The following is a 46,894-nucleotide window of genomic DNA, read 5'->3' as shown; positions in this document are numbered from 1 at the left end:
CACCACTAAATAAACTTATAGAATATGTGCAGAACCAAGAGAATCCAGAATAAATCGTTGCTACGCATTTTTATGTTGGTTTCGCTAACCCTACCTAAACTTCGTTATAGGTAGGGACTGCGCTCAACATTTTTGTTCAATTCTCCCTACCTCCGCACTCCCGAACCCACTTCTTCCCTGTTGCCTTCTGTGAGCAAAAAATCCCGTTTTAGACCGATCGCCGCCATAGCTATGGCTGTTGGATGAAAGAATCATTTTCACCAACTGTGGATGATTTTGGTTCGGCTTTTTTTGCCGCATTGGTTTGGTCGTTATTCGTTTGGTCGTTTGAACCATTGATAGTTGTTAATAAAGCGGCTTTGGTGCTGCTGTCTACAATTCCGTTAGGTGTGAGTTTGGCTTGTTTTTGGAATTTAATTACAGCTTCTTTAGTTAAGGGGCCAAAGTTGCCTGTGTTATTGCCTGTGTAATAGCCTAAAGCTTGGAGACGTTGTTGTAGGGCTTTGACTTCCTGACCGCGATCGCCTATTTTTAGACTAGCTTGAATTAAAGTTCTGTTATTACTTGCAGGTTTGTCCGAATTATTAGTTAGGGAGCCATTAGTAAAAGGCGAATTATTAAAGGTGGGATCTAGTGCTTGAGTAGTACCGCCTCCTTTAGTCAAAGCTGACCAAGTATTACGTCCGACAACACCATCAACCATTAAGCGACTGGTGCGTTGAAATTGCCTAACTGCTACAGCAGTTTCTAGATCGAACTTCCCATTAATCGCACCCCTGTAAGCACCTGCATCAGTTAAAAGTTGTTGTAAGCTTTTGACATCTGAGCCTTTAGCACCCCGGCGTAAATTTGGTTGTTTGCTAGGGTCGATCGCTGTTTGGGCGGTTTTTTCTGTTTGCGGTTCGGGAGTGGTTGGCGCTACTTCCGCAGTGGTTGACGCTGCGGTTGTATTTTCCTGAAGTTTCTGTTCTAAGGCAGTGAGAGTTGTGGTTTCGACGATCCCATCTGCCGTTATGCCTTCATCTTGCTGGAAGCGAATCACAGCCTTTTTGGTCAATGGGCCAAAGTGTCCGGTGGGACTGCCATTGAAGTAACCTAATTTTTGTAATTTTGTCTGAAGTTCTGCTACTTCTGTGCCTCTGCTACCTTGGGTCATTTGAGCCATTGCCTTGGTAGCAATTCCGACAGTGCTAATTGTAAGTACCAAGCTAAGTAAATGAATCCAGGCTCTTTTGCCGAAATTTCTCCAGTTTACTCTTTGGAAAATTTTGACCTCTTCTAAATTAGCACTAAAGTCTGCATCCTCGTTTTCCTCGTAGGAACTTGCCTGATGTATGTAAATAAGGTTTTCCATAATTTCCCAGTCCAACTTTCGACAACGCTTGCTACTCCCAGAAAGAAGTAGGCTATCAAAATTTTAATTTACAGTTATTTTCTATTCAATAACTCAATCAATAAATAATGTGACATATTAATGTGTCATATCTAACTAAAGGTTCGGAAAATATAGCTAATTTAGTAAGTTTTCCTCAGATGGTTGTTAAATCAGGAAATTTATAGACTTTTCTGGTAAATTCTCCATCAATTTCCTCACTAGGGGGGATGAAGCGGAAAAAGTCAGGAGTCAAGAAGAGTTGAGCTCTTGACTCCTGATGTTCAGAGGTTAGTTAGATGGGGAATTAGGCCGATCGCTTTTCTGAGGCTTGTGAGTAACTTGAGAGTTATCATGAGGCTTAGATCCATTACCATTACCATTGCCGTTACCATTACCATTAGACCCATTATGCCCGTCTAAATTTTCGCCGTGACGGTAATAGACTAAAGTCTGAGCTTTTGGTGTTGGAGTTGGTTTTTTGGCTGGGGTTACAGTTGGTTTGTGAGTGCCTTTACGGAAGAGGTCTTCGATATTTTTCACCACAATAAATAGTACAGGTACGATTAACAAACTCAAAAATGTGGCAATGCACATTCCGCCAATCACAGCCGTACCCAAAGACTGACGTGCGGCTGCACCTGCGCCTGTGGCGATCGCCAAAGGAAAGATCCCGATAATAGTAGAAAAAGCGGTCATTAAAATCGGGCGTAAGCGTTCCTCAGAAGCTTGAATTGCTGCTTTAACAGTTGGCACACCTCTTTCTTTTAATTGGTTGGCAAATTCCACAATTAGAATCGAGTTTTTACTTGCCATCCCAATCAACATTACTAAACCAATTTGAGTGTAAACATCATTGGCAAATCCTCTGAAGTACACTGCTAACAGCGCCCCCAAAATTGCTAAAGGCACACTCAACATAATAATCAATGGATCGACGTAATTTTCGTATTGTGCGGCTAACACTAAAAACACCAAAATAAACGCGAATCCAAAGACAATAATTGATTGTCCTCCCGATTGAATTTCTTCTAAAGTTAACCCAGACCATTCATAGCCAAAACCTCTAGGTAAGACTTGTTTAGCTACGGTTTCCATAGCTTCAATTGCTTGTCCCGAACTGACTCCTGGTGCGCCGGAACCGTTGATTTCAACAGACCTGAATAAGTTGTAATGCGAGATAACTGATGGCGCTGTGGTTTGAGAAACTTTGACTAAGTTACTCAGCGGAACCATTTGGTTTGTTGCCGATCGCACATACAATTTATTGATGTCTTCTGGATTAGAACGGAACTGGGTATCAGCTTGAACATAGACTCGATAACTGCGGTTAAACTGATTGAAATCATTTACATATTGTGAGCCTAAGAAAATCTGTAAAGTACTGAAGATGTCTTCTAAAGAAACTTGGAGAGCGTTGGCTTGGTTGCGATCGACTTCCACTGTTAATTGTGGTGTATTACCATTAAAATTAGGTCGCAAACCGACTAATACTGGCGGTGCTGGGTTATTCGGAGTACCAGGATAAGTGCTAGCTCTACCCATGAATTGACCTAACACTTCTTCCATAACTCTAAAACCAAGATTGTTGCGGTCTTGGAGTTGGAATTCAAAGCCACCAAAGCTACCTAAACCTTGAATTGCAGGTGGGGCAAATGGAATAACTGTTGCTTCTTTAATCGAGAGCAATTGGGGGAAAAGGCTACCAATTATTGCCTTGGAAGATTGGTCAGGTCTTTTTCGTTCGTCCCAAGGTTTTAAAGTAGTAAAAATCAAGCCATTATTGGGAGTTGAACCACTAAAGCTAAAGCCACCAACGGCAAAAATATTTACTACATCAGGCTGGCTTCTTAGAATAGCTTCGGCTTTTTCTAAGACTTTTTCAGTGTAGTTTAAAGAAGCTCCTTCGGGGCCTTGAACAATAGTAATAAATACCCCTTGGTCTTCTTCGGGTAAAAATCCTCCTGGTACTGCTGTAAACAACCAATAAGTTGCAGCTAAAGCGCCAACAAATAGAATCAGGACAAGGTATCTCAGTTTGGTGACAATGCCCAAAATCCAAGCATAGACTTTTCTGGTTTCATCAATAACCCAGTTAATTGGGCGGAAAATCCAGTTATTTTGTGCTGAGGATTTTTTGAGTAACAAAGCTGAGAGAGTTGGCGTAAGTGTAATGGCGTTAAAGGTAGAAATTGTGATGGAAAAAGCAATTGTCAAAGCGAATTGTTTGTATAATTGTCCGGTGGTACCGGGGAAGAATGCGACTGGGACAAATAAGGCGATTAATACTAGAGAAGTGGCGATTACTGCTCCTAGTAAATCGTTCATGGAATCGATCGCAGCTTTGAGTGGATTTTCTCCTTCTTCTTGCACTCTGCGAGTGACATCTTCGACAATAACGATCGCATCATCCACCACTAACCCTGATGCCAAAGTCAAACCAAACAAAGTCAGGGTATTAATGTTAAATCCCAGCAATTTAACAAAGATAAAAGTTCCAATCAAAGCTACAGGAATTGCGATCGTGGGAATTAAAGTCGCTCGCCAATTCTGTAAAAACAGGAAGATAATTAAGATTACCAACCCCACCGCCATGAGTAAGGAAGTTATAACTTCTCTTGCTCCAGCTTCAATAAATAAAGTTGTGTCGTAAGCAACTTGATATTTAATCCCAGGTGGAAAAGATGGCGCTAATTCTGCCATAGTTTGTTTGACAGATTGCGCTACATTTAAAGCATTACTACCTGTTAATTGACTAATTCCTAAACCAATCCCTCTGCGTCCGTCAAATCGTAAAAGGGAACCATAATTTTCAGCACCTAATTCGGCTCTACCAACATCTTTTAATTTAATTAAACTGCCATCTTCACCAGTTCTAATTACCAACTCGGCAAATTCATTAGTATCTTGTAATCTTCCCTTCGCTTCCACCGCAAGTTGATATTGTTGATTTGGTGGTGCAGGTTGTTGTCCAATTTGTCCTGCACCTACTTGCAAATTTTGCCGACGCAGTGCATTTACAACATCTTGTGGTGTGAGATTGCGACTTGCTAAACGATTCGGATCTAACCACAAACGCATTGCATAAGTACGTTCACCAAATATTTGGACATTAGCAACACCTTTGATTCTTTTTAAAGCGTCGGTAATGTAAAGATCGGCATAGTTACTCAGATATAAGTCGTCGTATCGGTTATTTTCGGCATAAATTCCGATCGCTAATAAAAAACCGCTAGATTGTTTATTTACCCTAACTCCTGTTTGTTGTACTGGCCCTGGTAATCTTGATAAAGCAGAAGAAACTCGGTTTTGGACATCTACCGCTGCTAGGTCTTGATCCCGTTCTAGTTCAAAGGTCAAAGAAATACTACTAGTACCATCATTAGCACTAGTAGATTTCATGTATTTTACCCCTTCAATGCCGTTCAATTCTCTTTCTAAAATATTGGTGACAGTAGACTCAACAACTGAGGCATTAGCACCAATATAATTTGATTGAACTGTTACTTGAGGCGGCGCAATCTCTGGATATTGAGCGACAGGTAATAAGAAGATACAAGCTGCTCCAACCATAGTAATAACGATCGAGCAAACTGTGGAAAATACAGGTCGCCTGATGAAAAAGTCAGATATAGAAAAAATCATGCAGTTTAATCAGGGTTTTTGTCATTGGTTATTAGTCATTGGTCATTGGTCATTGGTCATCGATTATGAATTAAACTCACTAATGACTAATAACTAATGACTAATGACTAGTTTGATGGTGGAGTATTACCTTGTCCCCCTGGCGCACCTGCTCCGGGTGCTTGGGATTCAGGCATAATGGGAGCGCCGTCTCGCAGTTGCAAAATTCCGGCGACGACTATTTGTTGTCCTGGTTGCAAGCCTTTGAGGATTTCTTGTTGATTACCTGTAATTTTGCCTAGTTCGACTGGTACTTGACGAGCAATCATACCTGGTTTGTCAGAGTTGGGTGCTGTTTCGACGACAAACACGAAGTTTTTTCCTGCCATCCGGGAAATTGCGGTAACTGGTACAACTACTCCGGGACGAGTTTCCCAGATTATTTTCGCTTGCACAAATTGATCGGTTCGCAGAGTGCCATTGGAGTTGTCGAAGCTGGCTTTAACGAGGACTGATTGGGTTTGGGGGTTAATATTGGGTGCAATGAAGGATATTTGTCCTGTTTGCACGGGTTTGCCTTGATTATCTATCAGTTGTACAGGCATTCCCATTCGCAGTCTGGTGGCTAGTTCTACGGGAACGTTGATTTGGGTTAGTAGGGTGTTGTTGTCTGCGATCGTATAAAGTTCAGTAGAAGAACTGACAAAATCACCAACTTTTACGGGAATATCCCCAATTACACCCGCAAAAGGAGCATTAATACTGTAGTAATTCAGCCTGACTCGTTCTTCAGTCGCTCCGGCTGCTTGTTGTTGAATTATCCTTTCTTGTCTGGTAATGTTGGCTTCGGCTCTAGCAATGGCAGCTTCTTGAGCACGAATTTCCGCTTCCACTTGTGCTAATTGTGCTTGTGCTCTTTGCAACTCCAGTCTTCTTTGATCTAGCGCTTGTCTAGTGACTGCGCCTTGACTTTGCAGTTGGGAAAATCTGCGGAATTCTTCCTGTTGGAATGCCAAATTAGACAAAGAGGATTGTCTTTGTGCTTGTCGAGAAATCAGGTTTTGTTTCGCATTGGCAACATCTGCTTGTGCTAATTTCATCTCAGAGCGTGCTGATTCTACTGCTGCAAGCTGACTTTGCAAAGATGCTCTTTGTTCGGCTGGGTTAATTTGGATGATCGGTGCGCCTGCTCTGACGCGATCGCCAGATCTAACAAATATATTAGTAATTTGACCGGAAACTTGCGGTCTTGGTCTGACAGATTGCCGAGATTCCAATCTCGCCACATATTCCGAACTATCTTCAATCGTTGTCGGTTGCGCTTCTCCCATCCTCACTGGCATTGCCATTGGCCCACCTGGCCCACCTGGCCCACCTGGCCTACCTGGGCCTGCTTGTTGTTGCCCACTTGGTTGGAAAAATCGATTGTATGCGTACCATCCACCACCACCAACTAACAACAGCATGAACAGTATTGCTAAGATCCGCAGAAATTTTTTGCTGGGTTTAGAGGCAGAGGTATCGAGGGTGGAAATATCTTCTTCTTGGTAATTTTCTATGTATGGTTCGCGATCGTCTTTTTTTTCTACTGGCAGCACTTTTATATTTGGCAACTGTTCACTACTGCTGCGTTGTTCGGTATTTTCGGTATTCATCTGCCCCTCTAACTAATTGACTAGATACCGCTAGCAAATTTTAGTAATATTATTAGTTACTTTACCACAGTCAAAAGAGTGATTTTTTGACTTAATGCTCAGAATCCTTGGGAAAATTTAATTTTAACATAGTGGTCAATTGTTACGTTTAAAATCGATCGCTAGCTCGATTAGTAACCATCAATAGTGAGGATCTAGGGATTAACAATATTGTGCCATTTTAGTCTAAAATTTTTCTTTTTAGCTAAAAAAATAAATGATATTTATCTTGATAAGAATTCTATAATTTGGACTTGACAATCTAAAATAAATGAAAATCTGAGAATTTTTAACTTTAAATTAATTGTCTAATTTTTGTTTTAACCTTAAAACTTTTCAATTTCCCCCAAATACAGCCAAGTTATAGTACTTCCAAGGTACAGCTACCCTGTCAAATCCCGAGGTTTTCAGCATTTGCAGCTGTGCTTCCAAAGTTGCCAACCGATCGGGGCTAGAATATCCGTAAGGGACGCTTTTACCAACTTGAGAGCGAATTTCTGTTAAAGTACTTCCTTGTTCGATCGCCCATTCTTCCCTAGCAGTTTGGTAAACTGTTTTCATTAATTCCGATTCTGGTAAAATTGGGTCTGCATTCCAAAAAACGCCCCCCGGATTAAGACTGTGGCGAATTTGTTGAAATAGTTTTAGTTTCATTTCATCGGTAAGATGATGGATTGCTAAAGATGAAACACAGGCATCAAAATTATTACCAATATTAGCAGTTTGGGAGTTATTTGCCCATTCTCCAAAATCTGCTTCTTTAGCAATCCATCTTTGTTGATAACCAGCTACCCGAATTTTTTCTTGTGCATATTGCAGCATTCGTGGTGAGTAATCGACCGCTATAATTTGAACAGTAGGAAAGCGATTAAGTAATTTTAAACTTAATTCGCCTGTCCCACAGCCTAGTTCTAAAATGCGATCGACATTTGCGGGAATACACTTGACTAAAACATCAAGCATTTCGTCATATTTTCGCAGTAGTTGCCGAATTAATTGATCGAAATCAGCCGGATTCGGAAAAACCTCCCCTGGAAAAACTTCGTTATCTCTGGTAAATGCTGAATTTTCACTCATAAGTTTATGCCGATATTTGTTAATTTAGCATAGCATAATTTATTGCTGTACTAAAATTAATGAGTGACCACTTCGCTATTTGGTTGTGAAGAAAAGCATTTAAACAACTTGAAGGGCAACCAATTCAGAAATCGATGAACTTTTATCGGCGGATTTTTTGATTGTTGTTGCTCACAAAATTGTTCGTAATTAGACTGAGATGGCAAAGATTTTTCGTATTCAAAAGCCATGTGGATATAAGCTAAAGATTCCATAATTGAGCATCCTTTATTTTTCAGTATTTGATTTTAGTAAAGCTGGAAATTAACGGGAATTTAATTGTTGAGTAACCAGTAAATTGATTGTCTAGGTAAAGTCTCTGAGAAAAGAACTTTCTGGTAGCTTGACAAAGGCTAGGCAGTAGACGGTTAGAGAACTGGTTAACTTATGGCGATCGGTAAATGCTAGAATTTATAATCCACAATTCGGCAACAGAGAGATCTGATCCGGTTTTTTTGGCAAATTTCTCAGACAGTTGTGGATTTAAGAGGAATTTTTCCCTAAACTTGACCTACAGCCAGAAAAGCTTGATGATATCCTTGCAGATTTTCTGTTGAGACAATAGATGCTAGAAACCCGACGTTTGACTGCTACCTTAGCTGTAACTCTGCTGACTGCGGCGGCTGGATGTTCCTCTAATATTTCTCCTCCAGCTGTATCTAATACTCCTGCACCACAAGTCAACTCATTAAAAGATGCCACAACGGAACCAGCTATTTCAGTTACCAAATTAACTCTAGCTGCTATTAATCCCAATCCCGTAGAACAACTGAAAATAAATCAATATCTCGGTGGTTTGGCAGCTAAAGGTTTTACCAAAAAAACCCAAGGAGTATGGGTACAATCAAGTGATAGTTTGTTAGCAAATCACCAAGGTACAACACCTTTACCCGCTGCTTCAATTACTAAGGTAGCGACAAGTTTGGTAGCGCTTTCTACCTTTAGTCCAAATCATCGATTTCTGACTACAATTAGCACAACTGGCCCGATTAAGAATGGTACCCTAGAGGGTGATTTAGTCATTCAAGGAAACCTTGATCCTTTCTTTGTTTGGGAAGAAGCATTTGCTTTAGGTAATCGTTTAAATGAATTAGGTATCAAGCGAGTTAAGGGAAACTTGCTCATCAATGGCAAGTTTTACATGAATTATGAATATGACCCTTTAAAATCAGGAAATCTGTTAAAAGTAGGGATGAATTCCCGACTTTGGACACCCCAAGCGTTAACCCAGTATCAAACTTTGCCTCCTGGTACTCCTCGACCACAAGTAGTAATTGATGGTGCAGTCAAAGTAGTTCCGGCACTGCCGAGTAATGCTCAACTTTTAGTGCGTCATTATTCTCCGACTCTTGCCGATTTGCTCAAAAAAATGAATCGTTACAGTAATAATAAAATGGCGGAAATGATTGCTGATTCTGTTGGTGGTGCTCAACAAGTGGCGCGAAAAGCTGCTACACTTGCTGGGGTTCCTGAAGCAGAAATTCAATTAGTTAATGGTTCTGGTTTGAGTGAATTAAACAGGATTTCTCCCCGTGCAGCCGTAGCTTTGTTTTTGGCGATCGATCGCTATTTGAAACCATTAAATATGACTATTGGGGATGTGCTTACAGTAGTAGGACAAGATCAAGGGATTTTGGATGAACGCAAAATTCCTCAAATGTCAGTGGTGAAATCAGGTACTTTAAATACTGTTAGTGCTTTGGCGGGTGCTTTACCCACAAAAGATAAGGGAATTGTTTGGTTTGCGATTATGAATGGCGGAAATAATTTAACAGGTTTTCGCACTCAACAAGAGTTACTTTTGAACAATTTAGTTAATCAATGGGGAGTAGTTGATTCTCTACCTTCTGAGTTAACACCAACCCAAAAACCTGAAGATCAAATGTCTCGAAATGAAGTTGTAAAGTAAGGTACGTTGTTGCGCTTCAGCGCTAGCGTTTAGCGCTAAAGCGCAACAACATACCTTCTAAATCATAAATCCCATTTCGTTTAATCCTTGGCGAAGTCTTGCTGCTTCACTGGGATTATTTATTTCGTGAAGTTCGATCGCTCTTTTAAAAGCTACCAAACTCTCGGAAACATTACCCACTTTCAGGAAAACAACTCCTAAATTTTGGTAAGCATCGGCATAATTAGGATTTAGTTTAATTGCTTGTTGGTAAAGTGCGATCGCATCTGCAAATCTCCCCTTATGCTTTAACAACATTCCCAAATTATAATAACCAACGGAAAAGTTTGGGTCAATTATCATTGCTGCTGCGTAAGCTTCCTGCGCTGCTTCTAGTTGATTCCTTGCTTTAAGAACATTCCCTAAATTAATGAAAGCACCTAACTTTAATTGTGGTAAAATATCCAATTGGGTAGCAGTTTGATAATGCGACTCTGCTAAATCCAATTGTTGTAAAGACTCGTAAGCAATACCCAAATGATAGTGTAATTCGTAAAGTACACCTGCATCTATGGAATTAGCACTTAAACCACGTTGTAAAAGTTCTATACCCTTTGCTTTTTCACCGATTTCTAAATATAATGCTCCTAACTTATTGCAAACATAAGGATCATTGGGATGCTGGTTTAAATAACTCTCCATTGTGGTTTTTGCGGTTTGGAATTTGTTGCGGGATGCGATCGCCCCCGGTGCATACCCATAATGTAAAATAGCCACATCTGATAAACTAGCAATTTGCCATTGCGGTTCCTTCTGCAACAGCAAACTTACACTATCATCAATCATCGCATGATAAGGACGGGAAAAATACACCTCTGGATGCTTGCGAAATAACCGAGAAACTAAAGAATAAGGTGTTTGTTTTGCGCCTATTTCTTCTCTTACCAAATTCACAACTAAAAGGTTAGGTTGCTGAATTACTTGTTTTAACGGTGGAATAATTTCTGGTTTTAAAACTTCATCTGCATCCAAAACTAAAACCCAGTCACCTTGCACATATTTTAAAGCTTCATTTCGCGCCGCCGAAAAGTCATTACACCATTGAAAATGATAAACTTTTGCGCCAAATTCTTGAGCGATTTCGGGTGTTTTATCTGTGGAACCTGTATCTAAAACTATGATTTCATCAACTACCGTTTGGACACTTTTAAGACAGTTTGGTAGGGATTGTGATTCATTTTTGGCGATCGTGCAAAGGCTAAGTTTCATATTTCACTGAGAAGTTTTTCATTTGTTAATTTCACTTTCATATTTCGGTATACCATATAAATAATGATCGTGTTCCCTAGCCCAGTCTGATGGTGCTTCAACTGTTCCGGCAAATTTTTCTAGCACATCCCAAGCATCACTTTTTTCGAGAGTAGCAACTTCTGGCTCAATGGTAATAACATAGCGCTTGTTAGGTTCTAAGTTTATTGGTGTATCTGGATGGAGAAGATGACCATCAAATACAACTGTTAATGTTTGGCTCATTGTTAGATTTTGGATAATGAACTGATAAAAATTATTGTAATACTATTAGGTAGCGATCGCACTTCCGAAAAGCGATCGCATACTTCCCCAAAAGAGCGATACGCACTACGCGCACACTTCGTGAACGCCCACCCCAAATCCTCAACAATCAGTGTCTTTCTTTCTGGTTTTTTCGTCAATAATTCGCTTAAATAATTCAAATTGTTCTTGTTCTTCTTCCTTGGTTTTTGGCGGGTGGAATACGATCGTTTCTGAATCTGGTTTACGGCGACTAAACAACACGCGCAAAGCCTCAAGATCGTCATCGCCGCCGCGATGTGCAAGTGCATAAGCTTTCAATTCAGCATTAGTCATTGCTTCAAAGTTCGGTTTCATAGAAAATACCAAAGTCCACTGGGAGGTACAATTATTTGTAATTCGTCGCCTGCCAAAATATAAACATCTCCTGTCTGATAATCGAAACGGAATAGTTCAATATTTCTATAACCGTTAGATAACCACTGACAGACTCGCAGACAGGCTTGAGCTTGTTCATTCGTTGGGTTAATAGTTTTTTCCTCAATTCTGACACAGAGATTAAAATAAGTAGGTGTAAATAAATAAAGTGATAATAGTTATTTAAGAATGGGGCGGGCAGGATGCCCACCCCACAAGAGTTCCAGCTTTCTTGTGGGGTGGGCATCCTGCCCGCCTTTATTTTCACTTTATTTATATCTACCCACTTACTACAAATTAGGAGCGATACGCCTACGGCAGGCTACGCCAACGCATTTCCCCAAAAAATCTCAAATCTAATTACCAGAACTCTGACAAACAGTAAGTTGTTTTCTTGCTTCTTGATGGGTAACTAAATAATCTTTTAACCACACACATCCCCGTTGCAACAATTCATCTAATCCTTCCACGCGCCACCAGCGAATTTTACTAATATCAGATCCAGCAGCAGCCAAACGTTTGCCATCAGAACTAAAACTTACAGCCAAAACTTCGCCCGGATCGTAAACTTTGAAATTAGCTAATAACTGTCTGGGTGGTTTACCTGAAATAAACCATAACTTCACTGTACCATCAGCGCCAGCAGTAGCAAGGCGTTGTCCATCAGGACTAAAACTTAGACTTCTCACCTCACCTTGATGGGAATTAAACTGTTCCAACAGCTTACCGGAACGATTCCAAAGTCGAATTGTCCCATCATCTCCAGCAGTGGCAATTACCTTTCCATCGGGACTAAAACTGACGCTCCAAACTTGATTTTGGTGCGAATTAAATTGAGTTAAAGGCTCACCAAATAGGTTCCAAAAACGCACTGTACCATTATCACCTGCGGTGGCAATCACATCTCCATCCGGGCTAAAACTGACACTCCAAACTCTACCTTGATCGCTTTTAAATTCAGCTAATCGGAAGCCTTGGCGATGCCAAATTTCTACTTTACCATCGGCTCCAGCAGTGACAATTTTTTGTCTATCCGGGCTAAAACTGAGGCTTAAAACCCGACTTTGATTACTTTTGAATTGAGCCAATTGCTTACCAGTCCAATCCCACAATTTCACTTTACCATCAACTCCAGCTGTGGCAATTTGCTTGCCATCATTACTAAAACTAACGCGCCACAGTTCCTCACTTTCATTTTTAGGCATTTGTCCGCCTTGCAACACCGATCGAGATATTCCTCTTTGCCAAAATTGCCAAAGTCTGACTATTCCATCATCTCCACCACTGGCAATTTCTTTGCCATCGGGACTGAAACTTAAACTTAAAATTTGACCCTGATGAGAATAGGATTTAGCTAATTGTTTGCCGGAAAAATCCCAAATTCTCACTGTTCCATCGGCTCCACCTGTGGCTAGTTGTTTTCCATTGGAGCTAAATTTTATGCTCGTTACTTTGCCTTGATAGGAGTTGATTTGCGCTATTTGTTTGCCTTGTTGCTGCCAAAGTCGAATTGTACCGTCTTCTTCTCCAGTGGCGATGTAATCTCCTTTGGGACTAAAACTTAGGTTTCTGATTTTACTGGTGTTAGATGTTAGTTTATGCAGCAGTTTACCTGATTGATTCCAAAGTCTAACAGTGCCATCTTGTCCTACAGTTGCTAATTGCTGATTCGAGTTAAAACGGATGCTCCAAATTTGATTTTGTTCGGAGTTGAATTGATTTATTAGTTTGCCAAAATGATTCCAAATTCTAATGATACCGTCTTCTCCGGCTGAGGCGATCGCTTTTCCATCAGGACTAAAACTCACACTCCAAACTTTCCCGAAATGACTTGGCATCGAAAATAATTGTTTTCCTTGTTTGTTCCAAAGTCTAACTGTACCATCACCACCCGCTGTGGCAATCTGCTTTCCGTCTGGGCTAAAACTAACATCAAATACTTCCCCTCGATGCCCTTTCAGTTTAGCTATATTTAAACCTGTGCGCTGCCAAATTTTCACGATGCCGTCATCGTCGGCGCTGGCAATGTATTTTCCGTCGGGGCTATAACTAACGCGCCAAACTACTCCTTGATGTCCTTTAAATTGATGCCTTTGGTGAATTTTGTCGAGAATTGTTTGTAATGAATAAATCGGACTGATGGCTGGATATTCTTGTAGTAAAGCTTGATTGTTGCTCAGGGATTTTAAATCTTGTCCTGCTTGCATGGCTAACAGTAAAGATTCAATTTCTTTTTCTTCAGATTCGTATTGTCTGAGGGCGCTAATTCCTTCCCATTCTAGTTTGCTGCCTTCTCTTGCTTGTTTAATTGTTGTGCCTGCGTTTAGTACTAATGTGGCGGCAACAGCTGAAATGGCGGCTAATGCGGCTAATCCTCTTTTAATTGTTTGATTGGCTTTTTCTTGGGCTGTGGCTAAAATTTGATTGGCTTCTCTTTCTGCTTCTAGGGCTTTTTGAACTTCTTTTCGCTCTAATTCTTGACTGGCGGTGAGGAATTGATAATCGCGATCGCTCAATTTTTTCCCTGTTCCCCATTCTAAAGCATCTTGTAATGCTCTTCCCCGCAATAATCGCGATTCATCTTCACAGTCGGAAGCTACCCAAGCGTTGAGTGCTTCTGCATAAGGGCGCAAATTTACTAAGGCATTTTCTACCCAATCTTGGTTAAAAATTCTCTCGTAAATCCGATTAGCCATCACTAATTTATTTTGCTCTTTAATGACTAATCCTGTTAGTTGTAATTCCGTTTGTTCTAAACTGTGATCTACGGTAATTTCTCCTTGTTGCAATATTTGTTGATACAATCCAAGCAATCTACTGGTGTTGCGTTCACTTCTAAAAATCCGCTCGATGATTGTTCTCAGATGTTTCGGTTCGTCGTTGCTTTCCCAGTTTTCTATTATATGCGATCGCACTAACTCTTCAATCCCCAATTCTCCATCCCCATTCGCCACTAAATGACACAACTTTTGGGTGAGAAATGGTTGTCCTCCCGTCCAAGATAATATCTCTGGTAACACAGTTTCGGGATGACTAACTTTTGCCGCCAATCCTACCGCTAACGGCTGAATTTCATCTAATTGAAAGCCTCTTAAATGTATCGCTTGCCCAATATTAAACGGAGTGCGACTTTTATCTTTAATTAAATCTGATGGTGTCGCCACTCCCAAAAGGGCAAAAGTCAATCTTTTATATGCTGGTTTATCTGCGCGTTTGTTGAAGCAACTTCTAATAAAAATAAAAAAATCATCAATGGGAAAATTTAAACTTAAAACACTATCGATTTCATCAACAAAGATCACTGTATCTTGAGTTATTTCCACAAGTAACACTCGTTCGATAAACTCGCTAAATCGCTGCAAGGGAGAAAGAAACTCATGTTCGCGCCACCAACTCCGTAAATCGAATTGCTCAAATAAATTGAAACTGTTTACTAAAGAATAAACGATTCCAGCATACCACTGACTTTGATTAACATTCCAATTACCAATTTCGGAAAGATCGATCGCAGCACAAGCGATTCCTTGGGCTTCTAAACGGCGCATTGTTCGCAATTGTAAGCTAGATTTTCCCATCTGTCGGGAACTGAGCACATAACAAAATTTCCCTGATTTCAAAGATTGGTAGAAATCTTCATCTGCTTGACGCTTAACATAAGTTGGTGCATCAGGAGGAAGACTCCCACCTACTTGATATTTGTAGTTATAAGGGCAGGAAAAATCCGGGCTGTTAAAATTGATTCTCATAAAAGCACCCCATAAATATTAGAGTTAAAATTTTTACTCCTGTTTTGTTTAGATGAATTAACCTCTGGTTATCACCTAAAAATTTTCCAGGTGGTATATTATGGTTGTACTCTAACTTTTATGGGTGCGTTAATGCCCTGTGACGAATATAAAATTGTCTTAGATAGTGAGAGATGCAACATTTGAAATCAAGAAACTTCTACGTCTTGGTAAATCTTATCCCTTTGTGCCAAACTTAAAACTGTCAATGATCCTGTAGATAAAAAATCAGATTTTTGAGATATTTTAACCAGGAAAAACCTAATTTCGGCTGAGGCTTAGCTGATATTAAACCATAACTTTGAAAGTGATTAGAGAGAGAGGAACTAAGTTTACTCTAGCTCGAAATCAACATTTTTGATTTCATTCCCACGACATCTAATTAATCTTTGCCGAGGATAGGTTCTCACCGGAAGAAGAGAGCCCGCTTCGTTGCGAAAAACCCGCAACACATAATGACCTGCTGGCAAAGATGACAAATTATAACCAGGTTGATTAGAATTAATCCGAGCCATTTTCGATGAGCGATCGCTATTATTATTTGCCATCACCACAAAATCAGAGCGTTCCCGATCTAAAGCAGAACCAGATAATTTGCCAGAAATCGAGCAAGAACGTCCAGACGCTAGGTTAGATTCATCAGACAACTCATCAGCTTTAACCATATTTGTCGTACAAACAGACAATAAAAATAATGTTTGCAGCATAGCGAGTGCGCCCCAGTGCATTGAGGTCAAATTAAGAGCGGTTTTTAACCTCCGTTTTCTAATCTTTCCCGAAAATAAAGGCGATATAAATTGCAACGCGGTTTCACCTCATTACCTTGCAAATTGACTAATCCCATGCTGTGTAATTTAAAAGCCAAAATTGCTTCTAGTTTCACAGAATGAGAACTACTAACAACTTCCCTCATAGCTGTTGCTAATTCAGGATGCTGTTGTAAATTCCATAAATGACGACGTAAATGATCGGCATAAAGTCCCGATTCGGTGGGTGCCGATCTCAGCAGTTCCGCCAGAGTAGTATCTTTGCGAGCAATATGATACAGCGCAACTCGTACCAAAAAAGGATGTCCTCCCATCATTTCCATCAGTTGTTTAACTGAAGTGATATCCCAATTCAATCCATAGCGCCGCGCTAATTCCTGCACTTGTTCGCTATAAAATTCTGGTAATTCAATTGGTAATCCCACATTAAATGGAGACTGATTAATGTCGAGAGGAATATAAACTTCGGTCGAGTGTACCACTACCAAGCGCAACTTTTTCCAAATATCCCGCTTTTTAGATTCTTCATGCCAAGCCCGCAAAAGTCCAAAAAAGTCATCGGCAATTTCTGGGTGTAAGAAAACGCGATCGACCTCATCCAACCCCAACACCAGCGGTCGATCTAATTCTGGCAACAAATACTTTTCAAAGTAAGCTTTACAGTTAACCTTGCTGCCAAAAATATCATCCCAATAATCATCTAACTTATTAGGTAACTGTAACTCCAAACCCACATAAGCACAGAACCAACGTAAAAACTGTTCCAAATCTTTGAATATTGCCTTTTCTGCGAGATGAAAACTCAAAGTTACGGTTCGACATCCACGATCTCCTGCATACTGAACAATTCGCGCCATTAAAGAAGTTTTGCCCATTTGTCTGGGAGCTTTAACTCGAATCAAAGCTCCTGGTTGTAAAATCATTTCATAACAACGAGATTCGATCGGTGGTCGTTCCACATAAAAGTTAGAAGCCAAATCTACCTGTCCTTCAGGTAATTCTGGACTCGCTACTGGCAGCGGACGACCATCAGAACTTTCCCAAGCAGTTGGTAAACTAGCTTTATCTAAAATTGCAGACGAATCAATTAAGTGTTCAGTTCCAGCCATCAAATTCAGGATTTCTTGCAAAATATTTTGGGTGTCAGCTTCCGAATTCCATTCCCGTTGCGGCACAGTTTGTAAATAGCTGCGTAAGTCATAACTAATTGGGGAATTGAACGGAAAATTTACCCGAATCGCTACAATTTTCGGTTGACCATCAGGACGAGAATCCTGCATTTCTTTAGCTTGTCGTAACTCCTCAATCAACATATCGCTAAAAGCAGATTGAGGACACAATAGTAACAGCAAAAAATCCGATCGTTCTAATAGTGATTGGATGCGTTGCGGCCAATTTTTTCCAACTTTAATGCTTTCTTCCGCTGGGAATACTTCGTAACCAAGATCGGAAAGAGCAGCGGAAAATTGCCGCGCCAGAGTGTTATCTGGTTCTTGGCTACGATAGGTAATTAAGACTTTTCCCGAATGGGTAATAGATTGCGCCTGCGCCACATTCTTACCAGGCTCTACTATTCCCCGGTGTTCCAACTCCTGAATCAGAAAAATTCGCAGCCGATTCTCTTTGCCTCTGTTCAATCCGCTGATGCCAAACTTGTTATAAACTTGGCCCATGCGTTTCAGGCAAGCACCGGGAGAGGTTTGCAGTTGAGTAGCAATTTGTTCGTAGTCCAAATTTTCTGCAAACCGCAGCAAGAATACTTCCTCTTGTTCGGGAGAAAGTTCGCGACTGTGAGCCATCTGAACTAGAAATTGGCGGGAAAACATCAGGAAAGTTTTTAACGACAGGTTCAAAAGGTGGAAAGAGGCAGATTTTGAGTCGGCTAAGTTTTGCCAACTCGTTTGAGAGAAACAGGGTTTTACTTTGTAGAGGCGATCGCAAGCGTGTGCCTCTACTGAGATAAGAACACTCAGCTAGGTAGAACCTCCTGTGTCCTCGTTCCCAGGTTCAACCTGGGAACGAAGAATGGAGGCTCTGCCTCTTGCAAGATCTGAGTCTACCCTTAACCTCACAAACTTGATTCGACAATCCAGATAAATACCTCTGATTCCACCTTAGCTTAATATATCGGCTACCAATCTGAGCCGGAACAAGGTTAGGCGAAATTTACCCAGAAACCCGGTTTTTCCAAAAAACCGGGTTTCTTTCACCTCATGTAACAAATTGTAACAACCTTCTTGACGAGGCTCTTGTCAAAAGCCAGAATGTTTTCAGAGTTTTTCAGAGGATAACAGAAAAGCTCAAGCAAGCAACTCCAATAGATGACAAAGGAAAAAGTAAATGCTGAAGAATTCTTATGTAGTTGGTTTTTTAACTTTTGCCACCTTGTCTTTGTTTCCCCTAACTGCCCAAGCCACTGACCCCTGCTGCAAGGGAGTTAGTACAAGTGGTGGTGATAGTGCAGTGATTCAAACCAGTACACAGCAATCTCATACTTCGGGAAGCCACAACACTACTAACCAAATTTCCAGCCAGACAAGCAACAATGCTACTGGTCGAGTCTCTAAAGGCGATCGAGGTGTTGTCCAAGACGAACGTCAGAATTCTAATAACAGCGGGAGAGGCAACCGAGTCACTCAAGTGAATCGCCAAAACAGCAGCACCCGAAATGCTCCCGTTACTCCGGTTAAAGGACGTAAAGCTCCTTGCCCTCAACGGCGCTAATGTTCCTGACAAATTTTATCTGACGAACTGTAACCACTTTCTTGGCGAGGCGATCGCTTAGAAGACTGAATAGTTTCCCAATGTTCAGAGGATAGCAGAAAAGCTCTCGCCAGTAACTCCAATAGATAACAAAGGAAAAAGTAAAATGCTGAAGAATTCTTATGTAGTTGGTTTTTTAACTGTTGCCACCTTGTCTTTGTTTCCCTTAACTGCCCAAGCGACTGACCCCTGCTGCAAGCGAGTTAGTGCAGGTGGTGATAATGCGGTGATTCAAACCAGTACACAGCAATCTAATGTTTCGGGAAGCCACAACAGCACTAACCAAATTTCCAGCCAGACTAGTAACAATGCCACAGGTCGAGGCACAAGAGGCGATCAAGGTGTGGTTCAAGACCAATTTCAAGATGCTAATAGCAGCGGTATTGGCAACCGAGTCAATCAAGTCAATCGCCAAAACAGTAGCAACCGAAATGCTCCGGTTAGAGGACGTAATGTTTGCCAGACTCGGCGGTGCATCTAATGTTCCCGACAAATTTTATGTCTTGTCAAAAGCCAGAATGTTTTCCGAGCTTTTCAGAGGATGAAAGAAAAGCTCTCGCCAGTAACTCCAATAGATAACAAAGGAAAAAGTACAATGCTGAAGAATTCTTATGTAGTTGGTTTTTTAACTGTTGCCACCTTGTCTTTGTTCCCCTTAACTGCCCAAGCGACTGACCCCTGCTGCAAGCGAGTTAGTGCAGGTGGTGGTGATAATGCGGTGATTCAAACCAGTAGACAGCAATCTCATGTTTCGGGAAGCCACAACAGTGTTCACCAAAGTTCCAGCCAGAATAGTAACAATGCTACTGGTCGAGCCACAAGAGGCGATCAAGGTGTTGTCCAAGACCAACTTCAGGATGCTAATAGCAGCGGTATTGGCAACCGAGTCAATCAAGTCAATCGTCAAAACAGCAGCAACCGAAATGCTCCGGCTCCGGTTAAAGGACGTAGAGTTTCTTGCACTGCGCGGTGCATCTAAGATTAGAGCCTTAGCTTGAATCGGCAGGATTTCATCGGAGGAAAAAGCAAGCGAAAAGCAGGATCGTCTTGGGCTAAGGCTACTTTTTCCTCTTCATTAAATGCAGAATGCAAATTAAAGAGGTTTTTGGATGAAAAGAAGATGGGGAAAAACACTTTTGCGATCGCCTTATTCAGCTTTCTGACTCTGGAAATCTTTCCCACTGCCTCACTTGCCCAAACTGTTAGCTTCTCTAATTCTCAGCGAGCTAGGCAAGATTCTACGGTGATCGGTAACAACAACAATGTGACTCAGAATATCAACATCATCAATAATATTACACAGCCTCGGTCCGATCGCAAGTCAGACAAAAGATTCAATCCGGCGACGACGCGATCGATCCCGACCCCTCCACAGTACCAAGGAAACTCATTACCTCCACAGTACCAAGCAAACCCACAACCAACGCGATCGCTCAAGTCTCTTTAAAGCATAAGTCATTAAATCGGAGATTATTCGGAGATAAACATGAAATTAAGCCCACTTGTTTTCGGTTTCTTATCTGTTTCCAGTATGTTGATTTTTAGCCCTTCGGCTACTAATTCTGCTTCTGGACAGTGCGTACAAGTAGACCAATCTGTACAAGTTTCCATCAGCGGCTCAGGCCCAGCCAAACGCCGCAATAATATAGAATTACGCAGTGAAGGTCCTTGTACTGGAAGTTACGGCGTTACTACAGGAACCCAAGTTCATGTCGGTCCAGGTCAAGCAGTTCAAGAAAGAAATGTCCGCCAGACTCTTCGCGGGGACAGAAAAAATCCAGCTGGCAGTGGTCGAACAATTCAAATTCAAGTAAATCCTCAAATTGATGTCCGCAATCCAGCAGATAAATACAGAAATTTAATCGATCGTTAAGTTGGCGCGACTTGCCGGAAAAATTTGCACCAAGGAGCAAATATGAATTTAATCACTTTGGCTTTGGCTGTAGCTTTTTTATCTTCCCTCACAGGTTATAGCCAACAGTTAATTACTGGAAGTTTGAATGGCTCAAATAGCAGAGACTATAGGCAGGTATTCTGTCAAGAAAGAAGCATGGCTGACCAATCATTTTTAACATTTATGATTTGTAATTTCAGCCGTTCCAGACAAAGCTTTGACTCTGCATCAAGCAGCAGTTCATCTTCCGAAGAACAAACTACTGCGATCGACATCAATTCCGCAAATCTCAAACAATCTCATACTATAGAAATTACCGCTAATTCTAAGGTTGCTATAGTTGGATATATTGCTCTAGATGGGCGGATTTTGAGAACATTTACTGGCAATAAAACTTCCCTAAACATATCGCCCTTTCTCTCCAAAGGTAAACGAACTGTATTCATTGCAGGTAACTACAGTCCAGTAAATTCCTCAGTTGCAGTAGAGTTAAAAGGGCCGGGAACATCGGTAAGTCAATCAACAGGTGGTAGCGGTAAACTCAGACAAACTTTGATTATCAATGTGCATTAAAAGTAGGGGTGAAGCCAATAACTCAAAAGTACGTTGTTGCGCTTCAGCGCTCTTACTATTGAGTAAGAGCGCTGAAGCGCAACAACGTGCTTAATACACTTTATTCAACTCTAAAGTTTCAAATCTGGAGGTAACAAAACTGTATCAATTACATGAATAACTCCATTACTAGCCTTAACATCAGCTTGAGTTACTTGAGCATTATTGATTTTCACTTTACCGTCTTTCACCATCACCATAACTGTACCGCCTTCTACAGTTTTGGCTGTTCCAGGTCTTAATTGAGTAGACATAACTTGACCGGGAACTACATGATAAGTCAAAACTTTTATTAGTTTATCTTTGTTTTCTGGCTTCAACAAAGCTTGTACTTTTTCTTCACCTAATGCTTCAAATGCGGCATTTGTAGGAGCAAAAACTGTGAATGGCCCTTTTCCTGCTAGAGTGTCAGTTAATTCAGCAGCTTCTAGGGCCGCTTTCAAGGTGGAAAAATTATCATTGGCAGAGGCGACAGCTACAATCGTCTGAGTTTGTGCAGTTGTTACCCGGGGCGATGCTGGCGCAACTGCGGGTTGTGAGGTTGTAGGACTGGTACGGTGTTCACCAGGTTGAGCTTGGACTAATACTGGCAGGGAAATCAAGGCGCTAACTCCTGCTACTGCAACAACCCCTTTCAGCTTTTTGATCCAATTCCGGCTGCTTACTGCTTTCATCATGTTGCTCCTGCGTTTTTGTCCCTTTGTAAAGGAATTGTAAAGCTAACTATCAATTTATAACATTTTGTTAAAAAAAGGGAAGATAAATAATATCTAACTTAGGAGATATTTTTATTAGGTTTACTTGTGCTAGCCCTGACAAAATCACTGGTCAAGCATTTGGAAGTAAATAAAGGCGAGCTTTTCTGGAAATTTGTATATTTAGTAACAATAATTCCTTTGTTAAGAATTGGTTACTAACTCAAGTCAGGTGAATCTAGCGGCGCGATCGGATAAACTTTCAGAGTTACAAAAATGCTCAAGGAAAGGCGAAATGCTAGAGCTATACCAATTTGAAATATCGCATTACTGCGAGAAAGTGCGACTAATTCTAGATTACAAGGGGCTAACCTATAAAAAAATCGAGGTTACGCCGGGAATTGGTCAAATAGACCTCTACAGAATGTCTGGTCAGCGAAAAGTACCCGTGCTTAAAGATGGTAGTGAAATCATAGCTGACTCAACTGCGATCGCCAAATACCTAGAGCGCAAGTACCCCGAAAGACCAATTATTCCCACCAACCCCCAACAAAGAGCCCTTTGTTACCTAATAGAAGAGTTAGCTGATGAATCTATTGGGCAGAAAAGTCGGAAGGCATTATTTAGCGGTTTAAGTCAAAGTCAAAACTTCCGCACCTCAATTTTGCCCAGCACAACACCGGACTTTCTCAAACAGTTGGTGGCAGCAGTACCCAGCGACTTGTTAAATGTTTTAGGTTTGGGAGTGGGTATGACTCCAGATGTGGTTCAATCCGCTTTGGACGACCTGAAACAAATCTTAGAATCTTTGTCAATGCTGCTTTTCGATAAACCTTATTTAGTAGCAGATCAACCTACTTTAGCTGACTTTGCCGTAGCAGGTTTAAGTATGTATATCAAATTCCCTGATGGCCCTTATTTAGATATTCCACCCGATCTAAGAGGAAAAGGAGTCCCTGGAATTGCTGATAGCATAACTTTTGACACCTTCTTTAACTGGCGAGATCAACTTTACGCCCAATATCGTAAGCCTTTGACTGCTACTAGTTCTCCCGCTTCTGGCCCCACATCAATTCAAATAGATTAATAAGTACGTTGTTGGGGGGTTTTTAAAAAAAAAAAAAAAAAAAAAACAAAAAAAAAAAAAAATTTTTTTTTTTTTATTTTTTTTTTTTTTTTTTTTTTTTTTAATTATTTTCCTAAACCCCCCAACAACGTACCTATATTTTTTTGAGGATTATTAGTTTTTTCTTTGTATTTGCGAATTAGGACAAAAATTAATTGTCAAATACCATGAAACAAAAGTAAAATTTTGCCAATGACCAATGACAATTGACTAATAATTATTAGCAATGACTTTAGGCAAACCGTTAGGTTCAGTTATTCAAGGTTCTCTGAGTGAAGGTTTAGAAGTACGTCTGCACCCGGATGTTTCAGTAGAGGATATGCGGGTAGGGAAATTTTTGGTGGTGCAGGGTGTACGATCGCGTTTTTTCTGTATGCTAACCGATGTGGCATTAGACACTTCTAGCCCCAGAATTATCGCTAATCCTCCCGATTTTGCCGATGATTTATTAAGGGAAATTCTCGCCGGAAGTAGCACTTATGGCAAGATCGAACTCACTCCTATGTTAATGTTTACCCCGATTCCCGATCCCCCAGCTTTCTTCCCCTTGAATGGTAAATCCCGTAAAGCTTTACCAGAAGCAGTAAAAAATTTAGCTTCATTTCAAGCCAATACTAACAGTGAAGATATAGAATTACGACCAGTCAAAACAATTCCCAGTCACTTCAGCCAAGTTTACGACGCAGAAGAAAGAGATTTTCGCACAGTTTTTGGCTGGGAAGATGATCCGCAAAGGTGTAATTTTGCGATCGGTCAACCCTTAGATATGGATGTACCAGTTTGTCTGGATTTAGAAAGATTTGTCGAACGCAGTAACGGGGTTTTTGGTAAGTCGGGAACAGGTAAATCTTTTTTAACTAGATTGTTATTATCCGGGATTATTCGCAGACAAGCCGCAGTCAATTTAATTTTTGATATGCACTCAGAATATGGTTGGGAAGCAGTGCGAGAAGGGAAAGCTTTCAGCACGGTTAAAGGTTTGCGGCAACTATTTCCCGGACAAGTGCAAATGTTTACTCTCGATCCGCAATCAACCAAACGGCGGGGAGTTCGGGACGCTCAAGAATTATATTTAAGTTACGACCAAATCGAAATAGAAGATATTAAATTAGTCGCCAATGATTTAGGTCTTTCTGATGCAGCGTTGGATAATGCAACAATTTTGCAGACTGAATTCGGCAAATCTTGGATTATTCAATTGTTAAATATGACAAATGAAGAAATCAATACTTTTTGCGAGGAAAAGAAAGGACATAAAGGTTCGATTATGGCTTTACAGCGCAAATTAATGCGTTTGGAAAGCCTAAAATATATGCGAAATACTTGTCCAAAAAATTATGTTAATGGAATTTTGCAATGTTTAGAAGCTGGTCAGCACGTAGTAATTGAATTTGGTTCCCAGTCGAATATGCTTTCTTATATGTTGGTGACAAATATGATCACCAGGAGAATTCATAAAGAGTATGTTCGCAAAGCGGAGATGTTTCTGCAAACTAAAAATCCGATCGATCGCCCCCAACAATTAGTAATTACCATTGAAGAAGCCCATCGTTTTCTCGATCCAGCAATTGTCGGCAGTACAATTTTCGGGATTATCGCCCGTGAAATGCGGAAATATTTTGTTACACTATTAATAGTGGATCAACGTCCATCGGGAATAGATAATGAAGTTATGTCCCAAATTGGTACTCGCATCACTGCCTTACTCAACGACGAAAAAGATATAGATGCAATTTTTACCGGAGTTGCTGGGGCGGGGAGTTTGCGATCGGTCCTAGCTAAACTAGACTCTAAGCAACAAGCCTTAATTTTAGGTCACGCCGTCCCCATGCCAGTAGTTGTGCGAACTCGTCCCTACGACGAAAAGTTCTATCAAGAAATCGGCGACACCATCTGGGAAGAACAGCCAGACGAAGCAGTTTTCGCCGCAGCTGAAGCCGCTAAAGCAGACTTAGGCTTTTAGAATAAGTTTTGAGTTTTGAGTTTTGAGTTTTGAGTTAGGGAGAATTGGGCAAGTTTTAAGTTTTAAGTTAGAGAGAGTTTTCAGCTAATAACTTCCCCATCTCCCCATCTCCCCATCTCCCCATCTCCCCATCTCCCCATCTCTCCATCTCCCCATCTCCCCAATCCCCAAAAACCTCTACACAAAACATTCCGCATTTGCTATGATCGTTTATCTCGCCTAAAGAAGTACGGTTATTCCACAAGCCGAAAGCTTTTCCGGGCAAGGATAGTAAGGCATCCTTATATATAGAGCACTAAAGAGAATGCCTAAATAAATTGAAGAGGCATAAAACAATGATTATTTTAACAACGAAACTTTTGAGCAAAATTGGGGAATATTAAACGTAAGGATGAACCATAAGTCCCCGATCGCTGTCTAAACTTACAACAAAGCTAGGCTAGAGCGGTTCTATAACGAGTTCAAGTTCAAAAAATTTATAACCAAGAGTCTACAGGAGCAGGTTTCATGATGTATTTCTTGTTCCAACCAAATTACTATCCTTACCCGCTCCCCAAAATCCAGGAGTTGAGGCATCAAGTAAACCCCTAATAAACAGCTTACCTCTTTATTTGCCAAATGATGGGAGGAAATACCTGGGTCAAAGCTAAAAATTAAAGATTTAGTTATCCCAGATAGCCTGATTCTAATTCTCTGGTATTGAGAGAAAAGATAATCACCCTTACATCTATGGCAGGATGCAGTTTTTTTACCCATCAGACTAAGCTGCTTGTTAAGCAAGTTTCCTGGTTTCGCTTCCGCTCCATCCCAGCCACCAGTTCATTGTTTGTCTAAGAGAGTTCATTAAGCACCCATGCCCACAGTAAAGAACGAAAAAACCAATGCCAACCCCAAATTCACAGCCGATATGGTTCGTACCTATCTCCGTGAGATTGGGCGTGTACCTTTGCTCACCCGCGAACAAGAAATCGTCTACGGTAAGCAAGTACAACAAATGATGACCCTGCTGGAAGCGAAGGAAGCCTTGGCGACCAGTTTAAAACGGGAACCTTCTCGCAAGGAATGGGCAGATCATGTCCAGATGAGTGAAGCAGATGTTTCTGATGCGATTCGGCGGGGACAAAGAGCCAAGCAAAAGATGATTGAAGCTAACTTGCGCTTGGTCGTTGCGATCGCCAAAAAATACCAAAAGCGGAACTTAGAGTTTTTGGATTTGATCCAAGAAGGAACTTTAGGTTTGGAAAGAGGTGTGGAAAAGTTTGACCCAATGCGCGGTTACAAGTTTTCTACCTATGCTTATTGGTGGATCAGACAAGCGATTACTCGTGCGATCGCCCAACAAGGACGCGCCATTCGTCTTCCCATCCACATTACCGAAAAACTGAATAAGATCAAGAAAGTGCAACGGGAACTTTCCCAACAACTTGGTCGCAGCGCCACTCCCGCAGAAATTGCCGCATCTCTGGAACTCGACACCAGCCAGATTCGTGAATATTTGACGATCGCACGTCAGCCAATTTCTTTAGATGTGCGCGTTGGCGATAACCAAGATACCGAACTTTCCGACCTTTTGGAAGATGATGGCCCATCTCCAGAAAACTTCATCACCCAAGAGTCTCTACGTCAAGACCTCGACGACCTCTTGGCAGAACTAACACCCCAACAACGGCAAGTTCTCAGCCTGCGTTTTGGTTTAGCTGATGGTAATGCTCTATCTTTAGCTAAAGTAGGTGAACAACTCAACCTCAGCCGGGAAAGAGTAAGACAGCTAGAACGCCAAGCTTTGGATCATCTACGCCGTCACCGTGCTAACGTCCGCGAATATCTCGCGAGTTAAGGCAAAGTGTTAGTTACTTAGTTTCATAGGCAAAAATTGAGGGACAGGTAGTGTGTTTGCTACCTGTCCCTTAATTTTTGCGGTTCTCTTGTTTTACGGAGATCTTGCACCTGTGCTTTTAGCCCGCCCGGAAATCAATTTCCGGGCTAATAGCTCAAGTCCATTAAAATGGACTGAAAGCATAACAATCCTAATCTTAATCCTCTAAAGAGAATTACCCCTTTGATAATCAACCACTCTAGATACAGAGGGCAAAGGAAAGAGAGAGAAGATATAGGGGGTAACTAACCTAGATTTGATATAAATATTTATAATTCATTTGCTTTCAGTCCACTTAAGTGGACTTGAGCTATTAGCCTGCGAATTGATTCGCAGGCGGGCTGTAAGGGTGTCGTACTAATTGGGCTTATGGGCGACTGCGCGATCGCATTTTCCCTAAAACTTCAATTCCACTCCAGCTTGCGGTTTTCGGTAAGTTTTCCTAGCCGTGATATGGGTAAATTTCCACATATCTTCAACCCTAATAATGGCAAATCCTAAAGCTTCTAAATCAGCGCAGAATTGATCCTTATCACCAAATCTGGAAGTTGCTTCGATAATATGTAACTGACCATCGAGTTTAAGTGTACGACGTGCTTCTCGTAGGTAGTCCGTGAAGTTGGAACCCATCAAAGAAAGAGAGAAAATCGCCACACCAAGTTCTTCATCATTGAGGGGAACGTGAGACATATCGCAGGCAATTACATTATTATTAATAGCGATATGATCGAAGCTGTAAACTGTATGTCTGTCGGAAATTGCTTCTGCAAGTTTTGCTTCTCCACAACCAAAATCACCAATAATGTAACTGCTTTCTTGTTGACACCAACGAATCATTTCTTCGTAGGGAACGATCGCCCAATCTTTGCGGGATTCTTTATATAAAGTGTGATATTGTGCCCATTCTTCGGGGTTTTCTTGCAGGCGTTGGTGAGTTTTGGCGCTGTGAGTTTGATTCCACAAACGGTTCATTTGGGAGAAGTCGCCGTAACGTTGCAGTCTTCGCTGCACATCTGCCGGGTCGGTGTCTGGAATTGGGATAATGATTTTCGGGCGGGTGATGATTTGCAGTTCGCCAGTTTCGAGGCGTTCTAGCCAAGTTATCACATCTTGGTAGGCTTGGGCGGGGGTGCGTAAATGCCCTTCGGGAACTACGCCGTCAACCGCTGCATCAGCTATGGATTTTTTGAAGCGAAGGCGCTGCATTTTAGATTCGCACCATGACCAATGTTCACCGTTAACTGTGGCGAAGGTCAGGGGAATGACCAATTTTACTCGATCGCTGACTTGTCCTTGGCGGTAGATGCGTCCTTTGAGTTGTTCAAATTCGGCATGAGTCCAAGGCGATTTTATTTACCATCAAGGATATCCAGCAAAAATTCTTCCAATTCACAAAAGTGCTTGGGTTCATTTTTAAGTAACCATTCCGTTAACTTTATTGGATGTCGGGGTTTCTGAAATTCTACCCGTGTTTCAGATAATTCTGCAAATAAGTCCTTAAGGATGTTTGCCGCGTGAATATTTTCCTTAACAAATTTTGAATTTAAATCGGTTTCTTTTATTTCTTTGCTGGCTATAGCATAATACCGCTCTTCTTGTGTTTTTTCTTTAAGCAATTTCTCAACTCTTTCTACAGCAATAATTTCTTTACTTTCGTTTTGCTCATCTTCATTTATTCCCTGTCCGATCTCCTCATTAATTACAGATGCTATTGCTTTTGGATGAAGCAAATAATTTTCATACATACGGCGTGGAATAAATTCAAGCCGTCCAGCACTCTTACTCATTCGTTTCATGTCATCAAGCTTTGTGCTAGATCTATCCTCCTTATCAAAAATAAAACCGATAGCAGGCGGAAAAAAGCTTTCTTTACCACTGTTACCACTGACTTTTGCATAAATTTTAAATATAGTCTCTGTGGCTCGGCGATCCTTTTGTTCAAAATCTCCAGTGGCACTAACAGCAAGAATAGTAGTACCTCTTAGAGGTCTTTTTTTCTCCAGAATCTTTTGAAAACATACCTCCTCAGTTGGCCCTTCTACCCAGAGAATATTATCGGCCCCAAAAATATCAGACAACTTAACTCCGAGTTCATCCATAAGACTAGTCAATTCTGTTCTAGCTTTAGAATTCATTACAGACGCTACGGTTTCCCAGTCTTGGGAGCGCAGCATCACAATAGTGGAGGCATTAGCATTTGCAATAATTGTCGGTGAATGAGTAGCAATAAAATATTGATGTTGAGCAAATTCTTTTTCTTTGAGTACATCTACCAGTTTTTTTTCTGCTCCTGGATGCAAGAAAGATTGAGGTTCATCGATGATAATAGTTCGTGGTTCTTGTGAAGTAAGAATAACATATAAAATAGCTAATACTTGACCTATACCTGTTCCGCAAGCTGACAGAGGAAATGTAAGATCATCTCTATCTGTATCAGTTGGCCAAACCCTAATTTCAAATCCTCCTTTATTTGTAACTGAAATCGCTTTTATTTGGGGAAGAACTAATGAAACATAGGAGTTGAAGCGATCAAACTTTTTCCTATTGCTTTGTAGCATACTAAGTACTTCGCCCAGGTTAGAAGCATCTCGTTTTAGTTGATCATTATCTCCATATTTAGAGATTGCCAAAATTTGACGTTCAGCACTAAACCTGAATATACGGTTCTTAAAGTTATTGAAGACTGATTCAGTAGCAAATTTGGAAATGTTTGATGCTTTTGCCTCAATTGTAGTTGGGGTGGCACCATCGAATGATAAACTTAACTCGACTTCTTCAGGAGTGTTTAACCATTGCTCGAATCCTTTAATTCCCGACTCTTGGAGAAATGCCTTATCAACGAAATCAGCAATTGTTTGTCCAGGTTCACACTTTGTATCCTTCAAGTAATATAAAATACTCTTTAATTCCTCCTTTTGCAATAACAATGAAACTTCTGCTCTTGATATTTGGTTGGTTTTTTCTGTGGGATTTGGTAAAGTTTTAGTACTTTTGTGAGGAACATTTGTAAGCTCCAAATCAAGTGCTTGAAGTAGTGCTGTCTTTCCTGAATTATTTTGACCAGTAATTATATTGATACCTGGTTTAAATTCCAGTAAGCCTGAATCTAGAAATGATTTGTAGTGAAAGAGTCGAAATTTGGCAATATACATTTCTGGTTTGTAGATAAAAGATTATGGCTCGTATAATTTTATATTATATTATGGGTAATCTGGAATAATTGTAAATAACGTTGTGATTTTTAATTTGGGTAAATCTTCTAATAAGTTGCAGATGCAAGTCAACAAAGTCATCCTAGATTCTAAAGAATTTGTTGAATTTGCTTTTTCAATCGAGAAATTCAATTCATCTAATTCTCTTATAAAATCTTTGAGCGCACGAAATTTCTTAACTAACCGAGTAGGGTCTTGCTTAGGAAGATTTTCTATTAGAGAATTTAAAGCATTTGTTTGAAGCGCCTTTAAAGGCCGATATTGTCTATTTTCAATGATTTTCTTGTTTTGTATTAATACCTTGCTATTTTCTTCAAATTCCATTAGTAAAGAAACGAATAAAGCCCTGTTTTTTTCTCTTAAAGCAGCATTATCCTTAGTTTTCGCTATAATTACGCCTAATATAAAAGTAAATATCAATAGACTTTGTTTGTAAAGTCCTGTTAGCTCATACTGAGGAAGAGCCATCCAGGTAAGTATAAACGGCGCGGCTAATACTATCATTGTAGGTAACACTATTTGTTTTCTTTTCAACCATTTAATCACCTTATAAGTATATTTTTCATATTCTTTCGGAAATCCAATTAATAAACTTTTATGGAGCAACCATAAAACTGCTATGCTTGTTCCTAAAATAGCTGGTAAATAGTTAGGTGTTTCTTGACACATATTTTAATTTCCTTGAAATAGTAAAAACAAAAGATTAGTGACTATTTTTATAAGATAACATCAGGCTACTTATAAATCATTGTCATCTTCCATCTATCGTACTTCCCAATCTTCAATTTGTAACCCTTCAACTCTACTAAATTCACTTGTATTGTGAGTCACCAAAATTAAATTATTGGCGAGTGCGATCGCAGCAATTTGAAGATCGTAAGGACCGATCGGAGTTCCTAATGCTTCTAACTGCGATCGAATGCGTCCAAAAATTACTGCTGCATTCCCATCAAACGGTAGACTAACAAACTCACTGAAAAACTCTCTAAATAATGCCAAATTACTTTCTTGCCGAGAGCTTTTGTAAGCACCATAATAGAGTTCTGCTTTCACAACATCGCATAAAACCACATCTTCACGCGCTACTGTAGTTAATTTGTTAACAATAGAAGAATTACGACGAGTAATATATTGGATGCAGGTATTAGTATCCAAAAGGTAAATCATAGCAACTCCCACAAACGCTCTTCAAATTCCCCCTGTTGAGCGCGTGTGAGAGGTTCACCTTCCCAAGCGCCTGCTGTCCTCTCAAAAAAACCTGGAGTCCAACCTAATTCTTCTGGTGTTTTCTTTTCTGCTGGGTTAACAGATTGAATAGTTATCGTAACTTTTAAATCAGTATCTTTAAATTCTGTTGGGACTTGTAGTTGCAATATGCCGTCCGAACCAACATGAGAATGTACTAGAATTTTATGTTCCATTATGTTTAGCTCCTTTTTAATTTAATTGTAGTTATGCGTTGGCGTAGCCTGCGCGTAGCGCGTATCGCTCATTTTCACTCGAAGGTGAAAAGCGATCGCTCTTTCTCAACTGTAGCTAATTTTGGGAGTGCGATCGCTCCTTCTCAACTTCAGCTAATTTTGCGAGTGTGATCGCTCCTTCTCAACTTTAGTTAATTTTGGGAGTTCGATCGCTCTCTCTGGAATTCAACTAATTAGAAAAGTGCGATCGCTTTTTCAAAATTTTCTTGGTTGGAACCAAATCTTTTAGCGTATGTACGAATTTGCCAAGGAGTATCTTCAGCAATTAGGCGATCGCGCAAATCTGAAGGAATCTCACTTTGCAAATCTTCTAATGCACCTAAAAGACCGATCGCCAAATCAACATTTTTCAGGTCGCAGCTTTTCAGGCGGTTAATCATTGGCGCGATCGCTTCCTTAACTTCTGCTGCTGCTAGAGAACTTGCAGCCAAAGAAGAATATTCTTCATCTTTAGCAACAGCATCTAACAAGCAGGAAACACCTACTTTAGAACCGAATCTTAGAAGTATAACTGCTGCCAAAATACTTGTTTCTGAATTATCAGATTCCTGCAAAACTTTTTCTAGTGGTGGAACAACTACTGAGCCCAGACGATATAAACGTTCTGCGATCAAAAAACGGTGCTGGCTTTTCCTAAAAGCTTCTACTGTTTTAATGGCAATATAATTAACAATTTCTCCAGCCTGTTCTACTGCAAGCACCTGCTTTTCTACTTCCGATGATTCTAAATCTTTAAGTAGGAAATCTGCATCTATTTGGCTCATAATCTAACCCTCATTACTACACATAGACCTTTGAGTGTAGTCCCGCCTGGAATACTATATATACTTCCACCAAGGTTCAATATATTATTCGATATCCTCAATGGCCTGACTCGAATATTATTTAATAATAACGCTGTTTCTTCAGAAAATTGAATCACAAATTTTTGCTTATCACCAAAAATACCGATTAGTTCCAGTTTCCCTTGCGTCGCCTCACAACCCAAATCTGTCAGGAATATATCACCAGGAGCATTTGCCAAAAATGGGTTTGAGCCTTGTCCAAATCGCAGTTCGCTGACAATAACTTGCTGCCCTACCTCTAGATTATCACCAACAATTCCTGTAATTCCTGTCACCCCCTCAACATTGGTAAAGTGGCTAAAAATCCTTCCTTGACCTAAGTTGGGTGTAGTTGCAGGTGGCAAATAGCTTCAGGGGCGAAAAAAATCCATAATCTATTGGTTGCAATTACACCTCTATCTGTAAATCAATCGCTCCATCTCAACTTTAGCTAATTTTGGGAGTGCGTTCACGAAGTGTGCGCGTAGCGCGTATCGCTCTGTCTGGAATTCAACTAGTTAGAAAAGTGCGATCGCTCTTTCATTCCGTCAATTCCCAATCTTCAATTTGTAACCCTTCAACTCTACTAAATTCACTTGTATTGTGAGTTACCAAAATTAAATTGTTGGCGAGTGCAATAGCGGCAATCTGAAGGTCATAAGGACCGATCGGAGTTCCTAAAGCAGCAAGTTGAGCGCGAATTCTTCCGGCAATTTTAGCCGATCGTTCATCAAATGGTAAAATTAAAAATTGATTAAACAACCGAGCCAATTTAGCCAAATTAGTTTCTTGTTGGGAACTTTTATAAGCTCCGTAGTAAAGCTCTAGCTGAACAACTGTACATAAATAAATTTCCGATGCTGGCGTTGTTGATATCCGCTCAACTATCTGCTCGTTACTGTTATTCAAAATGCGGACACAGGTATTAGTATCTAAAAGATATTTCAAGCTAATTCCTCCCGCTTTTCATACTCTCCTTGCTCCTCTCGGACTAACGGTTCTCCTACCCATCCTCCTACTACTTCCGCAAAAAAATCAGGTGCATAGCCTAATTCTTCTGGTGTTTTCTTTTCTGCTGGGTTAACAGATTGAATAGTTATTGTCACTTTTAAATCTGTATCTTTATATTCTGTTGGGACTTGTAGTTGCAATATTCCGTCTGAGCCAACATGGGAATTTACTAAAATTTTATGTTCCATTACGTTTATCTCCTTACGCTTTTAAGTTAATAGTAAACCTTTAAATCGCAAATCCTAGAACAACATTAACACCATTACAAAATCGAGATTGACCCAACGAATTTCACCTCGTTTATAAGTTAAATCACCCCTCGGCATTTATTCCATCTCCAACAACACTATCCCAAGCAGAAATTTCAGCCTGATACTCTGGATCTTCTGCATCCTGCTTGAGGGCTGCAATCATTTCTGCTTCTAAAATCCGGCGGCGATGTTCTGCTAAAAGTGCATTAATATAGCTACTACGGTTGCCTTGAGCTTGTCGATCTAGAAAATCAAGAATGTCATCTTCCAAGGTAACTGTGACTTGAATCATCTGTATTACCTTTCAGTTTTATTAATAGTATTAAATTAGCACAAATAGCACAAATTTCACCTTTTGAGTGAGGTAGAGTCAGAGTTGATACACGCTACACCCAGGCTACGCCAACGTTCATTTTAATTCAAAGGTAAAAAGCGTTCACGAAGTGTGCGCGTAGCGCGTATCGCTCCTTCTCAACTTTAGATAATTTTGGGAGTGCGTTCACGAAGTGTGCGCGTAGCGCGTATCGCTCTCTGTGGAATTCAACTAATTAGAAAAGTGCGATCGCTCTTTTTCACTCGAAGGCAAAAAGCGATCGCTTTTCATCCCAGTCCCCAGTCCCTAGTCCCCAGTCCCCAAAACCACAGCTATTGTTGCTTTGTGACTATTTTTGTAAAGTTTTGTAACAAAAATCAGAAATCTGTTTTGCCCTCAGTGAATCCTTCTATTGGAGATACCGTGCTGCTATTTAGTGGATAACTAATAGTAGTGAGGTAAAAATCCTCCACTGGGATATGAGCAATCAACCAGTAGAGTGAAGTGTAAAACCTGTATTGTCCTGTAACTTGAAATTATGAGGATTTATGCAGATTGAATCTCCAAAAGCTACCTGTAATGGGTGGTGTGTCAGTCCCATATTGGCGAATTAACAAGCAAATTAAGTTCATCAGGGGCAATAACGATGATTAAACATACTATTCATACTTCTTTACAATTAGGGAAAAAATTCAAAGGTCTAGAAGTTTCTTTGGCTGCCTTAATGCTGATGACGGGTTTTAGTACTGGTGAAGTTAACGCTATGCCAAAGAAGGATACACCAACAACAGCCAGAACGCAAGTAGCCCAAACGAGAAGTAGCACTGCTGCGTCAACAAATCTAACTAATGGCGTATATCTCTATGGTCAGTCGGCGAAACCAGAAGAAATTGGCAAAGAGTATGTAGTGTTCGAGGTACGTAATGGACGGGTGATTGGTGCAGTTTATTATCCTCGCTCCGAGTTTAACTGTTTTCATGGCACGGTTCAGGCACAACGCTTAAATGTGACAATGGTCGATCCAATGGCGGCGGAAACTGCTGACTCGACTCCTCCAGAAAAACAACCTGCTGCTAGGGTAGCTGCTGTAGGTGATTATCGAGGTATTGACCAAGTTTCAGTTCCCTACTCAGTAAAATTGCAAGATTATCGCCAAATTGCTAACGTGAGCGATAATGACAAACGGATTTTAGGGATGTGTAAAGCTGATATGCAGGAACAAGTTTGGGGAAGATAAATCTGCTGAATCTCGGTCAGTTTAAAACTCAATTCCTGGTTGCGCTTTGACTCCTTGTTCCCGAAAAGGATGCTTAATTAGTGTCATTTCAGTGACTAAATCAGCTTTTTCAATTAGTTCTGGTGGTGCGCCTCTACCAGTGAGAATAACATGAGAATTTTCCGGTTTTTCTGTTAATCCAGCGACAATGTTTTCTACTTTTAAATAGCCTAATTTTAGAGCCACATTTATTTCATCGAGTAAGATTAATTTAAATTCTGGGTTACGGATAAAAGTTAAGGCTTTTTCCCATGCTTGTTCGGCTTTTTGAATATCTCTTTGGCGGTCTTGAGTCTCCCAGGTAAAACCTTCGCCCATTGCATGAAATTGTAGCAGATCGGGCCAGTGACTCAAGACCGCTTTTTCTGCGGGTTCCCAAGCTCCTTTAATAAATTGTACGATCGCTACTCGATAACCATGACCGAGCGATCGCATTACCATCCCTAAAGCAGCGGTGGTTTTTCCTTTACCATTGCCAGTATGAACGATAATTAATCCTTTTTCTAGGTTGCGATCGGCGAGGCGTTGTTCTTGAACTTCTTTGCGCCTCTCCATTTTGCGCTTGTATTGTTCTTCGCTTAAAGATGATGAGGTTGCTTCTTCGTTTAAGCGTTCTGCTGTTAAGTCTGGTGAGTTGTTGAGTTCCATTAGGTTTGTTTGTTGGAGAACCTTTCAAATTGTATAGCAGTATTATTTGATTGGCGCGAGAGGTTTTTTTATTGAACCGCAAAGGACGCAAAGGACGCGAAGGAAAGAGAGAGAAGAGGTTGATTATCTTAAGGTTAAGCAGGAAGTTGAGCAAATATAGGTAGCATTGATATTGGCGAATTTAGTATTTATTGTTTAGGAGTTTCAAAATGTCGCAAAAGCGTGGTCGTAAAATTGCACCTGCGCCAATTCCGAAGGATATTAGTGTAGTCGATCTGATCGATAATTACTTTACTGCTTATAACTCGGCTCGGTTGCGGGAAATTTGTCAATTACTGAGTCGGGAGGTGTTGCAGGAGGGGGTAACTGTGGGGGTTAGTCTTTCTGGGGCGATGACTCCTGCGGGTATGGGGGTGGCGGCTTTGTCACCTTTAATTCGTAATGGTTTTATTGATTGGATGATCAGTACTGGGGCGAATCTTTATCACGATATTCACTTTGGTTTGGGTTTTGATTTGTACTCTAGTAGCCCATTTTTAGATGATGTGAAGTTGCGCGAGGAAGGGACTATTCGCATCTATGATATTACTTTTGGCTACGATGTTTTGTTGGAAACTGATGCTTTTGTAAGGAAAGTTTTACAAGCTGAACCTTTCCAAAAGCGCATGGGAACGGCTGAGTTTCACTATCTTTTAGGTAAGTATGTGCGGGAAGTGGAAAAGCAAGTTGGTGTGAAAGATTCTTGCTTGTTGGCTACTGCTTATGAATGTGGAGTTCCGATCTATACTTCTTCGCCGGGGGATAGTTCTATTGGGATGAATGTGGCGGCGATGGCTTTGGAAGGTTCTCAACTGGTAATTGATCCAGCTATTGATGTGAATGAGACTTCTGCGATCGCCTATTGTGCCCGTGAATTTGGGAATTCGCAAACTGAAGGTAAAAGCGCTGCGGTAATTATTGGTGGCGGTAGTCCGAAGAATTTCCTATTACAAACTCAACCCCAATTACATGAGGTTTTAGGTTTAGAAGAAAGAGGTCATGATTTCTTTGTACAAATTACTGATGCACGTCCAGATACAGGTGGTTTGTCTGGTGCAACTCCGGCTGAAGCTGTGAGTTGGGGAAAGGTCGATCCAGAAGAATTACCCGACACAATTGTTTGTTATACCGATAGTACGATCGCAGTTCCTTTGATCTCCGCTTACGTGATTAATCAATGCGAACCTCGACCTTTAAAACGATTGTTCGATCGTCGAGGTGAAATGATGGAAAGACTAATTACTGATTACAAAAAAGTCAAAACTAATTCACCTGAAGAAGTACCAACAACTATGGCAACATCGACTCCTGAAGAAGAACCAGCAACTTATCCTACTGGTAGATTAATGCCTTAGTACATAATTAATAGTAGTTAGTTGGATTTTCCGATCGGCAACTAACTAACGTAAGTTGCTACTTATATAAAGTAGGGTGCGTCAGACTGATAAAGTTAGCTATTTTAACCAAAATTCTCCTATCTGACGCACCCTACAGCTAATAGCAACTTGAGTTAACTACTGATTAAATAGTCCTAAATTTCCTAAATCAAAATATGCGACAAGTACTGATTTATTCTGATGAAGATGGCTATGGGATAGCTGAATGTCCTAGCTTACCTGGTTGCAACAGTCAGGGAAAAACCAAACAAGAGGCAATTGCCAATATTAAAGAAGCGATCGAACTTTATATTGAAGTGTTGCCGGAAAAAAGTTTTAGACTATTTATTGAATAATTGATATCATGTCCGGTTGATTACCCATTCTGTAGAGACGTTGTATGCAACGTCTCTACAGGGTTGGCGATCGTCTATACTATGGTTGATTGGTCGGACATGATATGAATCGTCAATCCGCTGAACTTAATCGCAAATTTGGATTAAGAAAACAGCTTGTCTATTAAAATTTCCCTTCTAAGACAAGCGATCTCTTTGCGACTCTTCTGTTTGCTTTACTTGCGCTCTTTGCGGTTCCAAATTCCTCAAGTTGAAATAAAGCAATTACCTTAAGAAACCTGGAGGTGAGCGTAAATCCTAAAGTAGCAACTTCAGTTAATTAGGGATTGCTTCAAAAAGGTAGAAAGTAAGATATGCAAGGGTTTTACCCATTTTTTGCTCACAAGAAGTGCAAGGTTATAACATCTAAAAGTGCAAAAACCTTGCCTTTTTGGGGGAAATCGTAGGGACACGGCATCAATAATATTTGCCACTCCTGCGTTATCTTTTGAATGCCGTGTCCCTACCCTCACCAACAGACTTATTCAGCAAGCCCTAATTAATTGTTGTTTACCACCGACCACTTAAGAGTGATTTTACCATTGTTATCTTTGTAGAAACCTGGTTGATCGTTGATCACAAATGAAAGGGTTTCATGGGGTTGAAGGGTAACTTCATAAGGCCCTTTGCCAGTAGTAACCACTTCACCATTTTTCAGCGCTACTAAGGCTGCTGGTTTTAAGTTTGGGAACCGCAGATCGTTCTCTTGCCATTCTTTCTCTGCCATCTGCTCATTACCATCACCATCTACTTGCAAATCAAACTTATGGTTTGGATCGGGTGCTCCATAATTCCAAGTACCCTTAGTTTCTATTTTTAAGGTAATTGCTTTGTCAGATTTATTACTGTAGCTGGGTAGATTCTGCATTTCATTTGCATCATTACCCCAAGTTGCATCAACTATTAGTTCGCCACTTTCTGGAAGTACTGGAATTACTGGAATTACTGGAATTACCGGAGGAACTGGTGGAACTGGTGGAACTGGTGGAACTGGAGTTAGTGAAGGAGTTGGAGGAACTGGTGGAACTGGAGGAACTGGAGTTGGTGGCTTATTTTTAGAACCTTTGAGGAGCAACCACAGCAACCCGCCCACAATAGGAATGAGCAACAATAGGAGTAACCACCAAGGGAAACCTTCTTCTGTGGTTGGATCGGTTGGTGTAACAGGTGCTACGGGGTCGATCGCAGGTTGAGCAGGTGGTACGAGAACGAAAGGTCCACCTTCTTTGTAAACATAGCCACGAACTTGAGAGTAGGGATAACGGGGGTCACTAGGCAAGACTTTGTGCATGGGCACGATCCGAACGTTTTTCAAGTTAATCACTTGATCGGTGATCGCATAACTAATCCCATCCTTACCCAGATTTCTTACCACTGTGGCTGTATTATCGCTAGATACCTGAGTTGCAGTTCTCCCGGTTTTAAAGGGTGCTTTCTTGAAGATATCGTATTTGCTCAATGCTAATCTGGTATCGCTATAGGCTGGGCGATCGACAAAGCGAATTTTCCCTTTCGGCCCTCCCACCTGCGACCAATCAGTAATTTCTCCGCGAAATATCTTCGCAAATTGCTCAACGGTGAGATTTTTTGGGAAGGGATTGTTAGCCCCCACAATAATGGCTATTTTCTCTCTTTTTACGGGTACAAAAACTAAATCCTGGCCTTTTTCTTTCCCAGTTAAAGGTCGTCCCACAGCTGCTATGTCGATTTTCCCAGCTTGCAATGCCCGCAATGCGTCAGTTGTGGTCGTTGTTGCCAGTTCCACCTGTGAGTCAGAGTATTTTGCTTGCCAGCGTTTTTTGAGAGCTTGATTAGGAACTACCATGCTGCTAGAACCATAGATTGTCACTTTTTTGTCTTCGGGAAGTGACTTAGGTAAAGCTGAATCAGGTAGTGGAAAATCCTTTGTGTTATTGGCAGTTTGGGCAAAAGCTGGAGCGATCGCATTTGAAACTGTCGGAACTGCGGCAGCAACTGTTAAAGTAAACAATAGTCCTGAAATCTTAATTGGGATATTTTTGTAGTTAAACATACTAAATCCCTCTCTTTTTTGCAGACAAGAGAATTTCTCTGTGTTAATTAGGATTTGTGACCACATTACCACTTCTTTAACCTTTGAGAACTTTTAAGTTTGCCGCAATAATATCATTCTTCTTGAGCAAATGTAATTCCAAAGATGAAAATGCGATCGCCCGTAATCATTAAGCTCTGAGTCTAACGCCCTAATAAATTGGGAATATTGTCACATCCACCGGGAATAGTAGCTCTAGTTTTTTCTCCTCCCCAAGCGCAGCAATAGTAACGTTGTTCTTCTGATAATCTTTGCACATTGGTAAAGTCTGCATTTTCTACTACCGCCCCAGTATACTCGCCTGTTTGAAAGTTAGGAATTAAACTACGACTGCGAGGAGAAGCTGTTTCTAATTTCCCATAAAAAAACTTAGTTCCTTTCAAATCTGCACCGGAAAGATTAGCTTCAAATAAAATTGTCCGGGTGAAATTTGCATGGACTAAATCGCAACTAATGAGATTAGCTCTAACTAAGTTAGCATCACTTAAGTCTGTCCAACGCAGGTCTGTACCGGAAAGGTCTGCTCCTGCTAACATTACTCCTAAGTCAATTACGCGCAGTCCATTTTCGCGGTCTTCTTGATAACCACCCATACCATCTAAAATGGGACGACCTAAATGTTGATCTCGGCGGAGTGGGGTAAGTAATCTTGACCTAGATAAAAACCGGAGGACTTTGGCTTTACCTGCACCATCTATACTACTAAGTAGAGCAGCAGTGCGACCTTCAGCGAAGATTCTTTCTTGGGGCCAATCTTCTAATAAACCTTCTTCTCCTAATGCTAAATCGGAAACTCCTTGAAAGTAAGCGTCTATTGTTTGTTGTTGGGTGATTAAGTTTTGTTGGTTGGTGAGACGGTTTTGTTCTAATGTTAAGTCGCGGGAGATGACGTATTGTTGCCAAGCGACGTAGACGGCGAGAACGGCGATCGAAATTTGTCCTAATGCACCACTCCATTCTGCTAATGCACCGGAAGCTTCCCAGTTAACTGTTTTAAACCAAGCGCCAATATAGCGATAAACTCCCAGGTAATGCAATAGTCCAGCGATCGCTAATATGCCACAGACTCCCAAAAACAATACTATTCGTTCTTGCTGGGGTAGGAATTGATTCAACCAGTTATTTAAAGGCGACCATAACAGTCGAATTGATAATAGCAAAGCGACTATTGACCCGGAGATTCCCAACCAGAAGTTGTTAATAATTAATCCGGCGAACATTAGTGCGATCGCCATCAAAATCACTACTAATACTGAGGTAGGCGGAGGAGTCCAACTTGGTTTTTTTTCTGATTTCAAACGTCTTAGGTCTGTGTAAGGTCTATACAACAATGAATCTGCTTCTGTTTGCGCCCTATCTACTTGAGTAACTTGACTGTTACTATTACCATTAGGGCTATCTACTGGTGAATTAGAAACTGATTGCTTGTCAAAAGAATCTGGTTGTTTACTCATGCGATTTTAGATTTTATCTTTTCGATTTTCTCTTGACGATCGTCACTAATCATCAACATTTTTATCGTTGTTGAGTTCGAGGATCTAAAGCATCGCGCAACCCATCTCCTAACAAGTTAAAAGCCAAAACTGTTAACACAATTAGTAAAGCTGGCGGCCAAATTAGCCAAGGTTGCAGCACTAGAATGGAAGCATTTGTTGCCAAGGTTAACATATTTCCCCAAGAAGGATCGGGTTGCTGAATTCCTAAACCAATTAAACTCAAAATAGATTCTGCCACAATAAAACTTGGAACAGCTAAAGTAGCAGAAATTATTATGTAAGTTGCGGTTTGGGGCAAGACATGACGAACGATAATATAAATAGGATTACCGCCCATTGTCTTAGCAGCTTGGACAAATTCCCGTTCTTTAAGTGATAACACTTGTCCGCGAATTACTCTAGCTAAACCAGACCAACTAACGAATGAGGTAATCACAACAATTAGTAAAAATCGTTGGGAACTAGTTAAACCTGGTGGTAATACTGCGGCGAGGGCAACTAACAAATAAAGGCTAGGAATAGTCATTAAAACTTCTACTACACGCATCAAAATGCTATCTACCCAACCGCCAAAGTAACCGGAAATACCGCCAACTAACATTCCCAAAGGAAAGGAAATCGCAATTCCGATTAAACCGATACTCAGGCTAATTCTTCCACCATAAAGCAAGCGGCTAAATTGATCGCGTCCTTGTTCATCGGTGCCTAAAAGGTTAAATTTGCCTTCTCCAGTTGTGCCGAATAAATGCCAATCTAAAGGAATTCCCGGAAAGATTACGATTTCATCTCTTGGTGGTGGTAAAGGCAGAGATATGCGAAATAATTTATAGGTGGAACCGCGCACAAATAGACGTAATGGCGAGGGTTTTTTCCAGTCTATTGTGAGTTGGCGATCGCCTGTTGCCAATTCCACTGGCCCTTGAGTTGTCGGATAAACGTGCGGCCCGATCAACTCTCCTTGGGGAGTTCTTAAATAAATTTCTGTCGGTGGTAGTAGCGATCCATTAGGTTGAGAAGCATAAGGATCGTAAGGCGCAACAAAATCTGCTGCTATTACTGACAAATAGAATAATAACAGCAACAGTGCGCCACACTTTGCCAGAAAGTTACTTTGTAATTTTTGCCACCAATTCATAGTTTAATTAAGCTGTTCTACTAATTGTCTTCTATCTTCTTCTGCCTTTTCATGTTCGACTACAAACACATTAGAGTATAGATTAGCAATTATTTGCTTACCTTGCTGTGTTAATTGTAGATAACGGAGAGCATCTTTGATGAAAGGAAAAACTCCATTCCAGTAAAACTTAGAATAGTTGCGCCGCAAGTCTCCCGGATGATGATAATTCAGGGCTTTATTCACTCCTGTTTCTTCAAATTCATAGTAGAGAGAAGTAATTTTTTTCAGATAGCGAGGATCGCTAAGTTGCCCAATTAAATCAGCTGCTCTGACTAAACCTGCATAATTGATTGTATCCTGATGATCTTCTGCTGAAGGTACAGGAAAACGAGTCAGTTCTATGCTACGTTTAATTACTTCTGCGTCAATTAATTTATGTCCGCCAAAGCGTTCGGTGATAAACAATTTTCCGCGATCGACATGATAAGGTGTGAGGCTGGCATCGGAAGCACCAACAGGTAATTTTACCATTCCGCCATCTTTACCAGTGGCATAAAGTCCTTGTTCTTCTTTGTCTTGACGGCAAACTCCTTTAACATAACCAATATCGTGGCATAACAAAGAAATGATGTAGTGCAACCAATCTTCACAGGAAACTCCACCTTCCCGGATATGTTTACCACGTAAAATTTCTTGACCGACCAAAGTAACTAAAATTGTATGTTCTACGTTATGATAAAGGGCATCGCTGTTGGCAATATTTTCTAGTGCCATGCTACCAGCCCAGCCGATAATATCTTCGTAGTCATGCTTCAAACCTCCGTAAGTGCGGTGGTATCCTTCTCGCAGTTGTTCTACGAAGGTGTCAATTAGAATTTGTGTGGCATTGAACATTCTAGTTTCCCGCTTGTTCTAAGTATTGATTTACAGGTATTTGTTGTTAATTCCGGTTGAGTTGCTAAATAGTTTCTTTTGAAATCTAGCCCGTAAGACAGGGATATTTATGGGTTGAATAATATAGTAACGCAACCTAGCTTAGATCAAAGTTAGCTGTTTTACTGCTCTGTGGGTAGATGGCTGATACTCCCTCGATCGCCAAAGAAAATGCTATTCTATAAAAATCACTCTGCGGGTGTAGTTCAGTGGTAGAACGCCAGCTTCCCAAGCTTGATGTCGTGGGTTCGAGTCCCATCACCCGCTTAAGAGCTAAAACAGTTGAAAATTAAGCAAGACAAGGGTTTTGACCTTTTTGGCACTCCTAGATCGTACTACCTTTGTTATAAAGCTTGGGGAATTTTGATTTAATGTTGGCAATTCTTTTTACCCCTCTCTAGACAGAGGGAACTTGATGGAACTTTGCTTTACATTACTTAACATAAAGTGAAGCAGGAAGTTTAAATCATGACTAACACACCAAAAACAGCTGAAAACTACGAAGGACAATTCGATCGCAAATACGGCGAGTTCGCTACTAAATTTGAATTTGGTTCTAATCCCAGTGCTGAAATTTGGAATGGTCGTTTGGCAATGGTTGGTTTTCTGATTGCATTGCTGATTGAATTAACAACTGGTGAAAAGTTTATTCACTATTTTGGTTTGTAATTTGTCAAGATGGGGAAATGCTTAACGGGTTTCCCTGGTTTTGATTAATAGAAAAATTTGTTAGCGATCGCATTTTACCTTGTTTTGTGGGAATGAGCGGGGTGAGTGCGATCGCACTTGTAATACTAGCTAAATATTCCTGCCAATCTTTCTTGAAGCAATTGGGGAAACTGGGAATAATATTTTTGATTCAATGGCGAAGGATGGGGTAAGGGCATTAAGTTTATTAATTTTTTGTGCAAATTTCCGGCGTTATCTTTGGCTGTAATAGTAGTTTCGATAGTGGCAGAATAGCGATCGCTTCTTCTAAAAAACTCTGCTAAAACTCCTTTTTCAGTATAAGGAGTAAACCAATCAAAAGCTTCATTACCTAAAGTAATAATTTTATTTCCTTGCCAGTGCAACACTAACAACCGTTCAATGAAAGGGCGAAATCTTTTTTTCACTGCTTGACTATAGGCTTTATTTCCTGGTGGTTTGTAGGGAACAGTATTTGTGAGCAAAACACGCTCTAAAATTACTTGTAAATCAGTAGTTTTTGTTGGTGCTTCCTGTGTCATAGCACGGTATAAACCACTACGCACAAGCTTGCCAGCAGCGCCAATTAGTGGTTGATTGGCATGAACTTCATCTTTGCCCAAATCTCTAGCAAAAAAGCATAATTGACTATTGAGATTACCTGCATAGAGAATAGGTTGGGTTGGTTTTAATCCCGCAGCGAGATAAACTGGTTCATCAATGGGAAAGGACGCACTTTCGGCTTCTTGTTGAATCTCTGATAATAGCTGAGTAATATTGGGCATAGAAGCAGCTTTCTTCTCTTGAATCTGGGTACAACCTTTCAATAGTACACTTTCTATAGGACATTGTTTCATGGCAATAGAAAACGTTGGACAATCAGCTATTGAACAAAATCTGGAACAGTTTCTTTTAGTACTTTCAGTTTCTTTAAGCGTCGCTACATTATCGCGAGTTTTTAGCTGGTTTCGGAAAATTCCCTACACTTTATTGCTAGTGATTGTCGGGTTGGGTTTAGCTTTTGTAAATGTCAGATTAGTCAATCTATCTCCGGGCTTAATTTTAGAAATCTTCTTGCCACCTTTATTATTTGAAGCTGCTTGGAATTTGAAGTGGCGAGACTTGCTGGAAAATTGGGTTCCTGTGGTGCTTTACGCAATTTTTGGCGTAATGATTTCGGTTGTTGGCATTGGTTTGGCACTCAATCAATTTGCCGCAATTCCTTTAGCAACTGCTTTATTAGCAGGGGCAACTTTAGCCGCAACCGATCCGGTTTCTGTGATTGCTTTGTTTAAGGAATTAGGTGCGGGGAAAAAGTTAAGAACTATCATGGAGGGAGAGAGTTTATTTAATGATGGGGTGGCAGTTGTTGCCTTTAGTTTGTTAGTAGGAATTCCTTTGGGAATTGAAGAATTTGATTTACCTGTGAGTGTGGCGCGATTCTTTGTTTTTGTCGGTGTTGGGGTGGGAGTTGGCAGTTTAATTGGGTTTGGAATTTCCTATTTAACTCAAAGGTTTGATTTGCCATTAGTGGAACAATCTCTGACTTTAGTTGCTGCTTATGGAACTTATTTAATTACTGAAGAATTGGGCGGTTCTGGGGTAATTGGTGTGGTGACAACTGCCTTGATTTTGGGAAATTTCGGTTCTCGAATTGGCATGAATCCCCGCACTAGATTGCTAGTAACTGAATTTTGGGATTTTTTGGCTTTTTTTGTCAATTCAATTGTGTTTTTATTGATTGGCGATCAAGTCCGTTATGATAATTTGGCAAAGGATTTTGGGTTGATAATGTTGGCGATCGCAGCCGTATTATTAACTCGAATTGTGGCGATTTTTTTCCTGGGATTTATCAGCAATTTGCTGACTAAAGTTGATATCAGTTGGCAAGAAATGTTGGTGCTTTGGTGGGGAGGTTTAAGGGGTTCGGTTTCGATTGCTTTGGCTTTGAGTTTACCAGTTGCTTTAGCTGGTAGGCAGGAACTCACTGATATTGTGTTTGGTGTGGTTTTATTTACTTTATTAGTGCAAGGTTTAACTACTCAGTTGCTTTTGGAAAATTTGGGTTTAATTGGCGATCGCAAATTGCAGCAAGAATACTCGGAAATGGTGGCGCGTCGCATCGCTTTAACCAGAGTAATGAAGTTTCTTTCCGAGGAAAAAGATTTCCGCCAAGTCGATCCAGAATTTTATGATTTGCAAATGTCATTAGTGGAAGGCGAATTAGAATCTTTGTCAGAAGAAACTTACCAAATGATAGTTAAACACCCGCAATTAAGAGAGCAAGTTAATGAACAAATGCGCGATAAACTCTTAGATATTGAGGCGGATACTTATGCGGAATTGATTCGCACTGGTTGGCTAAATGAACGACTTTCCCCGATGTTACAAGAAGTCTTGGGTAGAGAAGAGGATGTGTAATATCGATCGCTCAAATCTTTACTGATGCAAAACTGTAGAGACGTTTCATGAAACGTCTCTACAGTAAATACATTAAACGTCTCTACAGTAAATACATTAAACGTCTCTACATTAAATACATGAAACGTCTCTACAGTAAATACATGAAACGTCTCTACAGTAAATACATGAAACGTCTCTACAGTAAATACATGAAACGT

Annotated in this window: 45 protein-coding genes and 1 tRNA gene; 17 read left to right on the top strand and 29 right to left on the bottom strand. The window is 40.5% G+C overall.

All coding sequences use genetic code 11. The annotated features are described in order from the left end of the window. Window positions 1-229: 229 nt before the first annotated feature. The 5 genes from ACE1CC_RS15370 to ACE1CC_RS15350 all read right to left on the bottom strand — a co-directional run bounded on the left by ACE1CC_RS15370 (window position 230) and on the right by ACE1CC_RS15350 (window position 8,021). Window positions 230-1,354 (bottom strand): peptidoglycan-binding domain-containing protein, encoded by a 1,125-nt coding sequence (locus ACE1CC_RS15370; protein WP_413271306.1) that lies wholly within the window; start codon window positions 1,352-1,354, stop codon window positions 230-232. 309 nt (window positions 1,355-1,663) lie between these two features. Next, a complete protein-coding gene (locus ACE1CC_RS15365) occupies window positions 1,664-5,017 on the bottom strand; it encodes an efflux RND transporter permease subunit (protein ID WP_413271305.1) in 3,354 nt (1,117 codons plus the stop codon). A 107-nt stretch (window positions 5,018-5,124) separates the two neighbouring features. After that, entirely contained in the window at window positions 5,125-6,651 is a 1,527-nt protein-coding gene (locus ACE1CC_RS15360; RefSeq protein WP_413271304.1) for an efflux RND transporter periplasmic adaptor subunit, read from the bottom strand. 375 nt (window positions 6,652-7,026) lie between these two features. Then, window positions 7,027-7,767: a class I SAM-dependent methyltransferase gene (locus ACE1CC_RS15355; RefSeq protein WP_413271303.1), complete on the bottom strand. Its 741-nt coding sequence runs from the start codon at window positions 7,765-7,767 to the stop codon at window positions 7,027-7,029. Between the two features lie 56 nt (window positions 7,768-7,823). Further along, a complete protein-coding gene (locus ACE1CC_RS15350; protein WP_413271302.1) occupies window positions 7,824-8,021 on the bottom strand; it encodes a hypothetical protein in 198 nt (65 codons plus the stop codon). A 350-nt stretch (window positions 8,022-8,371) separates the two neighbouring features. Here ACE1CC_RS15350 and ACE1CC_RS15345 point away from each other — a divergent pair, with 350 nt between their 5' ends. Continuing rightward, on the top strand, window positions 8,372-9,715 hold the full coding sequence (locus tag ACE1CC_RS15345; RefSeq protein ID WP_413271301.1) for a D-alanyl-D-alanine carboxypeptidase: 1,344 nt from the start codon (window positions 8,372-8,374) through the stop codon (window positions 9,713-9,715). A gap of 57 nt (window positions 9,716-9,772) precedes the next feature. Here the strand turns inward: ACE1CC_RS15345 and ACE1CC_RS15340 are convergent, their stop codons facing one another. The 7 genes from ACE1CC_RS15340 to ACE1CC_RS15310 all read right to left on the bottom strand — a co-directional run bounded on the left by ACE1CC_RS15340 (window position 9,773) and on the right by ACE1CC_RS15310 (window position 18,013). Then, window positions 9,773-10,963: a glycosyltransferase gene (locus ACE1CC_RS15340; protein WP_413271300.1), complete on the bottom strand. Its 1,191-nt coding sequence runs from the start codon at window positions 10,961-10,963 to the stop codon at window positions 9,773-9,775. Between the two features lie 18 nt (window positions 10,964-10,981). After that, window positions 10,982-11,227 (bottom strand): hypothetical protein, encoded by a 246-nt coding sequence (locus ACE1CC_RS15335; RefSeq protein WP_413271299.1) that lies wholly within the window; start codon window positions 11,225-11,227, stop codon window positions 10,982-10,984. Between the two features lie 141 nt (window positions 11,228-11,368). Continuing rightward, window positions 11,369-11,602, bottom strand: coding sequence for a DUF6887 family protein (locus ACE1CC_RS15330; protein WP_413271298.1), 234 nt, complete (start codon window positions 11,600-11,602; stop codon window positions 11,369-11,371). Beyond that, the gene (locus ACE1CC_RS15325) at window positions 11,599-11,775 is read right to left on the bottom strand and encodes a DUF6888 family protein (RefSeq protein WP_413271307.1); all 177 of its coding nucleotides are present in this window, start codon (window positions 11,773-11,775) and stop codon (window positions 11,599-11,601) included. The genes ACE1CC_RS15330 and ACE1CC_RS15325 overlap by 4 nt, the downstream gene beginning before the upstream one ends. 243 nt (window positions 11,776-12,018) lie before the next feature. Next, window positions 12,019-15,408: a WD40 domain-containing protein gene (locus ACE1CC_RS15320; protein ID WP_413271297.1), complete on the bottom strand. Its 3,390-nt coding sequence runs from the start codon at window positions 15,406-15,408 to the stop codon at window positions 12,019-12,021. A gap of 371 nt (window positions 15,409-15,779) precedes the next feature. Beyond that, window positions 15,780-16,154: a hypothetical protein gene (locus ACE1CC_RS15315; protein WP_413271296.1), complete on the bottom strand. Its 375-nt coding sequence runs from the start codon at window positions 16,152-16,154 to the stop codon at window positions 15,780-15,782. Between the two features lie 44 nt (window positions 16,155-16,198). Beyond that, entirely contained in the window at window positions 16,199-18,013 is a 1,815-nt protein-coding gene (locus ACE1CC_RS15310) for an AAA-like domain-containing protein (RefSeq protein WP_413271295.1), read from the bottom strand. Between the two features lie 541 nt (window positions 18,014-18,554). Here ACE1CC_RS15310 and ACE1CC_RS15305 point away from each other — a divergent pair. The 6 genes from ACE1CC_RS15305 to ACE1CC_RS15280 all read left to right on the top strand — a co-directional run bounded on the left by ACE1CC_RS15305 (window position 18,555) and on the right by ACE1CC_RS15280 (window position 21,444). Further along, window positions 18,555-18,938 (top strand): hypothetical protein, encoded by a 384-nt coding sequence (locus ACE1CC_RS15305; protein WP_413271294.1) that lies wholly within the window; start codon window positions 18,555-18,557, stop codon window positions 18,936-18,938. 145 nt (window positions 18,939-19,083) lie between these two features. Beyond that, on the top strand, window positions 19,084-19,458 hold the full coding sequence (locus ACE1CC_RS15300; protein ID WP_413271293.1) for a hypothetical protein: 375 nt from the start codon (window positions 19,084-19,086) through the stop codon (window positions 19,456-19,458). A gap of 114 nt (window positions 19,459-19,572) precedes the next feature. Next, window positions 19,573-19,956 carry a hypothetical protein gene (locus ACE1CC_RS15295; RefSeq protein ID WP_413271292.1) on the top strand — a complete coding sequence of 128 codons (384 nt, stop codon included), beginning with the start codon at window positions 19,573-19,575 and terminating at the stop codon, window positions 19,954-19,956. Window positions 19,957-20,097: 141 nt separating this feature from the next. Further along, window positions 20,098-20,424 (top strand): hypothetical protein, encoded by a 327-nt coding sequence (locus ACE1CC_RS15290; RefSeq protein WP_413271291.1) that lies wholly within the window; start codon window positions 20,098-20,100, stop codon window positions 20,422-20,424. 39 nt (window positions 20,425-20,463) lie between these two features. Then, window positions 20,464-20,850: a hypothetical protein gene (locus tag ACE1CC_RS15285; RefSeq protein ID WP_413271290.1), complete on the top strand. Its 387-nt coding sequence runs from the start codon at window positions 20,464-20,466 to the stop codon at window positions 20,848-20,850. A gap of 42 nt (window positions 20,851-20,892) precedes the next feature. Continuing rightward, complete coding sequence (locus ACE1CC_RS15280; protein WP_413271289.1) at window positions 20,893-21,444, top strand: hypothetical protein; 552 nt, start codon at window positions 20,893-20,895, stop codon at window positions 21,442-21,444. 110 nt (window positions 21,445-21,554) lie between these two features. Here ACE1CC_RS15280 and ACE1CC_RS15275 read toward each other — a convergent pair whose 3' ends face one another. Beyond that, window positions 21,555-22,160, bottom strand: a complete 606-nt coding sequence (locus tag ACE1CC_RS15275; RefSeq protein ID WP_413271288.1) for a fasciclin domain-containing protein — start codon at window positions 22,158-22,160, stop codon at window positions 21,555-21,557. A 313-nt stretch (window positions 22,161-22,473) separates the two neighbouring features. Here ACE1CC_RS15275 and ACE1CC_RS15270 point away from each other — a divergent pair, with 313 nt between their 5' ends. The 3 genes from ACE1CC_RS15270 (at window position 22,474) to ACE1CC_RS15260 (ending at window position 27,104) form a co-directional block, all read left to right on the top strand. Then, window positions 22,474-23,265 carry a glutathione S-transferase family protein gene (locus tag ACE1CC_RS15270; protein ID WP_459563851.1) on the top strand — a complete coding sequence of 264 codons (792 nt, stop codon included), beginning with the start codon at window positions 22,474-22,476 and terminating at the stop codon, window positions 23,263-23,265. 265 nt (window positions 23,266-23,530) lie between these two features. Further along, window positions 23,531-25,267 carry a helicase HerA domain-containing protein gene (locus ACE1CC_RS15265; protein ID WP_413271286.1) on the top strand — a complete coding sequence of 579 codons (1,737 nt, stop codon included), beginning with the start codon at window positions 23,531-23,533 and terminating at the stop codon, window positions 25,265-25,267. 853 nt (window positions 25,268-26,120) lie between these two features. After that, window positions 26,121-27,104, top strand: a complete 984-nt coding sequence (locus tag ACE1CC_RS15260) for an RNA polymerase sigma factor, RpoD/SigA family (protein ID WP_413271285.1) — start codon at window positions 26,121-26,123, stop codon at window positions 27,102-27,104. A 435-nt stretch (window positions 27,105-27,539) separates the two neighbouring features. Here the strand turns inward: ACE1CC_RS15260 and ACE1CC_RS15255 are convergent, their stop codons facing one another. The 5 genes from ACE1CC_RS15255 to ACE1CC_RS15235 all read right to left on the bottom strand — a co-directional run bounded on the left by ACE1CC_RS15255 (window position 27,540) and on the right by ACE1CC_RS15235 (window position 31,776). Further along, on the bottom strand, window positions 27,540-28,412 hold the full coding sequence (locus tag ACE1CC_RS15255; protein ID WP_413271284.1) for a class I SAM-dependent methyltransferase: 873 nt from the start codon (window positions 28,410-28,412) through the stop codon (window positions 27,540-27,542). A gap of 80 nt (window positions 28,413-28,492) precedes the next feature. Then, on the bottom strand, window positions 28,493-30,295 hold the full coding sequence (locus ACE1CC_RS15250) for an ATP-dependent nuclease (protein ID WP_413271283.1): 1,803 nt from the start codon (window positions 30,293-30,295) through the stop codon (window positions 28,493-28,495). Window positions 30,296-30,343: 48 nt separating this feature from the next. Further along, on the bottom strand, window positions 30,344-31,024 hold the full coding sequence (locus ACE1CC_RS15245; RefSeq protein ID WP_413271282.1) for a hypothetical protein: 681 nt from the start codon (window positions 31,022-31,024) through the stop codon (window positions 30,344-30,346). A 93-nt stretch (window positions 31,025-31,117) separates the two neighbouring features. Beyond that, window positions 31,118-31,522 carry a type II toxin-antitoxin system tRNA(fMet)-specific endonuclease VapC gene (gene vapC, locus ACE1CC_RS15240; RefSeq protein ID WP_413271281.1) on the bottom strand — a complete coding sequence of 135 codons (405 nt, stop codon included), beginning with the start codon at window positions 31,520-31,522 and terminating at the stop codon, window positions 31,118-31,120. Then, entirely contained in the window at window positions 31,519-31,776 is a 258-nt protein-coding gene (locus ACE1CC_RS15235; protein WP_413271280.1) for a hypothetical protein, read from the bottom strand. The genes vapC (ACE1CC_RS15240) and ACE1CC_RS15235 overlap by 4 nt, the downstream gene beginning before the upstream one ends. A gap of 33 nt (window positions 31,777-31,809) precedes the next feature. Between ACE1CC_RS15235 and ACE1CC_RS15230 the strand changes: the two genes are divergently transcribed. Beyond that, the gene (locus ACE1CC_RS15230) at window positions 31,810-31,947 is read left to right on the top strand and encodes a hypothetical protein (protein WP_413271279.1); all 138 of its coding nucleotides are present in this window, start codon (window positions 31,810-31,812) and stop codon (window positions 31,945-31,947) included. Between the two features lie 62 nt (window positions 31,948-32,009). On the opposite strand, the gene ACE1CC_RS15225 is transcribed toward ACE1CC_RS15230, so the two are convergent. The 5 genes from ACE1CC_RS15225 to mazE form a co-directional block, all read right to left on the bottom strand. Next, window positions 32,010-32,600, bottom strand: coding sequence for a hypothetical protein (locus tag ACE1CC_RS15225; RefSeq protein ID WP_413271278.1), 591 nt, complete (start codon window positions 32,598-32,600; stop codon window positions 32,010-32,012). Further along, on the bottom strand, window positions 32,597-33,025 hold the full coding sequence (locus ACE1CC_RS15220) for a hypothetical protein (RefSeq protein ID WP_413271277.1): 429 nt from the start codon (window positions 33,023-33,025) through the stop codon (window positions 32,597-32,599). Before ACE1CC_RS15220 ends, ACE1CC_RS15225 begins: the two co-directional genes overlap by 4 nt. A 175-nt stretch (window positions 33,026-33,200) precedes the next feature. Next, window positions 33,201-33,608 (bottom strand): type II toxin-antitoxin system tRNA(fMet)-specific endonuclease VapC, encoded by a 408-nt coding sequence (gene vapC, locus ACE1CC_RS15215; protein ID WP_413271276.1) that lies wholly within the window; start codon window positions 33,606-33,608, stop codon window positions 33,201-33,203. Further along, entirely contained in the window at window positions 33,605-33,859 is a 255-nt protein-coding gene (locus ACE1CC_RS15210) for a hypothetical protein (protein ID WP_413271275.1), read from the bottom strand. The genes vapC (ACE1CC_RS15215) and ACE1CC_RS15210 overlap by 4 nt, the downstream gene beginning before the upstream one ends. A gap of 124 nt (window positions 33,860-33,983) precedes the next feature. Beyond that, window positions 33,984-34,214, bottom strand: a complete 231-nt coding sequence (gene mazE / locus ACE1CC_RS15205; RefSeq protein ID WP_413271274.1) for a type II toxin-antitoxin system MazE family antitoxin — start codon at window positions 34,212-34,214, stop codon at window positions 33,984-33,986. A 667-nt stretch (window positions 34,215-34,881) separates the two neighbouring features. Between mazE and ACE1CC_RS15200 the strand changes: the two genes are divergently transcribed. Then, complete coding sequence (locus ACE1CC_RS15200) at window positions 34,882-35,472, top strand: hypothetical protein (RefSeq protein WP_413271273.1); 591 nt, start codon at window positions 34,882-34,884, stop codon at window positions 35,470-35,472. A 21-nt stretch (window positions 35,473-35,493) separates the two neighbouring features. Here ACE1CC_RS15200 and cobO read toward each other — a convergent pair whose 3' ends face one another. Then, a complete protein-coding gene (gene cobO, locus ACE1CC_RS15195; protein WP_413271272.1) occupies window positions 35,494-36,159 on the bottom strand; it encodes a cob(I)yrinic acid a,c-diamide adenosyltransferase in 666 nt (221 codons plus the stop codon). A gap of 209 nt (window positions 36,160-36,368) precedes the next feature. Here cobO and ACE1CC_RS15190 point away from each other — a divergent pair, with 209 nt between their 5' ends. Further along, a complete protein-coding gene (locus ACE1CC_RS15190) occupies window positions 36,369-37,553 on the top strand; it encodes a homospermidine biosynthesis protein (RefSeq protein ID WP_413271271.1) in 1,185 nt (394 codons plus the stop codon). A gap of 197 nt (window positions 37,554-37,750) precedes the next feature. After that, complete coding sequence (locus ACE1CC_RS15185) at window positions 37,751-37,930, top strand: type II toxin-antitoxin system HicB family antitoxin (RefSeq protein ID WP_413271270.1); 180 nt, start codon at window positions 37,751-37,753, stop codon at window positions 37,928-37,930. A gap of 538 nt (window positions 37,931-38,468) precedes the next feature. On the opposite strand, the gene ACE1CC_RS15180 is transcribed toward ACE1CC_RS15185, so the two are convergent. The 4 genes from ACE1CC_RS15180 to ACE1CC_RS15165 form a co-directional block, all read right to left on the bottom strand. After that, a complete protein-coding gene (locus tag ACE1CC_RS15180) occupies window positions 38,469-40,001 on the bottom strand; it encodes a substrate-binding domain-containing protein (RefSeq protein WP_413271269.1) in 1,533 nt (510 codons plus the stop codon). A 182-nt stretch (window positions 40,002-40,183) separates the two neighbouring features. After that, window positions 40,184-41,494 (bottom strand): pentapeptide repeat-containing protein, encoded by a 1,311-nt coding sequence (locus ACE1CC_RS15175; RefSeq protein WP_413271268.1) that lies wholly within the window; start codon window positions 41,492-41,494, stop codon window positions 40,184-40,186. Between the two features lie 61 nt (window positions 41,495-41,555). After that, on the bottom strand, window positions 41,556-42,671 hold the full coding sequence (locus ACE1CC_RS15170) for an ABC transporter permease (protein WP_413271267.1): 1,116 nt from the start codon (window positions 42,669-42,671) through the stop codon (window positions 41,556-41,558). Window positions 42,672-42,674: 3 nt separating this feature from the next. Further along, on the bottom strand, window positions 42,675-43,547 hold the full coding sequence (locus ACE1CC_RS15165; protein ID WP_413271266.1) for an Npun_R2479 family HD domain-containing metalloprotein: 873 nt from the start codon (window positions 43,545-43,547) through the stop codon (window positions 42,675-42,677). A 234-nt stretch (window positions 43,548-43,781) separates the two neighbouring features. Here ACE1CC_RS15165 and ACE1CC_RS15160 point away from each other — a divergent pair. Continuing rightward, window positions 43,782-43,853 (top strand) — tRNA-Gly (locus tag ACE1CC_RS15160). Between the two features lie 201 nt (window positions 43,854-44,054). Then, window positions 44,055-44,255: a chlorophyll a/b-binding protein gene (locus ACE1CC_RS15155; protein WP_413263738.1), complete on the top strand. Its 201-nt coding sequence runs from the start codon at window positions 44,055-44,057 to the stop codon at window positions 44,253-44,255. A 125-nt stretch (window positions 44,256-44,380) separates the two neighbouring features. Here ACE1CC_RS15155 and ACE1CC_RS15150 read toward each other — a convergent pair whose 3' ends face one another. Next, entirely contained in the window at window positions 44,381-45,058 is a 678-nt protein-coding gene (locus ACE1CC_RS15150; RefSeq protein ID WP_459563850.1) for a uracil-DNA glycosylase family protein, read from the bottom strand. Window positions 45,059-45,128: 70 nt separating this feature from the next. Between ACE1CC_RS15150 and ACE1CC_RS15145 the strand changes: the two genes are divergently transcribed. Then, window positions 45,129-46,694 carry a cation:proton antiporter gene (locus tag ACE1CC_RS15145; protein WP_413271264.1) on the top strand — a complete coding sequence of 522 codons (1,566 nt, stop codon included), beginning with the start codon at window positions 45,129-45,131 and terminating at the stop codon, window positions 46,692-46,694. Window positions 46,695-46,894 lie beyond the last annotated feature (200 nt).

The organism is Floridaenema aerugineum BLCC-F46, from assembly GCF_041929345.1.
GTDB classification, from domain to species: domain Bacteria; phylum Cyanobacteriota; class Cyanobacteriia; order Cyanobacteriales; family Aerosakkonemataceae; genus Floridanema; species Floridanema aerugineum.
The sequence above is the reverse complement of the archived record's forward strand: the minus strand, read 5'-3'. Positions and strand labels throughout refer to the sequence as shown.

Coding starts and splice junctions, on each gene's coding strand:
- ACE1CC_RS15360 (WP_413271304.1), bottom strand. CDS start 6,651: ATGAATACCGAAAATACCGAACAACGCAGCAGTAGTGAACAGTTGCCA.
- ACE1CC_RS15185 (WP_413271270.1), top strand. CDS start 37,751: ATGCGACAAGTACTGATTTATTCTGATGAAGATGGCTATGGGATAGCT.
- ACE1CC_RS15250 (WP_413271283.1), bottom strand. CDS start 30,295: ATGTATATTGCCAAATTTCGACTCTTTCACTACAAATCATTTCTAGAT.
- ACE1CC_RS15235 (WP_413271280.1), bottom strand. CDS start 31,776: ATGGAACATAAAATTCTAGTACATTCTCATGTTGGTTCGGACGGCATA.
- ACE1CC_RS15300 (WP_413271293.1), top strand. CDS start 19,084: ATGCTGAAGAATTCTTATGTAGTTGGTTTTTTAACTGTTGCCACCTTG.
- ACE1CC_RS15265 (WP_413271286.1), top strand. CDS start 23,531: ATGACTTTAGGCAAACCGTTAGGTTCAGTTATTCAAGGTTCTCTGAGT.
- ACE1CC_RS15340 (WP_413271300.1), bottom strand. CDS start 10,963: ATGAAACTTAGCCTTTGCACGATCGCCAAAAATGAATCACAATCCCTA.
- ACE1CC_RS15345 (WP_413271301.1), top strand. CDS start 8,372: ATGCTAGAAACCCGACGTTTGACTGCTACCTTAGCTGTAACTCTGCTG.
- ACE1CC_RS15175 (WP_413271268.1), bottom strand. CDS start 41,494: ATGAGTAAACAACCAGATTCTTTTGACAAGCAATCAGTTTCTAATTCA.
- ACE1CC_RS15270 (WP_459563851.1), top strand. CDS start 22,474: ATGCTAGAGCTATACCAATTTGAAATATCGCATTACTGCGAGAAAGTG.
- ACE1CC_RS15170 (WP_413271267.1), bottom strand. CDS start 42,671: ATGAATTGGTGGCAAAAATTACAAAGTAACTTTCTGGCAAAGTGTGGC.
- ACE1CC_RS15320 (WP_413271297.1), bottom strand. CDS start 15,408: ATGAGAATCAATTTTAACAGCCCGGATTTTTCCTGCCCTTATAACTAC.
- vapC (WP_413271281.1), bottom strand. CDS start 31,522: ATGATTTACCTTTTGGATACTAATACCTGCATCCAATATATTACTCGT.
- ACE1CC_RS15180 (WP_413271269.1), bottom strand. CDS start 40,001: ATGTTTAACTACAAAAATATCCCAATTAAGATTTCAGGACTATTGTTT.
- ACE1CC_RS15355 (WP_413271303.1), bottom strand. CDS start 7,767: ATGAGTGAAAATTCAGCATTTACCAGAGATAACGAAGTTTTTCCAGGG.
- ACE1CC_RS15275 (WP_413271288.1), bottom strand. CDS start 22,160: ATGATGAAAGCAGTAAGCAGCCGGAATTGGATCAAAAAGCTGAAAGGG.
- ACE1CC_RS15155 (WP_413263738.1), top strand. CDS start 44,055: ATGACTAACACACCAAAAACAGCTGAAAACTACGAAGGACAATTCGAT.
- ACE1CC_RS15290 (WP_413271291.1), top strand. CDS start 20,098: ATGGGGAAAAACACTTTTGCGATCGCCTTATTCAGCTTTCTGACTCTG.
- ACE1CC_RS15310 (WP_413271295.1), bottom strand. CDS start 18,013: ATGGCTCACAGTCGCGAACTTTCTCCCGAACAAGAGGAAGTATTCTTG.
- ACE1CC_RS15335 (WP_413271299.1), bottom strand. CDS start 11,227: ATGAGCCAAACATTAACAGTTGTATTTGATGGTCATCTTCTCCATCCA.
- ACE1CC_RS15150 (WP_459563850.1), bottom strand. CDS start 45,058: ATGCCCAATATTACTCAGCTATTATCAGAGATTCAACAAGAAGCCGAA.
- ACE1CC_RS15260 (WP_413271285.1), top strand. CDS start 26,121: ATGCCCACAGTAAAGAACGAAAAAACCAATGCCAACCCCAAATTCACA.
- mazE (WP_413271274.1), bottom strand. CDS start 34,214: ATGATTCAAGTCACAGTTACCTTGGAAGATGACATTCTTGATTTTCTA.
- ACE1CC_RS15350 (WP_413271302.1), bottom strand. CDS start 8,021: ATGGAATCTTTAGCTTATATCCACATGGCTTTTGAATACGAAAAATCT.
- ACE1CC_RS15210 (WP_413271275.1), bottom strand. CDS start 33,859: ATGGAACATAAAATTTTAGTAAATTCCCATGTTGGCTCAGACGGAATA.
- ACE1CC_RS15200 (WP_413271273.1), top strand. CDS start 34,882: ATGATTAAACATACTATTCATACTTCTTTACAATTAGGGAAAAAATTC.
- ACE1CC_RS15330 (WP_413271298.1), bottom strand. CDS start 11,602: ATGAAACCGAACTTTGAAGCAATGACTAATGCTGAATTGAAAGCTTAT.
- ACE1CC_RS15295 (WP_413271292.1), top strand. CDS start 19,573: ATGCTGAAGAATTCTTATGTAGTTGGTTTTTTAACTGTTGCCACCTTG.
- ACE1CC_RS15370 (WP_413271306.1), bottom strand. CDS start 1,354: ATGGAAAACCTTATTTACATACATCAGGCAAGTTCCTACGAGGAAAAC.
- ACE1CC_RS15230 (WP_413271279.1), top strand. CDS start 31,810: ATGCGTTGGCGTAGCCTGCGCGTAGCGCGTATCGCTCATTTTCACTCG.
- ACE1CC_RS15165 (WP_413271266.1), bottom strand. CDS start 43,547: ATGTTCAATGCCACACAAATTCTAATTGACACCTTCGTAGAACAACTG.
- ACE1CC_RS15190 (WP_413271271.1), top strand. CDS start 36,369: ATGTCGCAAAAGCGTGGTCGTAAAATTGCACCTGCGCCAATTCCGAAG.
- ACE1CC_RS15285 (WP_413271290.1), top strand. CDS start 20,464: ATGAAATTAAGCCCACTTGTTTTCGGTTTCTTATCTGTTTCCAGTATG.
- ACE1CC_RS15305 (WP_413271294.1), top strand. CDS start 18,555: ATGCTGAAGAATTCTTATGTAGTTGGTTTTTTAACTTTTGCCACCTTG.
- cobO (WP_413271272.1), bottom strand. CDS start 36,159: ATGGAACTCAACAACTCACCAGACTTAACAGCAGAACGCTTAAACGAA.
- ACE1CC_RS15280 (WP_413271289.1), top strand. CDS start 20,893: ATGAATTTAATCACTTTGGCTTTGGCTGTAGCTTTTTTATCTTCCCTC.
- ACE1CC_RS15225 (WP_413271278.1), bottom strand. CDS start 32,600: ATGAGCCAAATAGATGCAGATTTCCTACTTAAAGATTTAGAATCATCG.
- ACE1CC_RS15365 (WP_413271305.1), bottom strand. CDS start 5,017: ATGATTTTTTCTATATCTGACTTTTTCATCAGGCGACCTGTATTTTCC.
- ACE1CC_RS15245 (WP_413271282.1), bottom strand. CDS start 31,024: ATGTGTCAAGAAACACCTAACTATTTACCAGCTATTTTAGGAACAAGC.
- ACE1CC_RS15315 (WP_413271296.1), bottom strand. CDS start 16,154: ATGCTGCAAACATTATTTTTATTGTCTGTTTGTACGACAAATATGGTT.
- ACE1CC_RS15145 (WP_413271264.1), top strand. CDS start 45,129: ATGGCAATAGAAAACGTTGGACAATCAGCTATTGAACAAAATCTGGAA.